Here is a 56,135-nt window from a genome sequence, read left to right as displayed (position 1 = left end):
CTCGCTTCAGTCCCAACCAGACAGTATTAGCATCGAAAAGATGCCGCGTATCCAGGCGGATTAAATTCTTTTCCTCTTGTTCGCCGCTGGATTGTTCGGCAACTAATCCGATCCCAAGCCCAAGAGCAACATAGGTTTTAATGACATCAGAATCCTGTGCACTTAATACAATATCTGCCGGCAAACCTTTGCGGGCAAATGCGTCATCAATGCGTGAGCGCCCCGTAATTCCCTGTCGGTAAGTAATTAACGGCCACTTCGCTATTGATTCCAGCGTCAATGGTGTAATTTGCGTTAAGGGATGATCGAGTGGAACAAGCAAACTATGGTGCCAGCGAAACCACGGGAAGGCGACGAGCTGCGGGTCATTACTCAAACGCTCGCTGGCGATACCAATATCAGCTTCGCCATTTTGCAACAACGTCGCAATTTCCTGTGGCGTACCCTGGATTAGCTCGAGCCGAACCTCCGGGAAAAGTTCGCGAAAAGCTTTAATGACCTCTGGCAAGCTATAACGTGCCTGAGTATGCGTCGTTGCAATAGTGAGAACACCAGACGTATCGTTGGTAAACAGGTCTGCAAGCCGACGAACATTACTGGCTTCATTCAGAATACGTTCTGCAATGACCAGTAATGCTTTGCCCGGTTCAGTCATGCCCAGCAGTCGCTTACCTCGTCGAACAAATATTTCGATGCCAAGTTCATCCTCCAGTTCCCGAATATGACGGCTAACGCCTGACTGTGAGGTAAAAAGCATATTCGCAACCTCTGTCAGGTTGTAATCCTGACGTGCAGCCTCGCGGATTATCTTTAGTTGTTGGAAATTCACGGTAAACTCCGGGCAGTTCAGATATCCCGTTATTGTTAAAGTCTAATGCCCGGCATAACAAATAATAAAAACCCGCATCTTATTCCATCCCGATATAACGCTTAGCTCACCAATTGCCACTGCCTTTTTTCCATCACTGGAGAACTCATCACTGACATTAACAACTCTTTCACTGCTTGCGCCTGTGGTGATAAGTTCGCTCTGGCGGGTAAATTTAATGACAAAGAGAGACTCATTGAAGGTGTGGTAATGCGTGACATCCATCCGTTTACTGCGCCACATAACGAACGCGCGGCCGATTCGGGTAATACTGCAACGCCCATGCCGCTGGCAATCGCTGCGGTAAGCGTGGCAATAGACTCAATTTCACCAATGACTTTTGCCGTGAGTCGCCGTAGGGAAAAAGCCTCATCAACACGAAGTCTAATAGCACTGTAATCACTGGGGAGAAAGAGGTTCATTTGCGCAATAGCATTAACATCAACGCTTTGCCCCGGGCAATCTTGAGTTCCTACCAGGAAAAGATCTTCTTTCAGCAAAGCCTGACTGGATACCCCAGCCACAGGGGAATGCTCATAAATAACCGCCATATCGAGTTGGTGATTTATCAGTTTTTCGTTAAGCACTGCACCACTATTTTCATGAAGATAGATAACGACCTCCGGGAATTCAGCGCGAACCGCCTGTAATAAGGGCATGGTGATGGATGACGCAGCGGTTCCTGGCGCAAAGCCAATCGAGACTTGCCCCGATAATGACTGACCAACGTTATGCACCGCCAGTTGGGCCTGCTCACACTGACGTAAAATGGCCCGTGCATGGGTATAGAGAATTTTTCCGGCGTCTGTTGGCGTAACGCCCCGTTTTGTGCGAATCAAAAGCTGTTGATTTAACTCACCTTCCAGTGTGGCAACCTGCTGGCTGAGCGCTGGTTGTGCGATATGCAATACTTCAGCAGCCTGGGTCAGGCTACCAATATCTACAATTTTTACGAAGTATTTCAGGCGTCTGAAGTTCATGTTGCCTCCGGTTTTTAAGAATCGGCCCAAGTGCCGCCATTACTTACAACCAGAATGCAAGATGCTTGCCAGTTCTATTTTGGCGTTGATGCGCAAGCTAACCAACTGTCAAATAAGAGATTATGATAGATTCGTCATTGGCCCTTTTTATCAGCAGTCGCATTCACCTGCCCTATAAAAGGAGGGTATGCACCACGATGGTTCATTACCCAATAAGATTGAAAGCTCACCACTTTGTTGAAATTGGCAGCAAACAAACAAAAAAATGCATTTCACCCTTTGACATCACCATGCACTGCCATTAATATGCGCCCCGTTCACACGATTCCTCTGTAGTTCAGTCGGTAGAACGGCGGACTGTTAATCCGTATGTCACTGGTTCGAGTCCAGTCAGAGGAGCCAAATTCAAAAAAGCCTGCTTTCGAGCAGGCTTTTTGCTTTCTAATTACCAACTTATTGGTCATTCCAGATCAGCATGTCGGGTAAACATTGTGGCACTGCTTTCACCCAGTTCCGACATCAACGCCAGAACAATTGCATCATAAGTAATAAAGCAGAGTTGCTCAAAAGCTGAGCCCATTGGTTGCGCGAAAGTGCCTGCAACACGATTGTTATCGTCTTTCACACTTCCTGGTAGTACCAACACAGATTGAGCTAATTTACCGATCGTCGAATCAGCTTTCATAGTGACCAGAGCGACGTTTACTCCGCTATCAACTGCTTTTTGTGCCAGACTTTTCAAACTGGTAGTTTCACCACTGCCTGACCCAATAATTAATAGATCTCCAGGTTGGGTATGCGGTGATGATATTTCTCCCACAACGCTTACTGAAAAACCTAAGTGCAGCAAGCGATTAGCAAAAGCGCGAATAGCAATGCCACTACGCCCAGCTCCCTGCAAAAAAATATGCCGGGCATTTCTGATTTGCGAAATAAACTGTGCAGCCTGAGAATCGTCAATCTTCAGCGCATTATTCTCTAATTCATGCAGAATATTAATAGTATTTTCTTGAACACTCATTTTTTCTCTCCCTTTTTAAGCAATAGTCCGGCCACCATCCATTAAAATGGTTTGTCCCTGAATATAAGAGTTATCTTTATCCGCCAAAAATATTGCCAGGTTAGCCACATCATCGATAGTCCCCAGACGACGGACGGGTATTTTTTCCAGGACAGCGTCTAAATCGGCTTGTGTTGGATAATTGACCCGCATCATCTCTCCGGTGTCTATTAAGCGAGGAGCGATCGCATTAACATTGACGCCTTTTGGTCCTAACTCCTTTGCCAGACCGCGAATCAACCCTTCACCTCCCGCTTTGCTGGCAGGATAACTCACACCGCCCCCAGTCCCCGAAAGCGCTGATCCCGATGAGATATAAACAATAGATCCCTTATTTGTCAGGAAATCATCATAAAACGCCTTAACGGTATTAAATAATCCTGATAAGTTAATTGCGATAGTCTTATTCCATTCCTCAAAAGAAATATTGTTAACTTTATTGGCAAATGCCACACCGGCATTTAATATCAACACATCAATACGACCAAAGGTAGCAATTACCTTTTCCCGTACATCGACTAATGCCTGTGGATCGGAGACATCTGTTTTAACAAACAGCGATTTAACATCGCCAAAAGTTAACTCTGCTGCAGTGGCCTTGCCGTTCTCTTCGTTATAGTCAACAATAACAGTATGTGCACCACGATCAGCAAATTGTTTAGCTATCCCTTTGCCAATACCGTGAGCACCTCCGGTAACTAAAACCACTTTACCTGCAAAATTACTCATTACTTTTCTCCATTAAAGACTTTTTAGTTGAGGTTTTCCTCCCGATATGAAATCGAAAACCTCACTTAGCTGGATGTAAAATTTTTAGATTGTGATCACTGAACAGCGATTTTTAATGCCTGGTAACTTTCATGAGGCTGTTTGTTAAATAATGCACCGCCAACAACAATAAGGTCAGCCCCCGCTTCTTTAACTTGTTTCACATTATCAAGATTAACGCCACCATCCACTTCAATTTGAATATCTCTGCCAGATATCATTTTTTTGGTATTACGGATTTTCTCCAGACTTTTATGAATAAATGTCTGGCCTGGTTGCCCGGGGTTAATTGTCATTAACAATATATAATCAATATCATCTAATAAATACTCGATGACAGATCCAGGTGTCCCAGGATTAAGCACAACACCTGCTTTGCGCCCCGCTTTTTTGATTTTTTGAATAATATAATGTACATGTGGCGTAGATTCATAATGTACAGAAATCATCTCCGCCCCGGTATTGATTACATCATCAATATGTCGCTCAGGATTTGCCAGCATCATATGCACATCAAAGATCATCGAACTGGCTTTTTTCATTGCTGCAATTTGATTTGGGCCAAAGGCAATATTACTGACGTAAGTGCCATCCATTAAATCAACGTGCAATATTTCAGTTTGTTCCTCTTCCAGAAAATGAATTTCATCTTTCAGGCGTAAAATATCCGCGCCAAATATAGAAGGTAATATTTTTGCCATTTAAAAACTCCAGATTATTAAATCAATGTAATACGGTGCTCAACCAATAGGTTAAAATTTCCCACGGGCCGGTTAATACAAAATCTGTACCTTGTCCTTGCAAGCCTACACCGGCTCCAGCTAAAAATTGCGTTGCCCCTGGTGCGACATAACCGCCTAAATACATCACTACAACGCAGAATAACAAGGTCGAGATAATCGAACGAACCACGTTACCATTGCTGACCATTACGGTCATGGTGGTCATATAAATAATTGACATCAATACGCCAATTGGGAAGATCTTAATATCAGGTAATACCAGAGCACATAGCATGGTTAAAGGAATGGTAATGACTGTCACGGTGACCGTCGCCGGATCCCCCAATGCCAGTGCACAATCCATACCGATGTTTAATTCAGCATCTTTACCCATCTGTTTTTGCATGATTTCTTTGGCACTTTTCCCAATCGGGTTAAGACCTTCCATCAGCACACCGACCACTTTAGGTAACAATACCATTACGCCAGCAACCCCCATCGCCATGGGAACAATTGTGGTAATGGCCTGTTTCGTTAAAACTCCGAGTAATGCGCCAACGATAATACCGATAATTGCAGGTTCACCAAAGACACCCAGGCGTTTTTGCACGCTGTTTAAGTCAACATCTAACTTATTTAACCCGGGGATGTAATCAATGATTTTATTTACTACCCAGGCGAACGGCAGAGTCCAGCCGATATGAATCATCGTGGTACAGGTCGTTCCCTCGAGTCCATAATATTTTTGCCATCTGGGCGCAATCAAATCGCCAATAAACAGAGCCGCAATACTCAAAGCCACCGCGACAGAGAAACCGATGATAAAACTGTCGAACACAAAATATGCCAGAGCACCCGGAACTAAAAAATGCATATAGTTCCAGATATCAACATTCAACGTTTTGGTTAATTTCAGGCGCACCAGAATCAGGTTAAGTACGATGCCAACTGGTATCACTAATGCGGCAAAAGGTGCTACCCATGCAGCAGCACCGACTGCTGGCCAACCAATATCTGCAACCGTAAAACCACTACCTACTTTTGAGTAATATTCAATAGCTGGCTGTAATGAACTGTTTAATAAACCAACAACCAACCCTAAACCAATAAAACCAATACCGACTGTGATGCCCGACTTGATCGCGGCACCTGGTTTCATTCTGAACACCAGACCTAAAATAAATATCACCAGCGGCAGTATTGCAGTCGCCCCCATTCCGGTGATTGTTTCCATTAAATTTTTCAACATTTCCATTTTTATTATTCCTGTCAGGTTTAGCTATTTGCTAATTCAGTTAATAACTCTCCTAATTTCTTGCGTAATGCTCCTTCATTAATACCCGTTACAAAACCTGCAACGCTCATATGTGGTTTTCCAATATCACCTTTATAGTTATTAGTTGTGAGTACAATATCTGCATGAGCCATCTCAGAAGAAAGTTCAGCCATACTGCATTTGTTGATTTTAAATGCCGTAATACCATATTCAGCACATACTGACTTCACTTCATCAGCAGCAAGCGTAGATGTAGCGACACCGCTACCACAAGCAACAAGAATATTAATCATAATAAACTCCAGTTTTTACTATTGGATTATTTTGGACACAAAAAGTGCTTTTGCATCATCGACGGGAAGTGTCAGTAAGTTTTGGTAAAATTCTTCATTTTGGAGATGGTTAAATAATGACTTTAACAATCGAAGCTGGTCAGCAGGATCCGTAACAATAAGATTAACGACGAGTCTGACCCACAATATTCCATCTTCATCAGCCCTGTTCACAGGTATTGCTTCTGGCAGACGGATGATATAAATAGCCGGTTGACTCGCATGTTCACTATCACAGTGTGGTATAGCGATAGAATAACCTTCCAGTTCTATTCCTGTCGGATATTCCGCTTCGCGTTTACGCATAGCCTTGAGCCAGCTCTCTTTCACCGTATTCGTTTCACGATGCGTGTTATAAATATGTTCAAGCACGGCATCGTAATTCTGTAGTCCCGCACCATCGGCAACACTGATCGATATCATATCCTTTTCCCCTCACCCCACAATGCTCATATGAGCATTAACAAATATTCATATGAGCAGTTATAACACAACGATCCTGTGGATAAATAACGAGATCTGAGAAATTAAATCCAGATCACAAAAAAGCACATAATGGCGATAATCTTTATGCTCATATGAGCATTGTGTAATTAAAAAATGATTTCTTCGCGAAAAAGGAAGTAAAACTGACAATAAGTAGAGGACGAATTGAATAGAGATCGATAAGTAAGCATCACCAGGGATGCTCACTTGATAATTGGGAAATGATTACATTTGGCTAAGCTGATTCGAAGGGACAAGGCGTGTCGTAGTAAGTTCTAGCAGGTTATTACTGACGTGTATTTTGCGACTTCGGCAATCCCCTCTTTGTCGGCATGATCGTTGGTAATAAGGGCGGTGATCTCCGACCAGTCGCAGATCTTAAACAAACTGCTGCGCTCAAACTTGGTGTAATCTCCGAGGATATATTTTTTGTCTGAGTGCGAAATTATCGTGCGATCCAAAAACGCATCAGAAGAAGAAGGCGTTGATGGACCAGTCATGTTACTAAAGCCGTCGGTTCCAATGAAACAGAGATCAACATGTATATCGTTGATCATAGATACCGCCCACCCCCCAAACACTGAGGAACTCTTTCTTCGCAGTTCGCCGCCAAAGAGAAAAACCTGGTTGTCAGATTCAATCAACACACTGGCAACGGGGAGCGAATCAGTGAAGATTTTAAACCCAGACTTCATACATAACAGGTTAGCCAGCTCAAAAGTGGTACTGCCCGTACCGATAATCATCGAACTATTAGGCGGAATAAAATCAAGCGCTTTACGAGCAATCGCCTTCTTATAAGAGTTATTCTCTTTTTCCCTGACCTGAAAGGGATGCTCTATGGCCCTTTGCTTTAAAGTCGCCCCACCATGGCTTTTGATCAGCAGCCCTTTTTGTTCAAGATGGGTCAAATCTTTCCTGATGGTTTCATACGTTACTTCATACTTTCTTGCGAGATCACTGACATAGACCGTACCTGCCGACATTAAGTCTTCAAGTATTAACTTTCGCCTTTCATCAACCAGATACATCCTTCCTCCTGAAATCTATTGCCCATCTGAGAAAACGCCAAGCATAGCACAGATGATGCAAACAAAAACAAACACTAACCGTGGAAAGTACAAATAAGCCCAATAAAGACAATAGTTCAAAAGCCATATATCCGATTGATAATAAATGAATTTTTATTATTCATTACAACGCCACTGTACAATCCCAATTTGTCTCAATTGGCTTAATTTATTTTTTATTTGTTTTTATTGGTTTTTAATATCATAAAAATCAATCAGTTATAAATTTTGTGATTTTGATCTCAATTGACAACCAATATTTACCAACAGCATACTTGGCTTTAGTTACTTAACGACAGGCAAAATGAAATGAAAACGAAGATTGCTATCGCAAGCGATGATGTAGGTTTTGCACGTAAAGAGGAGATAAAAAAATACCTCATAGAAGAGAAAAACATGGAGATCGTGTACGATCCCGTCACATGTAAGGAACAAGGTGTCAATAACTTCGCGCGTCTGGCCGACGAAATGGCAGGCATTATTCAACGCGATGAGTGCCGTCTGGGAATTTACATTTGTGGGACTGGCATTGGCTTTACTTGTCAGATCAACAAACACTGGGGCATAAGAGCCGTTGCGGTTACTAACCCCTACTCCGCAAAGCGGGCGCGACTCAGCAATAACGCACAAGTTATTGGACTGGGTTGCCGGGTCAACGATCTCGAATACAGCAAAATGATTGTCGATGCATGGTTGGATAACCCATTCGACTTCACCACCGCCAGAGAAAATTCTAAAAAGAACTTACTGGAAGCTGAACGTAACGATAATGCATTGCTGGTTAAGCCCGCTGATGTACGCTGGAATATGGGTTTCCGACCAGATGATGAAAAATCTGAGGGTTAATGTATGGAACTGATCACGCAATTTATAAACGATCTGGGAAATTTTATATTTATCCCGGTCATCTTCCTGGTACTGATGAAGATACTTGGCCGTCCTCTTTCTGAATGTATCTCGTCTGCCATCAAAGTAGGCATTGGTTTCATTGCGCTAACCATGACCATCAAACTGATGCTGGAAAAAATGCAACCGGCAGTCACCGGATTAGCAGAAGCAACAGGTTCCTCGCTCAGTGCCATCGATGTTGGTGGCGCAGCGACTGCGGTTATGGGATTTGGCTCCAGCATGGGCGCTATCATTATTCCCCTCTGTGTTGCGGTAAATATTGCAATGCTGGTCGCCCGCCTGACTGACTGTGTTAACGTTGATGTTTTCAACCTTCATCAAAATGCGTCAATGGGGGCAATTGTTGGCGTCTATTCTGGTAGCTTCCTGTATGGCGCATTGACCGCCGCGCTATTCCATGTCTGGGCGCTGATCGCTGCCGATCTCGGTGCTAAAAATAACGAAAAATTCTTTAACCTGCCAAAAGGTGTTGCGATCTCTCACCCGGTTGCCAATACCTACTTACTTTTCGCTTATCCATTCAACTGGATTTATGATCGCATCCCAGGCTTCCGTAATCTGAATGTGACCGCCGAAACTATTCAAAAACGGTTTGGCATTCTGGGCGATCCAACTATGGTTGGTTTTATTATTGGTATTTTGTTGGGCTTTTGTGGTTATGGCTGGAAATCCCCCTACCACACCATAATTGCCAGCCTACAGTTAGGGATGTATCTGGCTGCAGTCATGCTTTTGTTGCCACGTATGACCTCTATCATGATGGAAGGGCTTGTTCCGCTTTCCAACGTGGCACGCAAAAAACTGGTCAAACGTTTCCCGGATCGTCAAATCACTGTTGGAATGGACACTGCCCTGATTGTGGGTCATCCGTCAGTTATCGCCCCGGCATTATTACTGATCCCGGTGATTGTGATCCTCGCAGTGATCTTGCCCGGCAACCGCGTTATGCCACTGGGTGACCTCTCTCAGTTTGTGTTTTTCATTGCCTGCATGGTGCCTGTTTTCAATGGCAACATTATTCGCACCTGGGTGACCTCGATCATTTTGTTCGGTGGTGGTCTGTATATTGCATCGTGGATGGCACCGGCTACCAACGAAGTCTTCCAGAAGTTTGGTACAAACCCGGATGCCAGCGTGATGTACTCTTCGCTTAACCCGTCTGCGAATCCATTTACTGGTCTGTTTGCCGCCCTGAGCCATGTTGGAATCATTGGCTATGTGATGGCAGGTATCCTTTTGTTATCTATTGGATACTTAATTAAACAAAAATCACGTCGCCAGATTGAAACGGATTTAGAAAAAGCGCTTTAAATCTTTTACAGAGGAATAATCAAATGAAAAAAATCTTAGTAGTTTGCGGAAACGGAATTGCCTCATCTTCCATCATGGTCTCTGTACTGCAGGACTTCCTGAAAGAAGAGAAAATTGAAGCGCAAGTCGATAAATCTTCGTTAATGGCATGCACCAGCGATACCTTCAACAGCTATGACCTGGTGGTTTCATCGACCAAACTCGATAACCCGGCCATTACTACTCGTGTCATCGTTGGCGCTGGATTACTGACTGGTCTGGGCGAAGATGAGATTTTCGCTGCAGTTAAAGAAGAGATGTTGAAATAACAGGTGTGCAATGAAATTTGAAATTCTGGTGAATGATGTTGATAACAGCATCAGTGACTATCAAACGGCGATCACCTTTGCTGGTACGCAATTATTGGAAAAAGGCTACATCACTGCAGAATACATTGACGCCTGCCTGGAACGTGAAAAAAGCTATCCGACAGGGCTAATGATGGCAAACGGTCAGGGTATCGCCATTCCCCATGCCGATTACACGCTGGTAAATGTAAACAGTATCAGTATTGTTCGTTTCGCCAATGATGTCACTTTCGGGCAAATGGAAGATGCTGATTTAACAGTTGATTGTAGCATTATGTTTAACCTGGCATTTGCCACCAGTGATCAACATATGTCGATATTGCGTCGTTTATTCACACTGTTTCAGGATAACGCCTTTGTTGAGACTTGCCGCAATTTACCTGCAACGCGCGTAGCTAAATATGTAGAGGATACTCTCGCAGCATCCTGAAATTAAAAGGGCAGAATCAGCGGTACTGCCCTTTCTTCACTGATACGCCTATTAATCCAGAAGTTTAATAGCCGTATCAAAATCAGTAATTAAGACGTTTAAAAGTCCAGATTTCAGCGAAGCAAGAATGCCTTCATATTTCTCTTCCCCTCCGGCGACACCAATCACTTTTTTGGCTTTTTGTAGTTGATCCGTCGAAATGCCAAATCCCAGACGTTCAATAGGGCTATGAAGAATCTTCCCTTCCCTGCTGACCAACGAGATACACACATCCGCAGCGATATCTTGTTGAAACAAAGCTTCGCACCAGGTATCCGGAAATATTTTACACAAGCTTGAAGAACCTGATTTCCAGTCACCTATCCCGGTGATAACCACATCCAACTGCGAGTAATATTGCTGTGTATCTAATACCGCTGGATCACCTGCCAGTCTGGCAGCAAGCTCTTCGTCATCGACCCACATCGGCACGTACATTGGGTGCGCTTTTCCCTGCGAAATGGCAGCGATCTTATGAATAAGATCTATTGGCCCTTGACTAAACTCTATCCCCGGATGTACGCCAGATAACTGCACAACGTCTAAAGGAGGCAGCTTGCTCAACTTACTGACCGTACTTGATAATACACGTCCCCAGGCGATCCCCACTTTCATACCTTCATGAAGAGATTGCATAAGATATTCAGCGGTGACTTCACCCAATTTGTGATTGAGTTCTTCTTGCGTCGTCCATGATTCAGCAACTGAAAGAACAATTGCATCTTCCAGATGAAATTTTTTCCGTAGATTATTGGCGATTTCTTCATCCATCGCTTGCTGCTTAGGGAAGATAAACCTCACATAATCCTGTTCGATCGCCTCATCGATCAATCTGGCAACTTTAAAGCGGGAAACGCCAAGCTCCTCAGCAATCTCAATCTTGGTTTTCATATCCGCAAAATAGCGTCTGACCACGAGCGAGTATATGTAACGAGGATCGTAACCCTGCCAACGGCTGTTTTTATTCTGTTTCGTCATTCTCTTTTCCATTGATCATGTCATCCGCAAACATGTATAAATCAGAAGAGTATAACGTTTATGCTCATAAGAGATGCGCATATGAGAAGAAAATTATCATTTGTATGATTCGAAACAACCTGTTCTGGATGACGGAATGCTTACACAGACCGACAAACCAGACGTTTTGAATGTCAAAATCCGTTACGGTTGATATTCACAGGCATTCCCGATCGACGTTGCAACGCAGCATTTGCGCGATTTACATCAACTTCTTGCCCGTTGATAAACGCCCGCAAAGATGGGGTTACCGGCAATGGCACTTTTCGGTCAGACTCATATTCTGCACGATTGCGCGACAGCGGCTCATGAACTTCCAGCCACTTTGAACCATCCGGTTCCGTTGTGTATTTCACTGGCTGATCAATAATTTGTACACGAGTGCCTACAGGAACATTATCAAACAGATATTTGATATCGTCATTACGCAGACGAATACAGCCCTGACTTACCCGGAGCCCAATACCAAAATTGGCATTGGTACCGTGGATGGCATACAACTTGCCAATATAAATCGCGTACAGCCCCATGGGGTTATCGGGCCCCGCAGGAACAAATGCGGGCAAACTCTCCCCTCGTTTCGCATATTCGCGCCGGGTGTTCGGCGTTGGCGTCCAGGTTGGTGCTTCTTGTTTACGTTCAACGGTAGTCACCCAGTTACGCGGGGTTTCTCGCCCAGCCTGGCCGATACCAATAGGAAAGACTTCCACTGTATTACTGTCTGGCGGATAGTAATAAAGACGCATTTCAGCGACGTTAACCACAATCCCTTTACGAACAGTGGCGGGCAAAATCAGTTGCTGCGGAATGGTGAGTTGTGAGCCAGGCTTCGGCAAAAAAACATCAGCGCCCGGATTCGCTTCCAGCATATTACTTAACCCTTGCCCGTATTGTGCGGCAAAAGTCTCCAGCGGCTGAGTATTGTGATCAGGAACAGTTACAGTAAGCGACTGCCCCACTAAACGGCTACCCTCTGGAGGTAATGGATAAGTTACCGCCAGGCTATTTTGGCTGGCAAAAAGCAGAGCAAATGAGCAAAGAATATTTACACGACGCATCATGTCCCTTTCCTAAGTCGCGAATACTATCCGATAAGTATAGCTTTTATCAGACTTTTCGTTTTTAGCTGTTCAAATCAGAAGTCGTATTCCCCGGTAGAACAATATTACTGGCAGCAAGTTCGCCCATATTGTTGTATATCGCACAAGCAGCTTCGATGATGGGCATCGCCAGAGCTGCACCACTCCCCTCACCTAAACGCATATCCATATTGAGATAAGGCTCCAGCCCCAAATGCGACAGCGCTATACGCGCGCCTTTTTCTGCCGACAAGTGAGAAGAAATGAGATACGGTTTGATTGCAGGAGACATCTGGCAGGCTGCGAGCGCAGCAGCATAAGAAAGAAATCCATCCAGCAACACGGGTAAACCGCAGGAAGCAGCACCTAACATCACTCCAGCTATTCCGACCAAATCAAATCCACCCACTTTTGCCAGGACATCAACACCATCCTGAGGATTTGGTTGATTTAACGTAATCGCCCGGCGCACAACATCAATTTTATTAGCCAGTTTATCTGTCGGCAGGTTTGCGCCAATCCCAACCACTTCTTCAGGATCCCAGCCAGTGATTGTGCTGACTATTGCCGCTGCCGGTGTCGTGTTTGCCATCCCCAGTTCACCTACACCAAACAGCGTGACACCGTTTTTTGCCAGCTCCCGCGTATAACATATGACGTCCAAAAGCAACTTTTCAGCCTGACGGCGACTCATTGCCGGAGCTGAAGCAATATTGCCACTACCTCGTGCGACACGCATGTTGATAAGCCCGGGGATAGGCTCAGCAGTATCAATACCAACATCAATTACGTGGACGTTAGCGCCCGCTTGTGCTGCCAGCACACACACGCCGGTTGTTCCGCGGGTCATATTTTCAGCCTGTATGGCTGTCACTTCTTTTGGAGAAATAGCGACCCCTTCCTCCCAGACGCCGTGATCGGCACACATAACCAGTATCGCTTTTTTGCCCACATGCGGTATGCCATTCAACCCCGGCATTCCTGCCAGTTGTATGGCAAGCGCCTCCAGCTTTCCCAGGCTACCAACAGGTTTGAGTAACCCGTCAATATGCCGTTGTGCACGCGACATAGCGGGAGGGTCGATGGCTGGGATCGTATTCAGTAAATCGGCAAGTATTTGCATGTTACGTCTCTTTATAGCAGTGCCAGCAGGAAGACCAGTTCACCAAGCTCTATGGCTGCTCCCAGCGTATCGCCCGTTTGCCCGCCCAGCGTACGTTTGAGAAGCTGACCGAGGATGAAAATCGCCACCATCGTCACCACCATAGCAGCCACACCATGCATACCCGGCAATAATACGGCAGCAAAAATAGCGGCTAAGCCGAGTGTGACGCAGGTTTGTCGCCCATCAATTTTGCCAATGAACACATTGCCAAGCCCTTCTTCCCGCGCATAACGATGACGATACATCAATAATGCGGCAGTCCCGCGGCTGACCGCACATGCTGCCGCCAGCGATGCAAGGATCGGTTCGCCACGCAGAGCCAACTCGCTTAACACCAGAATCTTTGCCAGTACCACAAAAATCAATGCCAGACCGCCGTGGGTGCCTAAACGGCTATCACGCATGATTTCCAACATGCGATCGCGGCTACGTGCAGAAAATACGCCATCACAGGTATCAGCGAGGCCGTCCAGGTGGAATCCCCCGGTCATCAGCGCCAGCACAAGTACGCTAAACAGTGCCGCCAGTGGTACGCCGCACCATGCCTGCAGCACCATGAAGACCAGCCCGCTAATCGCGCCAAGCAATAATCCAATCAAAGGAAAAGTAATAATACCGCGAGAATAATGCTCGAAATCCAGTCCCTGGGACCAGCGACGCGGTACAGGCAGACGCGTAATAAATGAGAGCATCGCCCAAAATAATTTACTCATTTGATTTTTACTCCAATACCCGAAACCACCAGCCATACTTCATTTGCCGCAGCGGCCAACTGCTGATTTACCCGCCCGGCAATATCACGAAAATGTCGTGCCAGACGACTCTCCGGCACAATCCCCATTCCCACTTCGTTAGTCACTAATACAACCTTTGCGGGGCAACGTTGGCAGGCAGCAATCAACGACTGAATCTCAGCATTAATCGCCTGTTCCATCGCCTGATAATCCCATTCATCAGGGTCTTTATCGCCGCCATAATCAAACAACAGATTAGTCACCATTGTGGTAACGCATTCCAGCAACACAGCCTCATTCGGGTTAATGTCTGCATGAATTAATTCATCAAGATGTTGCCAACGCTCCACTGTGCGCCAGTGCTCCGGGCGGCCTTGCCGATGATGTTCTATCCGTGCAGCCATCTCATCATCAAGGATTTGCGAGGTGGCGATATACAGAACCTGTGAAGAGTCCCCAATAAGCGCCTCTGCGTGGCGACTCTTCCCGCTCCGTGCGCCCCCCGTCACCAAAATCATCATACCGACTCCTGATTCAATTGTATGATGGTATTCATTGAACAGAACAATGGATCCCCCACCGTTGCTGACCGCAAAACATTTACGCGATTAATACTGCGCGTAATATAATTAAAAATCCAGCATTCTCAATCCATTACGAAAGAAGATGGCATTGCGGAATAGCCAGACTTCCTCGTGTTAACGTCCGACAAAATGCGTCATTGACAGCGGTTTCTCTGGCATGACAGATCTCATTCAGATAATGGATTAATGCTACAGCCCCACCAGCCGGACCATTCAGCAAACGGGCATTGTGTTCTGCAATCAAAATTACCGTCGTTCCCTCAGAATGAGCGAGCCATTCTGGTACGGATATCTCGCTTTCAGCTGCTATCAATAGCAGCACTGAATAATAGCTATACGCATCTGATAACGATTGCACAGGCCCACCGTCAAAAGGCTGGAAATCTTGCTGCCAGTCCTCACCAACAAAACAGGTTATTGGCAATATTTCCGCCAGATGTTTCGCCAGATCCACATCTCCAGATAAGAGGCAAAAAAGAGCTATCGATTCGGGTTTTATCGTTTTCATGCCCCTCGCCCTCCACTTAATTTCCTGTAATGGCGGTCTGGTTGATAAGCCATGAAACAAGATTGCCACACCTTAAGTGCAGCCCTGGTGCCTGTCGGCACTGCGATGAAAGAACTAAATGATGCCGCCATACCCTGATCCTTTCAGGGTGGTAGGGGTATAAAGACGCGCCTGTACTCTACCGGACGCTTCCGGGCAACCCACTTCCCACCGAAGTTGTTGGTATTGACTGACTGGCTGGTCTTCTGGCTTAGCGTCATCCTCTCCCGACCTTCCCAATCTCGCGATCAGTGGCATTTTCGGGTTTGTCAGCATTACAGCAGCGGGGGCTGCGAGGGATTTTCACCCTCTTCCCAGGCACAAATGTGCCACACCTGTCAGCGTATGTTATGAGCTGATTTCACTTTTCCCATAACAGGTAAATAACGTTAATTATTCATTGCAGAGTTTATTTAAACCGTCCTCTTTTTTTGGGGCATTTACTCTATACCGTTTCCATCGCCGCATTATCACTCACTTGCTGTCGATACACCTGCGGCGTAACCTGATAAGTCTGACGGAAAACTTTGCAAAAATAACTTGTTTGCGAAAAACCTAAATTACGCGCAATGCTGGCGATGCTCCAGTCACTATGGCACAGTAACTCACGAGCGCTGGCCATCCGTTGTTGGTTTACCCACGCATTAAACCCGATTCCATGGTATTTCTTAAATAACTTACTGAAATAATAAGGGCTTAGATAAACGTGCGAGGCGACATCTTCCAGACGCAAATCGTCTGATAAATGCGCATCAATATAACGTAAAGCTTTTTTCATTTTATTGTCGTGGGGACCAGGCGCACGAGTCTGGCGCAACGAATCTGACTGAGATTTGTTCTCTTTAATAACCACAAAATTGAGTTGTTTTTTTAGGCAATTTTCTACAATCAACTTCAACAAATCCGCAGAGGCCATAACTCTTGAGTAATCCATCTCAGGGACTTTGCGAAATTCATTAAGTAATTCGGGATCTGCCTGCCAGCAATCATCGACATTCAGAATATCGACCAAATCGACATCATCATTACGCAGACGAACTTGCCCGCACAATACAAAACCAACTAAATGCCCGGCGATTACCAGTGGAATAGAGAAATCGGTTAATCCGGCATGACAGCGATAAATACAAGGCTGATCGGATTTAGAGGCTTCCAGACCCCCACAACGATCGCTCATGCGACATCGAGTGCTCAGCTGAGGGTGTTGCCGCATCATCTGACAAAATGGAGTGAAGTTAAACAGCTCGGAAATTTCATCGCCGTGAATATTGACCACGACAACCGCAAGGCTGGTCGCCTGCGCAAAATCCTGCGCGATTTTATTAATGAGTTCTGAATTAAGTGTCGCCGCAGAAATCATGATAAAACCTCCCAGTTAATTTATTGTTATAGCAAAACAATTGTTTTACATTTAATCTTCACATCATCCTTGATGATTTACTGACGAGAAGCACAAAGGACAATAACAAAAGCCTCCGTGAAGCGGGAGACTTTTTAATAAGTTCGGAAAGCAGATCACAAACAGTAAAAAAATAAACGTTTATAACTGCCAAATTATTTCGTTATTCGCTGATTTCTTTAGGCGTTACACTATTGACAGGTAAATTCTTTGCAATGAGATAGCGATAAATCGCCGCACCAACACATGCCCCAATGATCGGTGCAATAATGGGTACAATGAAATAAGGAATATTGCGTCCACCAGTCATCGCAATTTCCCCCCAACCCGCAAACCAGGTGAAAATTTTAGGTCCAAAATCACGCGCTGGATTCATGGCAAAACCGGTTAATGGTCCGGTAGAAGCACCAATAACAGCAACCAGAATACCAATGAGTAAAGGCGCAAGCGGTCCTTTGGGTACGCCATTACCGTCATCGGTCAACGCCATAATCAACCCCATTAACATGGACGTTATGACCACTTCGACCAACGCTGCTTGCCATACATTAATCGCCGCTGCTGGATAAGTACTGAAGATACTGGCGAGTTGTAAACTTTCTGCGCTACCACGCACTATATTGTGAGCAGATTCAAAATCGGTAAACAAACTGCTGTAGAGAGAATATGCCAGAACCGCACCACCAAAGGCACCCGCTAATTGCGCCACACAAAATGGCAGCACTTTACGGGCTGGGAAAGAGGCAAACAGCCACAGAGCAATGGTAACTGCCGGGTTGAGATGAGCGCCGGAAATACCTGCCGTAAGGTAAACAGCAAGCGAAATCCCTAATCCCCAAATGATACAAATTTCCCACAGTCCCAGACTTGCCCCGGTAACCTTCAGGGCGCACAAACAACCAATGCCAAAAAAGAGGAACAGTCCGGTGCCCAAAAACTCGGCAACGCATTGCGCCTTGAGTGAATCATTCATAGTGACACCTTCTTTACGGAGTTTTTCTTTATCAGCCAACTATGCGCTGATTGTTGTGTATACCGAGCGCAACTATAAAAAATTGCTCTGCAGAAAATATTGCCAACATGCATGACAGACTCGTGTAAAAATCGTGCTAACATAACAAATTATTGTCATTGCCGAATCATGCAACACAGCGTTAATCAGTGTTGAAAGTAATAATTTCCACCAAACTTTTACAATAAAAAATTGCCATCATGACATAATAAAATTGAAACAAATATCACAGTTCCTTCCTTCGAACCAAACTCAACGAAATATTACTCGCGATTAAACTCACTAGCCAACGCAATTAATTCACATTGAAATATCTACAAAACAACCAATAAATTAACAACATATAGTTCATAAAAGCAATTTTATTATATTTGTTCTCTATTAATTTTTCTCATTAGCCGATTAAGTCAGCCATTCTTTTTCCTCGCTTTTTTTTATAGTCATATCGTCAAAAAAATCCAGGCGAGGTCTTTATGCAACAAGAAGCGTTAGGAATGGTAGAAACCAAAGGCTTAACTGCCGCCATAGAGGCCGCAGACGCCATGGTGAAGTCGGCAAATGTTTTGCTGGTCGGCTACGAAAAAATAGGTTCCGGGCTGGTGACCGTCATCGTTCGTGGTGATGTCGGGGCGGTAAAAGCGGCAACAGACGCGGGTGCCGCAGCTGCGCGTAACGTCGGCGAAGTAAAAGCCGTACACGTTATTCCCCGCCCACATACCGATGTCGAAAAAATCTTACCAAAGGGAATTAACCCATGAGCAGCAATGAACTGGTCGAACAGATCATGGCGCAGGTCATCGCTCGCGTAGCGACGCCAGAGCATGAGGTTCTCCCGAAAACCACTCATCAAATACGAGAGACGGCTATGGCAGAAAAAAGCTGCACGTTAACAGAATTTGTTGGCACCGCTATTGGCGACACTGTAGGTCTGGTCATTGCGAACGTTGATAGCGCCCTGTTGGACGCGATGAAACTTGAAAAACGCTATCGTTCCATTGGCATTCTGGGGGCGCGTATTGGCGCAGGGCCACACATTATGGCCGCTGATGAAGCGGTAAAAGCCACCAACACTGAAGTTATTAGCATTGAACTTCCTCGGGATACTAAAGGCGGTGCCGGACACGGCTCATTGATCCTCTTAGGTGGCAACGATGTTTCCGACGTGAAACGCGGTATTGAAGTTGCCCTGAAAGAACTCGATCGGACCTTTGGTGATGTCTATGCCAACGAAGCCGGGTATCTTGAACTGCAATACACCGCCCGCGCCAGCTATGCACTGGAAAAAGCGTTTGGCGCTCCACTGGGACGGGCTTGCGGCGTTATTGTCGGCGCTCCGGCTGCGGTGGGTGTTCTGATGGCCGACACCGCGCTGAAGTCCGCCAATGTGGATGTCGTGGCATACAGCTCCCCCGCTCAAGGCACCAGCTACAGCAACGAAGTCATTCTGATTATCTCGGGTGACTCCGGCGCAGTCCGCCAGGCGGTCATCTCCGCACGCGAAATCGGTAAAACCGTGCTTTCGACTCTCGGCGATACACCGAAAAACGATCGCCCTTCCTACATCTGAATTCTCTGAGGCAGATTTATGAGATCGAAAAGATTTGAAGCACTGGCAAAACGCCCGGTCAACCAGGACGGTTTCGTTAAAGAGTGGATTGAAGAAGGCTTCATTGCGATGGAAAGCCCGAACGATCCTAAACCGTCAATCAAAATTGTTAACGGCGTCGTTACCGAACTGGATGGAAAACCCGCCAGTCAGTTTGACCTGATCGACCACTTTATCGCCCGCTACGGTATCAATCTCGCGCGCGCAGAAGAAGTCATCGCGATGGATTCGGTAAAACTTGCCAATATGTTGTGCGATCCAAATGTCAAACGTAGCGATATCGTTCCCCTTACCACAGCAATGACGCCTGCAAAAATCGTCGAAGTGGTTTCGCAGATGAACGTGGTAGAGATGATGATGGCGATGCAGAAAATGCGCGCCCGTCGAACACCATCACAACAGGCTCACGTCACCAACATCAAAGATAACCCGGTACAAATTGCCGCCGACGCAGCTGAAGGCGCATGGCGCGGGTTTGATGAACAGGAAACCACCGTTGCCGTTGCTCGCTATGCACCGTTCAACGCCATCGCCCTGCTGGTCGGCTCACAGGTGGGACGTCCGGGCGTCTTGACCCAGTGTTCACTGGAAGAAGCCACCGAACTGAAACTCGGTATGTTAGGCCACACCTGTTACGCCGAAACAATTTCTGTCTATGGTACAGAACCTGTTTTCACCGATGGCGATGATACCCCGTGGTCAAAAGGATTTCTCGCGTCATCCTATGCTTCTCGCGGCTTAAAAATGCGCTTTACTTCCGGCTCCGGCTCTGAAGTACAGATGGGTTACGCGGAAGGCAAATCAATGCTTTATCTCGAGGCTCGATGTATTTACATCACCAAAGCCGCAGGCGTTCAGGGTCTGCAGAATGGTTCGGTAAGCTGCATCGGTGTTCCATCAGCTGTGCCATCAGGCATCCGTGCAGTATTAGCGGAAAACTTAATTTGCTCATCGCTGGATCTGGAATGCGCCTCCAGTAATGACCAGACCTTTACCCACTCGGATATGCGCCGTACCGCACGTTTCCTGATGCAATTTCTGCCAGGTACCGACTTTATCTCTTCCGGTTTTTCCGCTGTGCCGAACTACGACAACATGTTTGCTGGTTCAAACGAAGATGCTGAAGACTTCGATGATTACAACGTCATTCAGCGTGACCTGAAGGTTGATGGCGGGCTGCGACCAGTACGCGAAGAAGATGTTATCGCAATCCGCAATAAAGCCGCTCGCGCTTTACAGGCTGTCTTTGCCGGTATGGGACTACCGCCAATTACCGATGAAGAAGTCGAAGCGGCAACCTATGCCCACGGTTCGAAAGATATGCCTGAGCGCAATATTGTGGAAGACATCAAGTTCGCCCAGGAGATCATCAATAAAAACCGTAACAGCCTGGAAGTGGTGAAAGCCCTGGCGCAAGGCGGTTTTACCGATGTCGCCCAGGACATGCTCAACATGCAAAAAGCAAAACTGACCGGCGATTATCTCCATACCTCAGCCATCATCGTCGATGACGGACAAGTGCTCTCTGCGGTCAATGACGTCAATGATTACGCCGGACCAGCTACAGGTTACCGCCTGCAAGGGGAACGCTGGGAAGAGATCAAAAATATTCCCGGTGCACTTGATCCCAACGAAATTGACTAAGGGTGAGAAATGGAAATTAACGAAAAATTACTGCGTCAGATTATCGAAGACGTGCTGGCAGAAATGCAAACCAGCGACAAGTCCGTTTCATTTCGCGCACCTGTCTCTGCAACTGTCTCTTCAGTGCCAGATACCGAAAATTTTCTGACCGAAATTGGCGAAGCCCAACAAGGCACTCAGCAAGATGAAGTCATTATTGCTGTAGGCCCGGCGTTCGGCCTGGCGCAAACCGTCAATATCATCGGTATTCCGCATAAAAACATTTTGCGCGAAGTGATTGCCGGTATCGAAGAAGAAGGCATTAAAGCCCGTGTGATTCGCTGCTTTAAATCGTCCGATGTCGCATTCGTAGCAGTCGAAGGAGATCGTCTTAGTGGTTCAGGTATTGCTATCGGTATTCAGTCGAAAGGCACAACGGTTATCCACCAGCAGGGACTTCCTCCCTTGTCTAACCTGGAACTTTTCCCACAAGCGCCTTTGTTGACGCTGGATACTTATCGTCAGATTGGCAAAAACGCCGCGCGTTATGCGAAGCGCGAGTCTCCACAACCAGTTCCGACCCTCAACGATCAAATGGCGCGGCCTAAATACCAGGCCAAATCAGCCATTTTGCATATCAAAGAGACGAAGTACGTGGTCACTGGCAAAAAACCGCAAGAACTGCGCGTGACGTTTTAACAAAGGAAACCTTCATGAATACCGATGCAATTGAGTCGATGGTCAGGGACGTGTTGAACCGCATGAACAGTTTACAGGATGCAGCTCCTGTTTCTGCGGTCCCCAGCGCGTCAATACAGAGCGCCAAAGTGACGGATTACCCGCTGGCAAATAAACATCCGGAATGGGTTAAAACAGCAACCAATAAAACGCTCGACGATTTCACTCTGGAAAATGTGCTAAGCGATAACGTCACCGCCCAGGATATGCGCATTACCCCTGAAACATTGCGTATTCAGGCCGCGATTGCCAGAGATGCTGGTCGTGATCGCCTGGCGATGAATTTTGAACGCGCCGCTGAGCTTACCTCAGTACCGGATGATCGCATCCTCGAAATCTACAATGCGTTACGCCCTTATCGTTCGACTAAGCAAGAACTTATTGCCATTGCTGACGATCTTGAACGGCGTTATCAGGCCCAAATTTGTGCTGCATTTGTCCGTGAAGCTGCGGAACTTTATGTCGAGCGCAAAAAACTGAAAGGCGACGATTAAGGACGAATTATGCGATATATAGCAGGCATTGATATCGGCAACTCATCAACAGAGGTTGCGCTGGCAACGCTCAGTGCAACTGGAGAGTTGTCGCTCGTGAGTAGCGCCCTGGCGGAAACCACCGGAATTAAAGGTACGTTGCGTAACGTCCATGGTATTCAGGAGGCGCTCGCACAGGCAACGAAAAAAGTCGGCATCAATGTTAGCGATATTTCGCTTATTCGTATCAACGAAGCAACTCCGGTCATTGGTGATGTGGCGATGGAAACCATCACTGAAACTATCATCACCGAATCAACCATGATCGGTCACAACCCGAAAACTCCGGGCGGAGTGGGGCTGGGCGTAGGGCTCACCATCACTCCGCAAGAGTTAGGAAGGTATTCCCTTTCGCATTCAACACATTCCGTCAGGTGAAGTTATCGATAGCGCCTGGCTGGCTGCTCGTCAATCTCCCCTGTTGGTTGGCATTGCCTGCGATCAGGAAAAACTGATTGTGCATTACAAAAACTTACCGGCATCAGCGCCACTGTTTACGTTGATGTATCAACAAGATAACCATGCCAGGCGCAGCATCGGCACTAACGCTGCCCGCCTGGTAAAAGGGATTCCCTTCCGGGAACTCCACTCATAATCCACAGGAGAAACGCAGTATGAACAACGCACTAGGACTGGTTGAAACAAAAGGGTTAGTTGGCGCAATTGAAGCTGCAGATGCCATGGTTAAATCCGCCAACGTGCAGCTGGTTGGCTATGAAAAGATTGGTTCGGGTCTGATTACGGTGATGGTCCGTGGCGATGTTGGCGCAGTAAAAGCCGCCGTTGATGCAGGAAGCGCCGCCGCAAGCGCCGTTGGCGAAGTGAAATCCTGCCATGTCATCCCGCGCCCACACAGTGATGTTGAGGCTATTTTACCTAAATCAGCATAACCCCATTCGCTAAGGAGCACAGCGTGAAGCAATCACTGGGATTACTTGAAGTCAGTGGTCTGGCACTCGCCATCAGTTGCGCAGATGCTATGGCAAAAGCCGCGTCCATCACGCTGGTTGGCCTTGAGAAGACCAATGGCTCAGGCTGGACGCTCATCAAAATCACCGGTGACGTCGCCTCGGTTAATGCGGCGATCGCGACGGGAGCCAGTTTCGCCGGACAGCGAAATGGCCTCGTCGCACACAAAGTGATTGCCCGTCCGGGAGACGGCATTCTGCCCCACACAACTGAAGCATTGACTGTGACGGTTGAAACAAGCGAAACACCAGCAACAACCGTCATCTCAGAGATTATCAGTTGTAATTTGTGTCTTGACCCGGCATGTCAGCGGCAAAAAGGTGAGCCCCGCTCACTTTGCCTGCACGCCAATAAGCGAGGGGAGTAACAGTGGATAAACAAACCTTGCAGGAAACAGTGAGCCAGATTCTGGATGAGATGCGCGAGCGCCCTATCCCTCTGGGTGTTTCCAGTCGTCATATTCATCTTTCAACAGCGGATTATTTGCGTCTTTTTCCTGAACAACCGATTAGCGAGAAAAAGCTGTTAATGCAACCTGGCCAATTCGCTGCTGAACAGGTTGTTACGCTGGAGGGACCAAAAGGTAAATTGCACAACGTTCGCTTGTTGGGGCCGCTACGCAATGCAAGCCAGGTGGAAATTTCCCGTACGGACGCCAGAACGTTAGGGATCACCGCCCCGCTACGCATGTCAGGCGATCTCAGCGGCACTCCAGGGATTCGTTTGATAAGCCCATTTGCGGAACTGGAGATCACATCTGGCGTCATTGTCGCACAACGGCATATTCATATGTCTCCGCTGGATGCCCTGATTTATGGCGTTACGCATGGCGATAAAGTGGCGGTTGCCATTAAAGGTGATGAGCGACGACTGATATTCGAAAACGTCGCTGTTCGCGTCTCTCCGGATATGCGTCTTGAAATGCATATTGATACCGATGAAGCCAACGCCGCAGGGGCTGATAGCCCTGACGTTTTTGCCACACTGGTGTCAGTGCCATGAATAACATGCTGATGCAACGTATTGTTGACGAAGTGGTTTTTCGCCTTAAACAACGTGCGGGAAAAACACTCGTGCTGACTGTTTTTCAACTGCGAGACGCCAGCGTTCAAGAGATAGTTCATCAGTATGCATCATTACAAATCCGATATGTCGATCTGCCGCTGCTACGACAACTTGCGGGGAACGAAACGTCAGATCGAGCAGCAATTCAGATACACGAAGCGTTAGCCTGGGGATTGCACATTCAATTGTCGTTGCAGTGTCATTTCCTGAACGCCATTGAATTGAAGACTCTCGCCCGTCTACCGCTAAGCTGGTGCGACGAGCAAGGGCAACCGATCTACCTTCATCGTGATCGACTTTTAAGTTATGCCGATATTGCACAGTTAAGCTCGGGAATACTGGTGTTACAGCGAAAATGTTGTGTGACCGCACTGGCTCGTGAAGCGGCAATTACCCGAAATATTCAGTTAATCAGGCAGGAGTAACCTATGCATCTGGCTCGAGTCACTGGCGCGGTAGTATCCACGCAAAAATCACCTTCTCTGATCGGGAAAAAACTGCTGCTGGTTCGCCGGGTCAGTGCTGACGGCGAACTGCCTCTCACGCCATTAACCGGCGACGAAGTTGCCGTTGATTCAGTCGGCGCAGGCGTTGGTGAATTGGTACTCCTCAGCAGTGGTTCCAGCGCCAGACATGTTTTTTCCGGCCCTAACGAAGCCATCGACCTGGCAGTGGTCGGCATTGTCGATACGCTTTCGCGCTAAGGAGTTGAAAGATGGCAATTTATACCCGAACAGGTGATTCAGGAAGTACGTCTTTATTTACCGGACAGCGCGTCAGCAAAACTCATCTACGTGTCGAAACCTATGGCACGCTGGATGAACTGAACGCGACACTCAGTCTGTGTTATTGCGCCACCGCCATCGAAAGCCATCGCATCTTACTGGAAGCCATTCAACAACAGATATTTTGGTTTAGCGCTGAACTCGCCAGTGAAAGCGAACAGCCGTCAGCGCAGCTGCGTTACATCGGTACGGAAGAAATTGCCGCGCTGGAAAACGCGATCGATAGCGCAATGAACGCCGTCCCTCCAGTTCACAGCTTCATTCTGCCTGGTCGATGTGAAGCCGCAAGCCGCATGCATTTCGCCCGCACGGTGGCTCGACGGGCTGAAAGACGTCTGGTTGAACTGACAACGGAAACCATCGTCCGGAATGTTTTGCTGCACTATATCAACCGACTTTCCGATTGCCTGTATGCCCTCGCCCGCGTGGAGGACAATGTTGCTCATCAAAACCTGATGATTCAGGAAATCACAAAACGTTATCACGAAGCCAACCACACACCAGCATTGAAGGAACGCACAATGCCGCTCACTTTTCAGGATCTTCACCAGCTCATTCGTAGTGCGGCAATGCGCGCAGATGAACTGCATATTCCCGTTGTCATCAGCATTGTTGATGCCAACGGAACAGAAAGTGTTACCTGGCGGATGCCTGATGCCCTGTTGGTCAGCAGTGAACTGGCACCGAAAAAAGCCTGGACCGCCGTGGCGATGAAAACGGCAACCCACAAACTTGCTGATACCGTGCAACCCGGCGCGCCGCTTTACGGGCTCGAAAGCCATATGCAAGGCAAAGTCGTCACTTTTGGTGGCGGCTTCCCCCTCTGGCGTGACGGAAAATTGCTTGGCGGGCTTGGCATCAGCGGCGGTAGCGTTGAACAAGACATGGATATTGCCCAAAGCGCAATGGCGGCAATTAACGTGGGAGTAAACCAATGAATAACTCTGAATTAGAAACACTGATCCGCAATATTCTGCGTGAACAACTTGTCCCCGCTACGCCACGAATGCAAAGAAACGCTATTTTTCAGACTGTTGATGAAGCGGTCTGCGCAGCACACCAGGCCTTTTTACGCTTTCAACAGTGCCCGCTTAAAACCCGTAGCGCCATTATCAGCGCCATTCGCGAAGAATTAATGCCCCGCCTTACAGAACTGGCAGAAGAAAGCGCCAGTGAAACAGGGATGGGAAATAAAGAGGATAAGTACCTAAAGAACAAAGCAGCACTCAATAATACGCCAGGAATTGAAGATTTAACCACCACTGCACTAACCGGTGATGGTGGCATGGTTTTGTTTGAATACTCCCCGTTTGGGGTTATTGGCTCGGTCACGCCAAGCACCAACCCCACGGAAACCATCATTAACAACAGCATCAGCATGCTGGCAGCAGGTAATAGCGTCTACTTCAGTCCACACCCGGGAGCCAAATACGTTTCGTTAAAACTGATTACCACAATCGAAGACATCGCGTTTCGCTGTAGTGGCATTCACAACCTGATCGTTACCGTATCTGAACCAACCTTTGCCGCCACCGAACAGATGATGGCGCACCCTAAAATCAGCGTTCTGGCGATTACCGGCGGCCCGGGGATCGTCGCCATGGGAATGAAAAGTGGCAAGAAAGTGATTGGTGCCGGAGCGGGTAACCCACCCTGCATTGTCGATGAAACAGCGGATATTGTGAAAGCCGCCGAGGACATCATCAACGGCGCTTCATTTGATTACAACCTGCCGTGTATCGCTGAAAAAAGCCTGATTGTCGTGGCATCAGTGGCAGATTATTTAATTCAGCAGATGCAAAGCTTTGGCGCACTTCTTCTTAACCATGAACAAACGGAGAAATTGCGTGCAATTTGCCTGCCAGACGGTAGCGCCAACAAAAAACTGGTTGGGAAAAGCCCATCAGCCTTGCTGGAAGCAGCGAGCCTCCCTTTGCCCGCAAAAGCGCCGCGCCTACTGATTGCTGTTGTTGACGCCGATGATAGTTGGGTTACGTGTGAACAACTGATGCCAATGCTGCCCATTGTGAAGGTCAACGATTTTGACAGCGCTCTCGCCCTGGCGTTGAAAGTGGAAGACGGCTTGCACCACACGGCAATTATGCACTCGCAGAACGTCTCACGGCTCAACCTTGCCGCGCGCGTTATGCAAACCTCAATCTTTGTCAAAAACGGCCCCTCCTGGGCGGGTATTGGCGTCGGCGGCGAAGGCTTTACGACCTTTACCATTGCAACACCGACCGGAGAGGGTACAACGTCAGCACGGACTTTTGCCCGCTCACGACGCTGCGTGTTAACCAGCGGCTTTTCCATTCGCTAGAGAAACGGAAATGAAAACTTTTTCACTGCAGACGCGTTTATACAGCGGAACGGGAAGTCTCAACATACTGAGCCGTTTCACGAATAGGCACATCTGGATTATTTGCGACGTCTTTCTGGCACACTCACCACTCATTGACACGTTGCATCAGGCGCTGCCCGACAGTAATCGTCTCAGTATTTTTAGCGAAATAACGCCCGACCCAACTATCCAGACCGTGGTGAAAGGCATTGCGCAAATGCAGACTTTACGCCCGGATGTGGTTATCGGTTTTGGCGGCGGTTCTGCCCTGGACGCCGCAAAAGCGATTGTCTGGTTCGGTCGCCAGTGTGGCATTGAAATTGAAACCTGCGTAGCCATTCCTACCACCAGCGGTACCGGTTCCGAAGTGACCAGTGCTTGTGTCATCAGCGATCCTGAGAAAGGGATTAAATATCCCCTTTTCGATAATGCACTTTATCCGGATATCGCGATCCTTGATCCATCTTTGGTCGTCAGCGTGCCACCAGCGATAACGGCCAATACCGGGATGGATGTTTTAACCCATGCGCTTGAAGCTTATGTTTCTCCCCGCGCCAGCGACTTCACGGATGCACTGGTCGAAAAAGCCGTGCAAATTGTTTTTCAATACCTGCCCACTGCAGTGAAGAAAGGCGATTGTCTTGCCACCCGTGGCAAAATGCATAATGCATCGACGCTTGCAGGAATAGCCTTTAGCCAGGCCGGACTCGGTTTAAACCATGCACTTGCTCATCAACTCGGCGGACAGTTTCATCTGCCGCACGGCCTGGCGAATGCGCTCCTGCTCACGGCGGTAATCCGCTTTAATGCTGGCGATCCGCGCGCAGCCAAACGCTACGCCCGGCTGGCGAAAACGTGCCATTTATGCCCGGACAACGCCAATGACACCGCCAGCCTGAATGCACTTATTCAACATATTGAACAGCTTAAAACAACCTGTACGCTGCCAACACTTGCCAATGCGCTGAAAGAAAAAAAAGCAGAATGGTCAATACGCATACCAGATATGGTTCAGGCAGCGCTGGCGGATGCAACGTTGCGTACCAACCCGCGTGCGGCTGATGCCTCCGCGATTGCAGAACTGCTCGAGGAGTTGTTATGAACGTCGAGTTAACCTCCTGCGATGACCAGACCATCCGCGAGCGAGTACAAGCAGCAGGTGTTGTGGGTGCTGGCGGCGCAGGTTTTCCAACCCATATTAAGCTACAAGCGCGTGTTGACACGTTCCTGGTGAATGCGGCGGAATGCGAACCAATGTTGAAAGTGGATCAACAGTTAATGGTGCAGCAAGCCAGCCGCCTGCTTCGCGGTGTTCACTATGCTATGAAAGCCACCGGGGCCAGTAGCGGAATCATCGCGCTGAAAGAAAAATATCAACGGGCAATAAACGCACTCACACCACTGTTACCACCGGATATCCGCCTGCATATTTTGCCCGATGTTTACCCCGCAGGAGACGAAGTGCTGACCATCTGGATGGCAACTGGTCGCCGCGTTCCACCCGCTGCATTACCCGTTAGCGTCGGTGTGGTGGTCAATAATGTTCAAACCGTACTTAATATTGCCAGAGCCGTCGAGCAACAGTATCCAGTGACGCGCCGCACACTCACTATTAATGGTGCAGTGGCGAAACCAATAACGGTAACCGTCCCCATCGGCATGTCTTTACGTGAAGTCCTGGCGCTGGCGGGCGGCGCAACAGTAGATGCTCCTGGTTTTATCAATGGCGGGCCGATGATGGGAAGTTTGATCACATCGCTCGACACCCCCGTCAGCAAAACCACTGGCGGATTGCTGGTTTTACCCAACTCTCATTCACTGATCCAACGTCGAATGCAGAATGACCGCAGCGTACTTGCCGTCGCGAAAACTGTTTGTGAGCAATGCCGCTTGTGTACCGATCTCTGCCCACGTCATTTAGTCGGTCACGAACTGGCCCCCCATTTATTAGTACGTGCGGTTAACTACCAACAGCTCGCTACGCCACAACTGTTACTGACGGCGCTCACCTGTTCGGAGTGCAACGTCTGCGCCAGCGTCGCCTGTCCGGTAGGAATTTCACCAATGCGCATAAACCGCCTGCTTAAGCAGGAATTACGCGCACAAAATCTCCGCTACGAAGGTGCCTTAAACCCTGCTGATCCCATGGCAAATTATCGACTGATTCCCGTAAAACGGCTGGTAACCAGACTTGGCTTAACCCCGTGGTATCAGGATGCGCCATTGTCTGAACAGGTGCCTCAGACCGAAAAAGTGACGTTATTGTTACGCCAGCACATCGGTGCCAGCGCAATTGCGTGTGTACAAAAAGGCGATCGCGTCGTTCATGGGCAATGTGTAGGTCAAATTCCACACGGCACATTAGGTGCCCCCATTCATGCCAGTATTGATGGCATGGTCAGCGATGTGACAGAAAACGCAATTACGCTTGTGAGAGGTTAACGATGTCGAAAGCGGTAGGTATTTTAGAACTTAGCAGTATCGCGAAAGGGATGGAAACCGGCGACGCCATGCTGAAAAGCGCAAACGTTGAGTTACTGGTCAGCAAAACGCTATGTCCCGGAAAATTTCTGCTGATGCTCGGTGGCGATGTGGGTGCGGTGCAACAGGCCATCAACAGCGGTGCTTCCCTTGCTGGTGAAATGCTGGTCGACAGTCTTGTCCTGCCGAATATTCATCCCAGTCTCCTTTCTGCAATCAGCGGACTGAACCATGTTGAGCAGCACCGGGCTGTCGGCGTAGTCGAAACCTGGAGTGTCGCTGCCTGCATTGACGCTGCCGATTGTGCTGTCAAAGCTGCGAATGTCATTCTCGTTCGCGTGCATATGGCTTTTGGCATTGGCGGAAAATGCTACATGGTGGTTGCTGGCGATATTTCAGATGTTAATAACGCGGTCTCTGTCGCCAGCGAGCGTGCGGGAGAAAAAGGTTTGTTGGTCTATCGGTCGGTGATTGCCCGTCCACATGAAGCCATGTGGCGTCAGATGGTGGAGGGATAATGACAACTCAGCACACAACTGAACGGATGATTCAGGAATATGTCCCTGGTAAGCAGGTCACGCTGGCACATGTCATCGCCAATCCTGGGAAGGATCTGTTTAAGAAATTGGGTTTACCAGACACCGTTTCTGCTATTGGCATTCTGACGATTACCCCCAGCGAAGCATCTATCATCGCATGCGATATCGCCACAAAATCAGGCGCTGTAGAGATCGGTTTTCTTGATCGTTTTACCGGTGCCGTAGTGCTGACTGGTGATGTTTCTGCCATTGAATATGCACTTAGCCAGGTTACCCGTACGCTGGGTGAAATGATGCGCTTTACCGCCTGCCCCATTACGCGGACCTGACGTTATGCAACGTATGATGCTTATCGGCCCCAGCCAGTGCGGAAAAACGTCACTCACGCAATGTCTGCGTGGCGAAAATATTTATTATCAGAAAACGCAGGCTATCGTCTGGTCCCCGGCCACCATTGATACACCTGGCGAATACCTCGAAAACCGCAGCCTTTACAGTGCATTGTTGGTCAGTGCCTGCGAAGCAGACATTATCGCGCTGGTACTTAATGCGGACGCACCGTGGTCACCTTTTTCGCCAGGCTTTACCTCGTCAATGAATCGCCCGGTCATTGGAGTAGTAACCAAAGCAGATTTAGCCAGTATGGAACAAATATCTTTGGTGAAATGTTGGTTACGGGAAGCTGGAGCGCACAACGTGTTAGTAACCAGTGCGGTTAAAAACAATGGAGTTACAGAACTTTTTGCCTTGCTGCATACAGAAGAAGGCTGTCGCTAATTTCGATAGGTTCTCAGATGAGAATGATGACGGTGATAACAGATAAGAATCAATGAGCAATGAGGGTTGCCGGGCAACCCTCATTGAATAAAACAGGAATTACTTCGCTTCGCCGTTTTTCATTTCGCCCATAGCTTTCAGCTTTTTGGAGATATCGCGGCGTTCTTTGGAGAGCTCGGCATTTTTGATGATGTAATCGTCAACGCGATCTTCATAGTCACCTTTCATGCTGGCGATGATGCCCTGGATTGCTTCAACGCTCATCCCTGGCTTGATGTAATCGCTCAGGTTGTCCAGCAACAGGACGCGCTTCTGGTTGTCACGGATCTTTTTCTCAACGTCCTGAATTTCACGTTGCAGTTTGTTCTTACGACGGAACAGACGAACAAATTCCAGTACGTCCTGGAATGAAGGCTTGGTAGTTTCCATTTTTATACCCCTGATAATGTGAGAGTCGGATTCGTTTAAGCAACCGCTATTCGTTAGGGCCAACATTACTCATAGCTGCCGCAGATGACAATGCTTTTATCCCTTTTCACTATCATACCCTTTATCCTTGCTGAATCGAAGCAGCAGCAAGATGATTCTGAAGTCAGGAATTATTTGCGCAAGGCCCGGCAAATCAGATTCGATAGCAATTCAAGCTGATGCGCTGTTTCCATGTTCAGCCACACATAACCATAGATTGGTGTTTCCACGACTTTCAGGTCATGGTGGTTATCGAGCAACTGACGCAGCTCTTCCACAGCATCGTTCAATTTTTCCGTATTGGCAAAAACCGGCTGCGGATTACCTTCGTACAGCGCATGAACAAGGCTCAGCAGTATTTGCTGCATCATGTGCTGGGTATCACGAAGTTTTTGCGCGTTCAATAACACGAAATGGCTGGGGCGCGTGGCCCAGTATGCATTGATTTGCAACTCCAGCATACAAACCAGATTGCGATTAATGGTCTGGATACCTTCATATATCGATTTGGGAATACGGGTTTCTTTGCTGGCGGGCGCAATCAGCCCACGCATTTTCACGGCATCGGTCAGGAGTTTTTGTAGATGGCTTTCCAGACGTGGGCGTTCGAGTAAGTTCGGTGAGAATGCAGATTGATAGACCCGATTATACTCGGTCAGACTTTTCGCCAGTTGAATGCGCCAGTGGATGAACGCCCGTTGTGGCCAGATACCGGTAAACAACATTGCCAGTAAAGAGCCGAGGATCACATCGCCGCTTCGCCATAACGCCGTATCAATTTCACCTGTCGGGGAACCCACAACAATTGCCAGCGTCACCCCAATCAATAATCCTTGATACGGTTTCTTGCCCAGCGCCAGCCAACCGCAAAGAAACATCGCCGCCGCGCACCAGACTAACATCAGCGGTAACGAAATTAACTCCAGTTGCAGAGCGATAAGACCTAAAATCGAACCCAACACCGTACCGCCAATACGTTCGAAGGCACGAGGGACAACGTTCCCCCAGAACGAGATTGGCCCCATAATCACCACCATGGTGACCAGCGGCCAGGTGCTTTCCGGGATAGTAAACAGGCGGATAATGAGAAAAGTGAGCAGGAATGCCAGCGCGACCCGAGTACCATGCACAATGCGGTAATGGCGGTATACCCGGATTTCAAACGGGCTTAATGACTTATCGGCACGCACGCAGAAACTCCGTAATGAAGATTAAAAGCGCTCATAACACATCTGTCGGCCAGAAGGCGCGCCTCTGAGTTATCCGACGGACATACCGGGAACAGTGTAATTTCCCGGCAGGAGCGAAAAATTTGAAAGGCGCATCTTACTCTTTTCGCTTTCAAAAAAAGAGTGGTCTTCGCGTTAACACACCGCCCTGAGATGAATTAGTGATGTTTTGGCTGCACCGCAACATACATTTCGATATCCCAGTACCCATCTTCCGCGCCATTGTTCAAGTAAACCTCGAAGCAGGGCTTTGGTAACATTTCATAAGCACTGTCCTGCAAGAGGCTATTAAAGAACTGATACCAGGGTTTAGCAAAATCATCACCGACTACACGAGCCACCGCCACCGCATACTGACCACCTGAAATTTCTGTCAGAATGACGCCCTCACTGTTTTCGGGGAGCGTAAAGTTATTCGGTACCGTCACGACGGTGTCGCAGCGTAATTTTTCGGCGGGTGTTTCATCTGGATTGTCGTAATAGACAGCAACCCACTCCTTCGGCACAATATTTTTGCTATCTATCCACATCATCAACTGCTCAAAACCTTTCTTTACCGTCTGCTCCCACGGGCCAACAAGATGGAAACCTGCAACGGTACGTTTATCTTCCTGCTTAATCTCGTAGTTCATGACGCCTCCACTAATACTGTTTTTATATACAGTATAGTTGCAATATTAAAACCACAAGGAATGAGTGTTGATTATGCGAGCAGACTCGCACTCCTGCCAGTCTGCTGCAAAAGAAAGGTCAGGCCTTATGGTGGAAATAATCACTCAGGCGGGAAAACATGCTGCCTTCCCCGACAGATTCCAGGGTAACCAGCGGCCAGTGCGCCACCTGTTTATCACGGTCGTAAAGTTCAATTTCCCCTACCCGCTGATGGGCGCTAATTGGCGCGGTGAGTTCTTTACCATCAAGGGTATATTTGGCTTTGATATGTGGAATTTCGGCTTTCGGTAGCACCATCCAGAACTCTTGTTCCGTTCCCAGGGCGATATTTTCTTTATCGCCATACCAGATGCGTTCCGTACCGACCTTTTTCCCCCGGTGCAAAATTTGCACCGTAGTAAAGTTTTGTTGCCCCCAACGCAGTAATTTTCTTGCCTCTTCCTCACGACCTTTTGCACTGTCAGCCCCCATTACCACTGCAATGAGACGACGCTGCCCATCTACAGCCGAAGCAATGAGATTAAACCCAGCACCAGAAGTATGACCCGTTTTCAGGCCGTCAACATTCATGGTTTTATCCCACAATAACCCGTTACGGTTTTGCTGGGTGATACCGTTCCAGGTGAGGCTTTTCTCACTGTACATATGATAAAACTCGGGCTCGCCGTGGATGATAGCGCGAGAAAGCACAGCTAAATCATAAGCCGAGCTATGCTGGCCAGGTGCATCCAGACCATGCACTGTTTCAAAATGCGTATCCTTGAGATGCAGCTTCTCGGCATAGTTGTTCATCATTTCAACAAACTGCCGTTGCCCACCGGCAATATAGTCAGCCAGTGCAACACAAGCGTCATTTCCGGAATCCACAATTAAACCACGGCTTAAATCACGTACCGATACGCGATCGCCCTCTTTCAAAAACATCAGTGAAGAACCGACAAACACCGGATTATCTTTCGCCCACGCATCACGCCCCACGGTGACAATATCGTCCGGCGTAATGCGATGACTATCGATAGCGCGATCCACGACATAGCCCGTCATCAGCTTTGTCAGGCTGGCGGGATTGCGCTGTTGATGCTCATTACCCGCGGTGAGAATCTGACCGGTGGTGTAATCCATCAATACCCAGGACCCGGCATGAATCTCTGGAGGTTGAGGTGAAAAAGGAATGTTTTCCGCCGCAAAACCAGACGATAAATTAAAAACGAACAAAGAAGCAGCAATAATAAGACGGCGTTTCAACAGCAAACCCTCAGGTGTTTCAAATAGCTGTTCTTTTTACGGAAATACTTATGAACTGGCTGGAATAAAGTGCAAGAAAATGTGACTACTATCTCATTTTTATCTGACATGAACTCTTGCCACTCGCTGCCAAATTGTCGCGCTAAAGCTGATTAGCACGGTGATATTTGATACTCTGGCAGACAGCAGAAATAACGGATTTAACCTAATGATGAATGACGGTAAGCAACAATCTACCTTTTTGTTTCACGATTACGAAACCTTTGGAACGCACCCCGCGTTAGATCGCCCTGCACAGTTCGCAGCCATTCGCACTGATAACGAATTCAATGTCATCGGCGAACCCGAAGTCTTTTACTGCAAGCCCGCGGATGACTATTTACCCCAGCCTGGAGCAGTATTAATTACCGGTATTACCCCGCAGGAGGCACGGGCGAAAGGAGAAAACGAAGCCGCGTTTGCCGCCCGTATTCACTCGCTTTTTACCGTACCGAAGACCTGTATTCTGGGCTACAACAATGTGCGTTTCGACGACGAAGTCACACGCAACGTTTTTTATCGTAATTTCTACGATCCTTACGCCTGGAGCTGGCAGCATGATAACTCGCGCTGGGATTTACTGGATGTTATGCGTGCCTGTTATGCCCTGCGCCCGGAAGGAATAAACTGGCCTGAAAATGATGACGGTCTACCGAGCTTTCGCCTTGAGCATTTAACCAAAGCGAATGGTATTGAACATAGCAACGCCCACGATGCGATGGCTGATGTGTACGCCACTATTGCGATGGCGAAACTGGTAAAAACGCGTCAGCCACGCCTGTTTGATTATCTCTTTACCCATCGTAATAAACACAAACTGATGGCGTTGATTGATGTTCCGCAGATGAAACCCCTGGTTCACGTTTCCGGAATGTTTGGGGCATGGCGCGGCAATACCACCTGGGTGGCACCGCTGGCGTGGCATCCTGAAAATCGCAATGCCGTAATTATGGTGGATTTGGCAGGAGACATTTCGCCATTACTGGAGCTGGATAGCGACACATTGCGCGAGCGTTTATATACCGCAAAAGCCGATCTTGGCGATAACGCCGCCGTTCCGGTTAAGCTGGTGCATATCAATAAATGTCCGGTACTGGCCCAGGCGAATACGCTACGCCCGGAAGATGCCGACCGACTGGGAATTAATCGTCAGCATTGCCTCGATAACCTAAAAATTCTGCGTGAAAATCCGCAAGTGCGTGAAAAAGTGGTGGCGATATTCGCGGAAGCCGAACCGTTTACGCCTTCAGAGAACGTGGATGCACAGCTTTATAATGGCTTTTTCAGTGACGCCGATCGTGCAGCAATGAAAATTGTGCTGGAAACCGAGCCGCGTAATTTACCGGCACTGGATATCACTTTTGTTGATAAACGAATTGAAAAACTGTTGTTCAATTATCGAGCACGCAACTTCCCGGGGACGCTGGATTATGCCGAGCAGCAACGCTGGCTGGAGCACCGCCGCCAGGTCTTCACGCCAGAGTTTTTGCAGGGCTACGCTGATGAATTGCAGATGCTGGCACAACAGTATGCCGATGACAAAGAGAAAGTGGCGCTGTTAAAAGCGCTTTGGCAGTACGCGGAAGAGATCGTCTGAAACAAAAAAGCCGGAGCGACAAACTCCGGCTTTTTGAGATTTACCGGATGATTATGTCATCCGGTTTGTAAGATTACGCTACGTCTTCGTACTGCGGAACCGGGTTACGGAAACTCTTGGTTACGCAAGCCAGGTAAATCAGACCGATAGCAGCCCAGATCAGACCCAGAACCATTGAGCTTTCTTCCAGGTTAACCCACAGCGCACCAACGGTCAGCGCACCACACATCGGCAGGAACAGATACTGGAAGTGATCTTTCAGCGTTTTGTTACGCTTCTCACGGATCCAGAACTGCGAGATGACCGACAGGTTAACGAAGGTGAACGCCACCAACGCACCAAAGTTAATCAGCGCCGTAGCCATTACCAGGTCGAAGTTGATTGCCAGCAGGGCAATCGCGCCAACCAGAATGATGTTCATCGCCGGAGTACGCCATTTCGGGTGTACATAACCGAAGAAGCTTTTCGGGAACACGCCGTCACGACCCATTACGTACATCAGACGCGCTACGCCTGCGTGCGCCGCCATACCGGACGCCAGTACGGTAATGGTGGAGAAGATCAGCGCGCCAACCTGGAACGCTTTACCCGCAACGTACAGCATGATTTCAGGCTGTGACGCATCCGGATCTTTAAAACGAGAGATATCCGGGAAGTACAGCTGCAGGAAGTAAGTTGCAAAGATGAAGATCATGCCGCCGATCAGCGCGGTCAGGAAAATCGCACGCGGGATCACGCGCTCTGCATCTTTGGTTTCTTCCGACAGGTTGCTGATGCCGTCAAAACCGGTAAAGGAGAAGCACAGGATTGTCGCCCCGGTAATCATCGGGATAACATGCGCATCGCCAGACCAGAACGGACGAGTGCTCGCCAGCGTACCAGCGCCTTCACCTTCAAATACGCCATAAACCACCATGCCCAGAATCACCGCGATCAGCACTATCTGCAACACGACGATTACAGTGTTGAAGTTCGCTACGGATTTCAGACTACGCAGGTTAAAGGCGGTCATAAAGGCCACCAGCGCCACCACAAACATCCACGATGGAATGGAAGGCACCAGAGCTTCAAAATAGATTTTCGCCAGCAGAATGTTGATCATCGGCGCGAACAGATAGTCGAGCAGAGAAGACCAACCCACCATAAAGCCGACAGTCGGACTAATGGATTTCTGGGCGTAAGTGTATGCAGAGCCAGCAGAAGGATAGCGGCGAACCAGCTTCCCGTAGCTCAGAGCCGTAAACAGGATCGCAATCAATGCGAACGCATAGGCTGTCGGCACATGACCATCCGTGAGGCCTGAAACGATACCAAATGTATCAAACAGCGTCATCGGCTGCATATAGGCTAGACCCATCATTACAACCGGAACTAACGTAAGCGTTTTACGCAATTCCACGCGAGAGGTGTTTGGAGTAACGTTATGCGACATGGTCATTCTCCTTTACGGTGATAACCGTCGCGTAAGCAAAAAATTGCCCCATTTTTTTGGATTCCTCAGCGACAACAACTGTCGATTTTTAGTAAATATCTATCCGGTACGAAGCCCGGCCTCTTGGTATGAATGATTGGTTTGAAGCAAAAAATAACCGACGCTAATTAAACGTCGGTTTTTAGTCATTTTTTGACAGCGGCGCATTGTGCCTAAATGGGGGGGAAATGACAAGAGAATGAGAGGCTTGTCATAATAATTTTTCTTTAAATGGCTGATTTTCCGTCATCAGATTTTGCATAAACACCGGCGATCGCACTATTTGCTAAAATTTCATCTCGCCACCAGCCGCTGGCAAGCCCTGCGGTCTGTTCATTCCAGCCAATCCAGACGGGTTCAAAGAGAGTTTGGGCGACCACTTTCTTCTCGATTAACGCGCCACTATCGAGAAAACGTTGCGCCAGATACCGTGGTAAATAGCCGCAGCCAAGGCCGCTAATTTGCAGCTCCAGCTTGGTTTTAAAATCGAAAACGGTAATGGCTTCTTGTTCGTCGAGAAGTTGTGAGGCCGTAGAAGCGCCTGCCTGCGCAGTGTCCCCCACCACAATCGCCCGATATCGTTTAATGATACGACGGTTTAACGGTTCTTCTTCCTGGGCTAACGGATGATGAGGCGCGACCGCAAAGACTTGTTCAAGATCGCCCAACCGCGAGAAACCAAACTCACTGGAAGATGGTGGCTCATGCATCGCGCCAACGATAATATCCGCTCGCCCCTGAGTCAGGGCATCCCATGAACCACCGAGTACGCCATTGATAAACTTCAGGCGCGTCACGCTATGATGTTGATAAAAAGCTTCAATGAGAGGCGCAAGCAGAGAAAAAGGGAACGTGTCGTCCACGCCAATCACCAGCTCGTTTTCCCAGCCTTCATGCAGTTTGATCGCCTGCTTTTCCAGTTCTCGCACGGTATGCAGAACTTCCCGCCCTTTCTCTAATAACATTTTTCCGGTACGGGTGAATTTAGCGCGGTGTCCGCTACGATCAAGCAATTGAATATTAAGGTCGCTTTCCAGCTTGTGAACGGTGTAACTCAGAGCGGACGGCGTCTTGTAGAGTTTGGCTGACGCCGCCGCAAAACTGCCTTCTTTTTCTAAGGCATCGAGGATCATCAACACATCCAGCAGTGGTTTCATACACGCCCCCTTGCAGTGTATGCGGCGTCCTGCTGGCGTGATCGTTTACTCCAGCGGCATTACCAGCGGATCGGGATACTGGTATTCAAATCCCAGTTCATTACAAATCCGACTGCCATCAATAATCTTACCTTTGCCGCTGTCCAGACTATTTCTGAACTGCGGAGGTTCCAGCCCCAATAAACGGGCCATCTGCGGATAGAAAACATTACGCGCAGGGTGAGCTGGCGCACATATATTATAGATGTGTCCGCCTTTAGGTGCCTGTAACAACAGAGTGATAGCGCCAATAACATCTTCTAAATGGACTAAATTAACACCATGTTCACCATCAGGGGCGGTTTTTCCGGCAAAGAAGCGTCCGGGATGACGTCCCGGTCCGACCAGGCCCGCAAGACGCAGAATATCGACCGAAGTACCGGGTAAATTGTGCAGCCAGTCTTCGAGTTCTTCTAATACTCGTCCACTGTTGGTCACCGGATTACGCGGGGTGGTTTCTTTCACCGTGCCTTGCGCGTCGCCATAGACAGATGTCGAGCTGGTAAAAATAATGCGGGGAATACGATGGGCCAGCGCGCTATCCACTAACTCTTGTACCGCTTGTAAATAGAACTCATCGCCGGGGCCGCTACGACGTGCCGGAAGCGTAATGACCAGCGCATCGGCATCCATAAGGGCATCCAGATCGTCAGAATCGCAAACTAACTCAGGCTCCATGCGAAGCAGATAGCTATCAATGCCACTCATTCGGGCCGCTTCGACACCATCTTGTGTGGTTTTACTCCCGGTGACTTGCCAGCCTCGCGCTGAAAGTGACATCGCCAGCGGCATGCCTAACCACCCTAACCCGACAATTGCGACCTTTTTCATCCGTTATCTCCTGATACACCTTAGATCTATAAGGCTACGCTAGCGTATCAAAACTGACAATTCATTCTATGAATGAATCTGTTCAATAATGATAACGACATGCTGCAATGAGCAGTGAATCGTCGGTAACCGCGTATACCAGACGGTGCTCCTCTGTAATGCGTCGGGACCAGAAGCCTGACAAATTATGTTTCAGGGGTTCTGGCTTCCCCTTACCTTCAAATGGTGTTCTGCGTGTATCTTTGATAATTTCATTGATCTTTTTAACAATTCGCTTATCTGTTTCCTGCCAGTACAGATAATCATCCCATGATTCCTCAGACCAGATTAGTTTCACTCAATAATGTCCTTTTCCGTTCCTTTGCCTGATTTCAGGCTATCGATTGAGTCCATCAATCTCCGGGCGTTAGCGGGGGAACGCAGTAGATAAGCCGTCTCTTCCAGCGAGTTGTATTCTTCGAGTGACATCAGAACACAAGCCTCTCCATTCTGACGAGTAATGAGGATCGGGGCATGATCTTCAACGGCTTTCATCATTGTTGCCGACAAATTCTGACGCGCTTCGCTGTAGCTAATTGTACGCATGTAAATCTCCTCTTTTGTACAGCTCATTGTACAATGATGGGCGTTAATTAACTATTTATTAATTAGTTTGTAGATCAAGATATTGTCAGCGAGACGAAAAATCAGACTTTGCTCTTTTTGGTGCTGTCAAGTTAGAGGACAGTCCTCTTAGCCCCCTCCTTTCCCCGCTCATTCATTAAACAAATCCATCGCCATAAAATATATAAAAAACCCCTTGCTTTCTAACGTGAAAGTGGTTTAGGTTAAAAGACATCAGTTGAATAAACATTCACAGAGATTTTTATGACACGCGTTCAATTTAAACACCACCATCATCACCATCATCCTGACTAGTCTTTCAGGCGATGTGTGCTGGAAGACATTCAGATCTTCCAGTGGTGCATGAACGCATGAGAAAGCCCCCGGAAGATCATCTTCCGGGGGCTTTTTTATTGCGCAGTTGATAACGGTTCAGACAGGTTTAAAGAGGAATAAGAAAATGACAGACAACACTCGTTTACGCATAGCTATGCAGAAATCCGGCCGTTTAAGTGATGACTCACGCGAATTACTGGCGCGCTGTGGCATTAAAATCAATCTTCACACCCAGCGCCTGATCGCGATGGCAGAAAACATGCCGATTGATATTCTGCGCGTGCGTGACGACGACATTCCCGGTCTGGTGATGGACGGCGTGGTAGACCTTGGGATTATCGGCGAAAACGTGCTGGAAGAAGAGCTGCTTAACCGCCGCGCCCAGGGTGAAGATCCACGCTACTTTACCCTGCGTCGACTGGATTTCGGCGGCTGCCGCCTTTCGCTGGCAACGCCGGTTGATGAAGCCTGGGACGGCCCGCTCTCCTTAAACGGTAAACGTATCGCCACCTCTTATCCTCACCTGCTCAAGCGTTATCTCGACCAGAAAGGTATCTCTTTTAAATCCTGCTTACTGAACGGTTCTGTCGAAGTTGCGCCGCGCGCCGGACTGGCGGATGCGATTTGCGATCTGGTTTCCACCGGTGCCACGCTGGAAGCTAACGGCCTGCGCGAAGTCGAAGTTATCTACCGCTCGAAAGCCTGCCTGATCCAACGCGATGGCGAAATGGAAGAATCCAAACAGCAACTGATCGACAAACTGCTGACGCGTATTCAGGGCGTGATCCAGGCGCGCGAATCAAAATACATCATGATGCACGCACCGACCGACCGACTGGATGAAGTCATCGCCCTGCTGCCAGGTGCCGAACGCCCAACCATTCTACCGCTGGCGGGTGATCAACAACGCGTAGCGATGCACATGGTCAGCAGCGAAACCCTGTTCTGGGAAACGATGGAAAAACTGAAAGCGCTGGGTGCCAGTTCAATCCTGGTCCTGCCGATTGAGAAGATGATGGAGTGATCGCCATGAGCTTTAACACAATCATTGACTGGAATAGCTGTACTGCGGAGCAACAACGCCAGCTGTTAATGCGCCCGGCGATCTCCGCCTCTGAAAGCATTACCCGCACCGTTAACGATATTCTCGATAACGTGAAAACGCGTGGCGATGAGGCCCTGTGTGAATACAGCGCGAAGTTTGATAAAACCACGGTTACCGCGCTGAAGGTGTCTGCTGATGAGATCACCGCCGCCAGCGAACGCCTGAGCGACGAGCTAAAACAGGCGATGGCGGTGGCAGTAAAGAATATTGAAACCTTCCACACTGCGCAAAAACTGCCGCCGGTAGATGTAGAAACGCAGCCAGGCGTGCGTTGCCAGCAGGTCACGCGCCCGGTGGCTTCAGTGGGTTTGTATATTCCTGGCGGCTCCGCCCCGCTCTTCTCAACGGTATTAATGCTGGCAACTCCGGCGCGTATTGCGGGCTGTAAAAAAGTGGTGCTGTGCTCACCGCCGCCGATTGCCGATGAGATCCTTTATGCGGCGCAGCTGTGCGGTGTGCGGGACGTGTTTAACGTCGGCGGCGCACAGGCCATTGCCGCGCTGGCGTTTGGTACGGAATCTGTGCCGAAAGTGGACAAAATCTTCGGGCCGGGTAACGCCTTTGTCACCGAAGCAAAACGCCAGGTAAGCCAGCGTCTGGACGGTGCGGCGATCGATATGCCCGCAGGTCCGTCGGAAGTGCTGGTGATTGCTGACAGCGGCGCTACGCCGGATTTCGTGGCTTCTGATTTGCTTTCTCAGGCTGAACACGGCCCGGACTCACAGGTGATTTTACTGACCCCCGACGCCGATATGGCGCGTCGCGTTGCCGAGGCCGTCGAACGCCAACTGGCAGAACTGCCGCGTGCCGAAACCGCCCGCCAGGCACTGAACGCCAGCCGCCTGATCGTGACTAAAGATTTAGCGCAGTGCGTGGAGATCTCCAACCAGTACGGCCCGGAGCACCTGATCATTCAGACCCGCAACGCCCGCGAACTGGTCGATGGCATCACCAGCGCCGGTTCGGTATTTCTTGGTGACTGGTCACCGGAATCGGCAGGCGACTACGCCTCCGGCACCAACCACGTTCTACCGACTTACGGCTACACCGCCACCTGTTCCAGCCTCGGGCTGGCAGATTTCCAGAAGCGCATGACCGTGCAGGAACTCTCGAAAGAAGGTTTTTCCGTGCTGGCGTCGACCATTGAAACACTCGCCGCCGCCGAGCGCCTGACCGCCCACAAAAATGCCGTTACTTTGCGTGTTAACGCCCTTAAGGAGCAAGCATGAGCACCGTGACTATTACCGATTTAGCGCGTGAAAACGTCCGCAACCTGACGCCGTATCAGTCGGCGCGTCGTCTGGGCGGTAACGGCGACGTCTGGCTGAACGCCAACGAATACCCCACAGCCGTGGAGTTTCAGCTCACTCAACAAACGCTCAACCGCTATCCGGAATGTCAGCCAAAAGCGGTGATTGAAAATTACGCGCAATATGCAGGCGTAAAACCGGAACAGGTGCTGGTCAGCCGTGGCGCGGACGAAGGTATTGAACTGCTGATTCGCGCTTTTTGCGAACCGGGTAAAGACGCCATCCTCTACTGCCCGCCAACGTACGGCATGTACAGCGTCAGCGCTGAAACCATTGGCGTCGAGTGCCACACAGTGCCGACGCTGGACAACTGGCAACTGGACTTACAGGGCATTTCCGACAAGCTGGACGGCGTAAAAGTGGTCTATGTTTGCAGCCCCAACAACCCCACCGGGCAACTGATCAACCCGCAGGATTTTCGCACCCTGCTGGAGTTAACCCGCGGTAAGGCGATTGTGGTTGCCGATGAAGCCTATATCGAGTTTTGCCCGCAGGCATCGCTGGCTGGCTGGCTGGCGGAATATCCGCACCTGGCTATTTTGCGCACACTGTCGAAAGCTTTTGCTCTGGCGGGGCTTCGTTGCGGATTTACGCTGGCAAACGAAGAAGTCATCAACCTGCTGATGAAAGTGATCGCCCCCTACCCGCTCTCGACACCGGTTGCCGACATTGCAGCTCAGGCGTTAAGCCCGCAGGGAATCGTCGCCATGCGCGAACGAGTGGCGCAAATTATTACAGAACGTGAATACCTGATTACCACACTGAAAGAGATCCCCTGCGTGGAGCAGTTTTTTGACTCTGAAACCAACTACATTTTGGCACGCTTTAAAGCCTCCAGCGCAGTGTTTAAATCTTTGTGGGATCAGGGCATTATCTTACGTGATCAGAATAAACAACCCTCTTTAAGCGGCTGCCTGCGAATTACCGTCGGAACCCGTGAAGAAAGCCAGCGCGTCATTGACGCCTTACGTGCGGAGCAAGTTTGATGAGTCAGAAGTATCTTTTTATCGATCGCGATGGAACCCTGATTAGCGAACCGCCGAGTGATTTTCAGGTGGACCGTTTTGACAAACTCGCCTTTGAACCGGGCGTGATCCCGGAGCTGCTGAGGCTGCAAAAAGCGGGCTACAAGCTGGTGATGATCACTAATCAGGATGGTCTTGGAACACAAAGTTTCCCGCAGGTGGATTTCGAAGGCCCGCACAACCTGATGATGCAGATCTTCACCTCGCAAGGCGTGCAGTTTGATGAAGTGCTGATTTGTCCGCACCTGCCCGCCGATGAGTGCGACTGCCGTAAGCCGAAAGTAAAACTGGTGGAGCGTTATCTGGCTGAGCAAGCGATGGATCGCGCCAACAGTTATGTGATTGGCGATCGCGCGACCGACATTCAACTAGCGGAAAACATGGGCATTAATGGTTTACGCTACGACCGTGAAATCCTGAACTGGCCGATGATTGGTGAGCAACTCACTAAACGAGACCGTTACGCCCATGTAGTGCGCAACACCAAAGAGACGCAAATTGACGTCCAGGTGTGGCTGGATCGCGAAGGTGGCAGCAAGATTAACACCGGCGTTGGCTTCTTTGATCACATGCTGGATCAGATCGCCACCCACGGCGGTTTCCGTATGGAAATCAACGTCAAAGGCGACCTCTATATCGACGATCACCACACCGTCGAAGATACCGGCCTGGCGCTGGGGGAAGCGTTAAAAATTGCCCTCTGCGATAAACGCGGTATTTGCCGCTTTGGTTTTGTGCTGCCGATGGACGAATGCCTTGCCCGCTGCGCGCTGGATATCTCTGGTCGCCCGCACCTGGAATATAAAGCTGAATTTACCTACCAGCGCGTGGGCGATCTCAGCACCGAGATGATCGAGCACTTCTTCCGTTCGCTTTCATACACCATGGGCGTGACGCTACACCTGAAAACCAAAGGTAAAAACGATCACCACCGTGTAGAGAGCCTGTTCAAAGCCTTTGGTCGTACCCTGCGCCAGGCCATCCGCGTCGAAGGCGACACCCTGCCCTCGTCGAAAGGAGTGCTGTAATGAACGTGGTGATCCTTGATACTGGCTGCGCCAACCTGAACTCTGTGAAGTCTGCCATTGCGCGCCACGGTTATGAACCCAAAGTCAGCCGTGACCCGGACGTTGTGTTGCTGGCCGATAAACTGTTTTTACCCGGCGTCGGCACCGCACAAGCAGCGATGGATCAGGTGCGTGAGCGCGAGCTGTTTGATCTCATCAAAGCCTGTACCCAACCGGTGCTGGGCATCTGCTTAGGGATGCAACTCCTGGGACGACGCAGCGAAGAGAGCAATGGCGTCGACTTGCTGGGCATCATCGACGAAGACGTACCGAAAATGACCGACTTTGGTCTGCCACTGCCACATATGGGCTGGAATCGCGTTTACCCGCAGGCAGGCAACCGCCTGTTTCAGGGGATTGAAGACGGCGCGTACTTTTACTTTGTTCACAGCTACGCAATGCCGGTCAATCCGTGGACCATTGCCCAGTGTAATTACGGCGAACCGTTCACCGCGGCGGTACAAAAAGATAACTTCTACGGCGTGCAGTTCCATCCGGAGCGTTCTGGTGCCGCTGGCGCTAAGTTGCTGAAAAACTTCCTGGAGATGTGATGATTATTCCGGCATTAGATTTAATCGACGGCACCGTGGTGCGTCTCCATCAGGGCGATTACGGCAAACAACGCGATTACGGTAACGACCCGCTGCCGCGCTTACAGGATTACGCCGCACAAGGTGCCGAAGTGTTGCATCTGGTGGATCTGACCGGGGCCAAAGATCCGGCTAAGCGTCAAATCCCGCTGATTAAAACCCTGGTCGCGGGCGTTAACGTCCCGGTGCAGGTTGGCGGCGGTGTGCGTAGTGAAGAAGACGTGGCGGCGTTACTGGAAGCTGGCGTTGCGCGCGTGGTGGTCGGTTCCACCGCAGTGAAATCACCGGACGTAGTGAAAGGCTGGTTTGAACGTTTCGGTGCCGATGCGCTGGTGCTGGCACTGGATGTCCGTATTGACGAGCAAGGCAACAAGCAAGTGGCAGTCAGCGGCTGGCAAGAGAACTCGGGCGTTTCACTGGAACAACTGGTGGAAACCTATCTGCCCGTCGGCCTGAAACATGTGTTGTGTACCGATATCTCGCGCGACGGTACGCTGGCGGGATCTAACGTCTCTTTATATGAAGAAGTGTGTGCCAGATATCCGCAAGTGGCGTTTCAGTCCTCCGGCGGCATTGGCGACATTAACGATGTTGCTGCCCTACGTGGCACTGGCGTGCGCGGCGTAATAGTTGGTCGTGCATTACTGGAAGGTAAATTCACCGTGAAGGAGGCCATCGCATGCTGGCAAAACGCATAATCCCGTGTCTCGACGTTCGTGATGGTCAGGTGGTGAAAGGCGTACAGTTTCGCAACCATGAAATCATTGGCGATATCGTGCCACTGGCAAAACGCTACGCCGAAGAAGGTGCAGATGAACTGGTGTTCTACGATATCACCGCTTCCAGCGATGGCCGTGTGGTAGATAAAAGCTGGGTATCTCGCGTGGCGGAAGTGATCGACATTCCGTTTTGTGTGGCGGGTGGGATTAAGTCTCTGGAAGATGCCGCGAAAATTCTTTCCTTTGGCGCGGATAAAATTTCCATCAACTCTCCTGCGCTGGCGGACCCGACGTTAATTACTCGCCTGGCGGATCGCTTTGGCGTGCAGTGTATTGTGGTCGGTATTGATACCTGGTACGACGCCGAAACCGGTAAATATCATGTGAATCAATATACCGGCGATGAAAGCCGCACCCGCGTCACTCAATGGGAAACGCTCGACTGGGTAGAGGAGGTGCAAAAACGCGGCGCCGGAGAAATCGTCCTCAACATGATGAATCAGGACGGCGTGCGTAACGGTTACGACCTCAAGCAGCTGAAAAAAGTGCGTGAAGTTTGCCACGTCCCGCTGATTGCCTCCGGTGGCGCGGGCACCATGGAACACTTCCTGGAAGCCTTCCGCGATGCCGACGTTGACGGTGCGCTGGCAGCTTCCGTATTCCACAAACAAATAATCAATATTGGCGAATTAAAAGCGTACCTGGCAACACAGGGCGTGGAGATCAGGATATGTTAACAGAACAACAACGTCGCGAACTGGACTGGGAAAAAACCGACGGTCTGATGCCGGTGATTGTGCAACACGCGGTATCCGGCGAAGTGTTAATGCTGGGCTACATGACCCCGGAAGCCTTAGACAGAACCATCGAAAGCGGTAAAGTTACCTTCTTCTCGCGCACTAAACAGCGACTGTGGACCAAAGGCGAAACCTCGGGCAATTTCCTCAATGTGGTGAGCATTGCGCCGGACTGCGACAACGACACGTTACTGGTGCTGGCGAATCCCATCGGGCCAACCTGCCACAAAGGCACCAGCAGCTGCTTCGGCGACACCGCTCACCAGTGGCTGTTCCTGTATCAACTGGAACAACTGCTCGCGGAACGTAAATCCGCCGACCCGGAAACCTCTTACACTGCCAAACTGTATGCCAGCGGCACCAAACGCATTGCGCAGAAAGTGGGCGAAGAAGGCGTGGAAACCGCACTGGCAGCAACGGTACATGACCGCTTTGAACTGACCAACGAAGCGTCTGATTTGATGTATCACCTGCTGGTGCTGTTGCAGGATCAGGATCTGGATTTAACGACGGTAATTGAGAACCTGCGTAAACGGCATCAGTGAGTTGCGTGCTGAGCAGGTGTGATGTTGTTGTCACACCCGGAGCCATTGCCCGATGCGCAAGCTTATCGTGCCTACACATTATCTCAACACACGTAGGCCGGATAAGATGCGCCAGCATCGCATCCGGCAAAAAAAACGGGCATGGTGTCACCACCCTGCCCGTTTCTCTTAAATGCACAATAATATTATTTCGCGTTGTAATTACGCAGCGCGTTACGCCCAAGCACAATCCCCGCGCCAACCATGCCGCCCAGCAGCACAGCCAGAATCAAGGTAATTGCTTTCTTCGGGCTATCGCGACGAATAGGTAACGTCGGTTTCATTACATAGCGGTAAGCATGAATATCAAGTTTATCAACGTCAAGATTGTCAATATCCAGCAGGTTTTGACGAGTCTGATAGTAGTTTGATGAGAACACCAACGGACGGGTCGCTTCGTGCTTAATCATCGACTCCAGCGCTTCGCTCCCCAAAAGAAACATAGTATCCTGGGTTACGTCCTGTGTCTGTTGAATCTGCGGCTTTGTCACCTGCGCCTGATTCGCATACTGCAACGCTTCCTGAATCTGACGGATACGCAGATCTTTCTGCTCCTGCGCGACCACTTCCTGGGTTCTTAAAGAGTCCTGCAAGTTTTTCCGTCCCAGAGCAATGTTGTCCTTGAGATCCTTTTCTAGCTCTTGATTCACTTTATCATCAACTTGCTGAATGTATTGGGCCAACTTCATTTGTGCGCCCTCTGCAGTTTGCCCAACATAAGAAACAGTCAATGGTAATTGCTGGTTCTTAACAGAAGGTTCGATGGTAAGTTTTTCTGGCTCTTCCTGATTATCCAGCGTTTCTGCTAATGCAGAGAAGGCAGAACTGAAGCGACCAATTAACGTCTCCTGCAAATCCGATACTTTCGGTGCAGCCTGACCATAGATAACATTCATGGCATTGTTATAGCCAGCAATTTGCCCCACGTCGGGCTGAGTGATAATTGCTGTTGACGTCCATTTCTCCTTCGCTACTGCCAAATAACCAATAGCCAGGGCAATAGCCACAATGACGGAAATGATAATTGTCATCTTGCCACGCCACAACTGCACTAGTAAATCAATCAAATCAATCTGTTCCGGGTCATGGTTTTGCCCAGAAACATTATTATTTTCTACTCTCATCATTACCCTAACTGACGGAAATTTCCAAGTCCGCATAGTTTAGCGATAATCCCCGTGAATGCTATAGGATAAGTGATAAAAATAATGAATTATTGCGGAGGTAACAAAAGACAATCAGGGCGTAAATAGCCCTGATAACAAGATGTTAGTCGCTGCCAAAGAGATCGCGGGTGTAGACCTTATCTGCCACATCCTTAAGCTCTTCTGCCATACGGTTGGAGATAATGACGTCGGCTTGTTGTTTGAAGGTGGCGAGATCACGTTCCAGGCGAGAGTTGAAGAATGAGTCTTCTTTCATCACCGGCTCGTAGATGATCACTTCAACGCCTTTCGCCTTGATACGCTTCATAATCCCCTGAATAGAAGACGCACGGAAGTTATCTGACCCGCTCTTCATAATCAGACGATAAATACCCACCACTTGCGGTTTGCGTGACAAAATGGCATCGGCAATAAAATCTTTACGCGTGCGGTTTGCATCGACAATTGCCGAGATCAGGTTATTCGGCACAGACTGGTAGTTCGCCAGTAACTGCTTGGTATCTTTCGGCAGACAATAACCACCATAACCAAACGACGGATTGTTGTAATGGTTGCCAATACGCGGATCGAGACAAACGCCTTCGATAATCTGGCGAGTATTCAGACCTAAACTTTCTGCATAGCTATCCAGTTCATTAAAGTATGCTACGCGCATCGCCAGATAGGTATTAGCGAAAAGTTTAATCGCTTCTGCTTCAGTGGAGTCGGTAAACAGGGTCGGGATATTTTGCTTAATCGCGCCTTCCTGTAACAACGCAGCAAAACGTTCTGCGCGTTCTGAACGCTCACCGATGACAATACGTGACGGATGGAGATTATCGTAAAGGGCTTTACCTTCGCGGAGGAATTCCGGAGAGAAAATAATATTTTCAGTACGATATTTCTTATGCATCGCTGCGGTAAAACCAACGGGAACCGTTGATTTGATGACCATAACCGCATAAGGATTTATCTCAACTACGTCTTTAATTACTGATTCTACACTGGATGTATTGAAATAATTAGTTTTAGGATCATAGTCGGTTGGAGTGGCGATGATGACATAATCAGCATCCCGGTAGGCTTCATTTTTATCTAATGTGGCATTAAAGTGTATTTTATCTGATTGCAAAAACTGCTGAATTTCCTTATCAACAATAGGAGATATCCGATCATTCAGCATAGCAACGCGTGACGGTAAAATATCTAATGCCACAACCTCATGATTTTGTGCGATTAGAAGCCCGTTTGACAAGCCTACATAGCCAGTACCGGAAATGGTGATTTTCATTTCATGCTCTCAGAATTAACTTAACTGTGAATCATGATGTTTTTAGCATCGTGATAAGATGCTAAAAGTTTTAACGCTACGTTGTCAGATGGTCAACGCAACGAAAAACAATTCAGATTTTCTTTATAAGAATAGCTGATGTTTATTAAGTTAATATTAAGCAGTGAAATTTAGTCTATAGATATTTGGCAAAAAAAAGCCCGGTGCAATATACGCCGGGCCTCAATTTTATTGTTGGTTAAATCAGATTAATCCAGCCATTCAGTATGGAACACACCTTCTTTATCAATGCGCTTATAAGTATGCGCCCCGAAATAGTCACGCTGTGCCTGGATCAGGTTCGCAGGCAGAACAGCGGCACGGTAGCTGTCATAATAGGCAACCGCAGCGGCGAAGGTCGGAACCGGGATACCGTTCTGTACTGCATAAGCGACGACATCGCGCAGCGCCTGCTGGTAGTCATCGGCAATTTGCTTGAAGTACGGGGCCAGCAGCAGGTTAGCGATCTGCGGATTTTCGGCATAAGCATCGGTGATTTTCTGCAGGAACTGCGCACGGATGATGCAGCCAGCACGGAAAATCTTCGCGATTTCGCCGTAGTTCAGATCCCAGTTGTATTCTTCAGACGCAGCACGCAGCTGAGAGAAGCCCTGAGCGTAAGAAACGATTTTGCCCAGATACAACGCACGGCGAACTTTTTCGATGAACTCACCTTTGTCGCCTGCTGGCTGCGCTTGCGGGCCAGAGAGAACTTTAGATGCGGCAACGCGCTGATCTTTCAGAGAAGAGATATAACGTGCAAACACAGACTCGGTAATCAGCGACAGCGGTTCGCCGAGATCCAGCGCGCTCTGGCTGGTCCATTTACCGGTGCCTTTGTTTGCTGCTTCATCCAGAATCACATCAACCAGGTAGTTACCGTCTTCATCTTTTTTGGTGAAGATATCTTTAGTGATGTCGATCAGGTAGCTGCTAAGTTCACCGTTATTCCACTCGGTGAAAGTCTGGGCCAGTTCTTCATTAGAGAGATTCAGGCCACCTTTGAGCAGAGAATACGCTTCAGCAATGAGCTGCATATCTCCGTATTCAATACCATTGTGAACCATCTTCACATAATGGCCTGCGCCGTCGGCACCAATATAAGTAACGCATGGCTCGCCGTCTTCTGCCACGGCAGCGATTTTACTCAGGATAGGCGCAACCAGCTCATAAGCCTCTTTCTGCCCGCCAGGCATAATAGAAGGACCTTTCAGCGCGCCCTCTTCACCACCGGAGACACCGGTACCAATGAAGTTAAAGCCTTCGGCAGAAAGCTCACGGTTACGACGAATGGTGTCCTGGAAGAAGGTATTACCACCATCAATGATGATGTCACCTTTATCGAGGTATGGCTTGAGGGAATCAATAGCAGCATCCGTGCCTGCACCTGCTTTCACCATTAACAGGATGCGACGAGGCGTTTCCAAAGATTCAACAAACTCTTTCACCGTATAGTAAGGAACCAGTTTTTTGCCTGGATTTTCGGCAATCACTTCTTCGGTCTTTTCACGGGAACGGTTGAAAATAGAGACGGTATAACCACGGCTTTCGATATTGAGCGCAAGGTTGCGCCCCATCACTGCCATACCGACGACGCCGATCTGTTGCTTTGACATTGTTTACTCCTATTCGGGAAAAGATCACATATCATTTATAAAAATAAAGCTCGTTGCATAATTTCGATTAATACATTTTCGAAATTTTTATTCCTTCATAATCACATATATAATTTTTCTGAAAAATAATCTAAAGTCACTATCCGTAGAGAAAATAGCACATATTACCAATATGCTAGGAGTAGAGACTAAGAGTAGCTTGTTAATAAAATCCAACCATGTACTTACTTTAAATGAATATATTTCATCGCGCAATAAATAGCTCACCCCAATCACACATAATGAATATAACATAGGCCGAGAAATAAATTCAAAATAAACCCTCGTCGGATTTCTAAGATTAAATAACTTAGAGTAAAGATATAATGGTTTCGCAAGCATTATTACTATTAAGTTAGATACTATTGTCCCTATAATAATGCCAGGTAATCCAATAATGATAGCCAAAATGATGGATATCGTAATATTCAGCACACCTTCTAATAATGGATAATAAATATCACCAAAATGTCCACTTGCGTTTTTTAATATATCAGAAGGTACCCTGACAACACTAATGAATACGTTAACAATCATTAATGCAACTAGGGTGTTACTTAATGTATAATTAACACCTATCCATTTTGCGATAAAATCATTAACAAGAAAAAACATATTTAGTGATATGAATGTTGCAAAGGCGATAAATATCACATAAAATTGACGTGTAATTTCCTTAATTTCTAAATTACTTTTATTAATTAAGTAATTACCCATTCCTGCAGTAATAGCATTAACAAAACTTGACATCAAAACAGTTACTATCTGAAATACCATCATATAGCTGCCAAAAATTGTCACATAACTTAATGTCAGAAACTTTGATACAAGCAGGTAGTCTGTATTAAGGACAAGCACAGCACCTATTTTATGGAAGAACATATTTTTTATTCTTATTTTTAATTCTTTTTTTATCAAAAGTTTATCGCTTTCAATAAGTAAAACCTCATTACTGAGATATTGATTTCCGTTCCCAATTATTTTTTTAAAAATCAAATATTGAGAAAAAATACCTAAAGTCTCAACTAACAAATAAAGTATGAAGCTTTGCGTAAAGCACAAAATTAATATCTGAAATACAATTATTATAACTTTTCCGCCACCTTGAATTTTTCTTACTGCTGAGTACCGCTGATTAGCAGTTAATAATGTGGAGTATTTAGCATAACTATATGTCAACGATGTATTAAAAACGAACAAAGCCCAATATAAAAAAACGCCATTTACAACCTTTACAGAATCAATAAAGTAATAAATACAGATACCTATAACAACGCCAAGAATCAAAACAAACACAAATATATATTTGTATATGACTGAGAGCAAAGATATTATGTAAGTTATTTTATTGTATTCATTCTCGCTGAGCGGTTTATATAATACGCTGGCAGCTGCAATTCCAATACCTAATTCTGCCAAATTGAGATATGCTGTCAACTGTGTGAATAGTAACATCACTCCAGTAATATCACTTCCCATTTTTGAAACAAAAACAGTTCGAATATAAAACCCTAGCAAAACCAATAAAAAAGTAATTAATAAATCAACTTTAAAGTTGTGTAATGCTTTTTTCGTTCTCATTATTATTTTCCAGTCAACATTAATTCAACCACATTAAATAACATATTAAAAATCTTACCACAAATCCCCAATTCAAAAAAAATATATATTAATTAAGCCCTAACTTGTCAGGGCTTATTCTTTATGACGTCAAAATTGATAATATTTCTTGAGTATGGATTACCATAACCTGAACATCACCGCGAGATTCCACATTCAGGCGCACCACCGGTTCGGTGTTGGAAGAGCGCAGGTTAAAGCGCCAGTCGGCAAAGGTCATGCTGATGCCATCGGTGCGATCCACCGCCAGCACCTCACGGCTAAAATGCTGTTCCACGCGGTTAATCGCCTCAACAGGGTGCGCCAGTTTTCTGTTGATCTCACCGCTTGCCGGAAACGCCGCCATCCGGTCGCGCACCAGTTCGCCCAGCGTTTTTCCTTTCAGGCACACCAGTTCGGCGACCAGCAGCCACGGGATCATGCCGCTGTCACAGTAAGCGAAATCGCGGAAGTAATGGTGAGCGCTCATTTCGCCACCGTAGATGGCGTCTTCCTTGCGCATACGTTCTTTAATAAAGGCGTGTCCTGTTTTCGACATCACCGGCGTGCCGCCCGCGGCCGTCACCACATCAATGGTGTTCCAGGAGAGACGTGGATCGTGGATGATCTTCGCGCCGGGATTTTTTTCGAGGAACGCTTCTGCCAGCAGGCCGACAATGTAGTAGCCCTCAATAAACTGCCCTTTTTCGTCAAACAGGAAACAGCGGTCAAAATCGCCATCAAAGGCAATGCCCATATCCGCGCCGTGTTTGATGACCGCATTGCGGGTGTCGTCGCGACATTCCGGCAGCAACGGGTTAGGAATACCGTTGGGGAAATTGCCGTCCGGCGTGTTATGCACTTTGATTAACTCCACCGGTGCGCCGAGGGCTTTAAAGCGGGCTTCGATAGCGTCCACCACCGGACCCGCTGCGCCGTTCCCGGAGTTGATCACCAGCTTGAGCGGCGTAAGGTTTTTGACATTGATATAACCGAACAGGTGATCAACGTAAGCGTCACGCAGATTGATTTGCTGATAGCGACCGCGTTTGGTTTCATCGACGGGAGGAAAGTCGTTAGCTTCTGCCAGACGCTGGACGTCGCGCAGTCCGGTATCACCGCTGATCGGGCGAGCCCCTTCGCGCACCAGCTTCATGCCGTTGTAATCCATCGGATTATGGCTGGCGGTAACTTCAATGCCGCCATCCACGCCGAGATGGAACGTGGCGAAATAAATCTCTTCGGTGCCGGACATGCCAATATCCAGCACATCGACGCCCGCATCCTGTAAACCTTTTGCCAGCGCCAGTTTTAAGGTTTCGCTGGTGAGACGGACATCACCGCCTAACACAATGGTTTTCGGTTTGAGAAATTCGCCATAGGCGCGACCAATGCGCCAGGCGATATCTTCATTCAGTTCTTCACCTAATTTCCCGCGAATGTCGTAAGCTTTAAAACAAGTTAAAGAACTCATATTTTCCAACCCATACTATCTATTGTTTATCCAGACGAAAACTTATAATTATCATTTCTAATTCTGAAATAATTATTATATATTACTTTCGTCCATAGCGATCATAACATCTAATAACATCATCTTCTTCAAGATATGCACCAGAGCGAACTTCAATTAATTCTAAATCTATTTTCCCCGGGTTTTCCAGGCAGTGCATCGCCCCCAGCGGAATATAAATGGACTCGTTTTCACCAAGCAGTTTGATATCACCGTTGATAGTGACTTTTGCCGTTCCCGCGACAACCACCCAGTGTTCCGCGCGATGATAATGCATCTGTACCGACAAACCTTCGCCCGGTTTCACGGTGATGCGTTTCACCTGGTAGCGGTCGCCCGCGTCGATAGAGTCATATTTGCCCCACGGACGATACACTTCGCGATGCACCCGATGCTCATGGCGACCATCAGCTTTGA

At 48.2% G+C, this 56,135-nt stretch carries 63 protein-coding genes, 1 tRNA gene, 3 pseudogenes, 1 riboswitch and 1 other annotated feature (1 of these 69 running past the window's edge); of the genes and pseudogenes, 34 read left to right on the top strand and 33 right to left on the bottom strand.

Features of this window, described 5'->3' with window-relative positions:
* Positions 1-829: the 5' portion of an HTH-type transcriptional regulator Cbl gene (cbl, locus tag C4F37_RS04730; protein WP_001011024.1), read on the bottom strand. 122 nt of this gene lie to the left of the window's left edge; the window shows 829 of its 951 coding nt (coding positions 1-829); its start codon is at positions 827-829; its stop codon lies off the left edge, out of view.
* A 101-nt stretch (positions 830-930) separates the two neighbouring features.
* Complete coding sequence (gene nac, locus C4F37_RS04725) at positions 931-1,848, bottom strand: nitrogen assimilation transcriptional regulator NAC (protein WP_001773985.1); 918 nt, start codon at positions 1,846-1,848, stop codon at positions 931-933.
* A 326-nt stretch (positions 1,849-2,174) separates the two neighbouring features.
* Between nac and C4F37_RS04720 the strand changes: the two genes are divergently transcribed.
* Positions 2,175-2,250 (top strand) — tRNA-Asn (locus C4F37_RS04720).
* A gap of 58 nt (positions 2,251-2,308) precedes the next feature.
* On the opposite strand, the gene hxlB is transcribed toward C4F37_RS04720, so the two are convergent.
* The 7 genes from hxlB to C4F37_RS04685 form a co-directional block, all read right to left on the bottom strand.
* Entirely contained in the window at positions 2,309-2,869 is a 561-nt protein-coding gene (hxlB, locus tag C4F37_RS04715) for a 6-phospho-3-hexuloisomerase (protein WP_000116008.1), read from the bottom strand.
* Between the two features lie 15 nt (positions 2,870-2,884).
* Entirely contained in the window at positions 2,885-3,637 is a 753-nt protein-coding gene (locus C4F37_RS04710; protein ID WP_000064392.1) for an SDR family NAD(P)-dependent oxidoreductase, read from the bottom strand.
* 95 nt (positions 3,638-3,732) lie between these two features.
* Complete coding sequence (gene rpe, locus C4F37_RS04705; protein ID WP_001773986.1) at positions 3,733-4,377, bottom strand: ribulose-phosphate 3-epimerase; 645 nt, start codon at positions 4,375-4,377, stop codon at positions 3,733-3,735.
* A 22-nt stretch (positions 4,378-4,399) separates the two neighbouring features.
* Positions 4,400-5,653 carry a PTS transporter subunit IIC gene (locus C4F37_RS04700; RefSeq protein ID WP_000425551.1) on the bottom strand — a complete coding sequence of 418 codons (1,254 nt, stop codon included), beginning with the start codon at positions 5,651-5,653 and terminating at the stop codon, positions 4,400-4,402.
* 20 nt (positions 5,654-5,673) lie between these two features.
* Positions 5,674-5,967 (bottom strand): PTS sugar transporter subunit IIB, encoded by a 294-nt coding sequence (locus tag C4F37_RS04695; protein ID WP_000608246.1) that lies wholly within the window; start codon positions 5,965-5,967, stop codon positions 5,674-5,676.
* A gap of 18 nt (positions 5,968-5,985) precedes the next feature.
* Positions 5,986-6,429, bottom strand: coding sequence for a PTS sugar transporter subunit IIA (locus C4F37_RS04690; RefSeq protein ID WP_001524949.1), 444 nt, complete (start codon positions 6,427-6,429; stop codon positions 5,986-5,988).
* Between the two features lie 338 nt (positions 6,430-6,767).
* Positions 6,768-7,523 (bottom strand): DeoR/GlpR family DNA-binding transcription regulator, encoded by a 756-nt coding sequence (locus C4F37_RS04685; protein WP_000281586.1) that lies wholly within the window; start codon positions 7,521-7,523, stop codon positions 6,768-6,770.
* Between the two features lie 348 nt (positions 7,524-7,871).
* Here C4F37_RS04685 and C4F37_RS04680 point away from each other — a divergent pair, with 348 nt between their 5' ends.
* The 4 genes from C4F37_RS04680 to C4F37_RS04665 are packed head-to-tail and all read left to right on the top strand — an operon-like array spanning position 7,872 to position 10,559.
* Complete coding sequence (locus C4F37_RS04680; RefSeq protein WP_000850105.1) at positions 7,872-8,408, top strand: RpiB/LacA/LacB family sugar-phosphate isomerase; 537 nt, start codon at positions 7,872-7,874, stop codon at positions 8,406-8,408.
* 3 nt (positions 8,409-8,411) lie between these two features.
* A complete protein-coding gene (locus C4F37_RS04675) occupies positions 8,412-9,782 on the top strand; it encodes a PTS galactitol transporter subunit IIC (RefSeq protein WP_000420479.1) in 1,371 nt (456 codons plus the stop codon).
* A 23-nt stretch (positions 9,783-9,805) separates the two neighbouring features.
* Positions 9,806-10,090, top strand: coding sequence for a PTS sugar transporter subunit IIB (locus C4F37_RS04670; RefSeq protein ID WP_000723158.1), 285 nt, complete (start codon positions 9,806-9,808; stop codon positions 10,088-10,090).
* Between the two features lie 10 nt (positions 10,091-10,100).
* Positions 10,101-10,559, top strand: a complete 459-nt coding sequence (locus C4F37_RS04665; RefSeq protein ID WP_000667216.1) for a PTS sugar transporter subunit IIA — start codon at positions 10,101-10,103, stop codon at positions 10,557-10,559.
* Positions 10,560-10,610: 51 nt separating this feature from the next.
* On the opposite strand, the gene C4F37_RS04660 is transcribed toward C4F37_RS04665, so the two are convergent.
* The 8 genes from C4F37_RS04660 to pduF form a co-directional block, all read right to left on the bottom strand.
* Positions 10,611-11,576 (bottom strand): sugar-binding transcriptional regulator, encoded by a 966-nt coding sequence (locus C4F37_RS04660; protein ID WP_000166254.1) that lies wholly within the window; start codon positions 11,574-11,576, stop codon positions 10,611-10,613.
* 173 nt (positions 11,577-11,749) lie between these two features.
* A complete protein-coding gene (gene ldtA, locus C4F37_RS04655; protein WP_001773987.1) occupies positions 11,750-12,676 on the bottom strand; it encodes a L,D-transpeptidase in 927 nt (308 codons plus the stop codon).
* 61 nt (positions 12,677-12,737) lie between these two features.
* Entirely contained in the window at positions 12,738-13,817 is a 1,080-nt protein-coding gene (cobT, locus tag C4F37_RS04650; protein ID WP_001773988.1) for a nicotinate-nucleotide--dimethylbenzimidazole phosphoribosyltransferase, read from the bottom strand.
* A gap of 11 nt (positions 13,818-13,828) precedes the next feature.
* Positions 13,829-14,572, bottom strand: coding sequence for an adenosylcobinamide-GDP ribazoletransferase (gene cobS / locus C4F37_RS04645; protein ID WP_001297350.1), 744 nt, complete (start codon positions 14,570-14,572; stop codon positions 13,829-13,831).
* On the bottom strand, positions 14,569-15,114 hold the full coding sequence (gene cobU, locus C4F37_RS04640) for a bifunctional adenosylcobinamide kinase/adenosylcobinamide-phosphate guanylyltransferase (RefSeq protein WP_000973172.1): 546 nt from the start codon (positions 15,112-15,114) through the stop codon (positions 14,569-14,571). Before cobU ends, cobS begins: the two co-directional genes overlap by 4 nt.
* Positions 15,115-15,247: 133 nt before the next feature.
* Entirely contained in the window at positions 15,248-15,685 is a 438-nt protein-coding gene (locus tag C4F37_RS04635) for a hypothetical protein (protein WP_000849053.1), read from the bottom strand.
* A 218-nt stretch (positions 15,686-15,903) separates the two neighbouring features.
* Positions 15,904-16,078, bottom strand: a riboswitch (cobalamin riboswitch).
* Positions 16,079-16,169: 91 nt separating this feature from the next.
* A complete protein-coding gene (gene pocR / locus C4F37_RS04630; RefSeq protein ID WP_000622044.1) occupies positions 16,170-17,084 on the bottom strand; it encodes a transcriptional regulator PocR in 915 nt (304 codons plus the stop codon).
* Between the two features lie 202 nt (positions 17,085-17,286).
* Positions 17,287-18,096, bottom strand: coding sequence for a propanediol diffusion facilitator PduF (pduF, locus tag C4F37_RS04625; protein WP_001000049.1), 810 nt, complete (start codon positions 18,094-18,096; stop codon positions 17,287-17,289).
* A 512-nt stretch (positions 18,097-18,608) separates the two neighbouring features.
* Between pduF and pduA the strand changes: the two genes are divergently transcribed.
* The 19 genes and pseudogenes from pduA to C4F37_RS04530 all read left to right on the top strand — a co-directional run bounded on the left by pduA (position 18,609) and on the right by C4F37_RS04530 (position 31,592).
* Positions 18,609-18,893: a propanediol utilization microcompartment protein PduA gene (gene pduA / locus C4F37_RS04620; RefSeq protein ID WP_001183614.1), complete on the top strand. Its 285-nt coding sequence runs from the start codon at positions 18,609-18,611 to the stop codon at positions 18,891-18,893.
* Entirely contained in the window at positions 18,890-19,702 is an 813-nt protein-coding gene (pduB, locus tag C4F37_RS04615) for a propanediol utilization microcompartment protein PduB (RefSeq protein WP_001773989.1), read from the top strand. Before pduA ends, pduB begins: the two co-directional genes overlap by 4 nt.
* 18 nt (positions 19,703-19,720) lie before the next feature.
* Positions 19,721-21,385, top strand: coding sequence for a propanediol dehydratase large subunit PduC (gene pduC, locus C4F37_RS04610; RefSeq protein ID WP_001256911.1), 1,665 nt, complete (start codon positions 19,721-19,723; stop codon positions 21,383-21,385).
* 9 nt (positions 21,386-21,394) lie between these two features.
* A complete protein-coding gene (locus C4F37_RS04605) occupies positions 21,395-22,063 on the top strand; it encodes a propanediol/glycerol family dehydratase medium subunit (protein WP_000405041.1) in 669 nt (222 codons plus the stop codon).
* A gap of 14 nt (positions 22,064-22,077) precedes the next feature.
* Complete coding sequence (gene pduE, locus C4F37_RS04600) at positions 22,078-22,596, top strand: propanediol dehydratase small subunit PduE (protein ID WP_001090586.1); 519 nt, start codon at positions 22,078-22,080, stop codon at positions 22,594-22,596.
* Between the two features lie 9 nt (positions 22,597-22,605).
* Positions 22,606-22,971: pseudogene (locus tag C4F37_RS04595) on the top strand (diol dehydratase reactivase subunit alpha); the annotation flags it as partial.
* A 1-nt stretch (position 22,972) separates the two neighbouring features.
* Positions 22,973-23,230, top strand: a pseudogene (locus C4F37_RS04590) (glycerol dehydratase reactivase beta/small subunit family protein); the annotation flags it as partial.
* Between the two features lie 19 nt (positions 23,231-23,249).
* Positions 23,250-23,525, top strand: a complete 276-nt coding sequence (pduJ, locus tag C4F37_RS04585; protein WP_001057752.1) for a propanediol utilization microcompartment protein PduJ — start codon at positions 23,250-23,252, stop codon at positions 23,523-23,525.
* 23 nt (positions 23,526-23,548) lie between these two features.
* Positions 23,549-23,971, top strand: coding sequence for a BMC domain-containing protein (locus C4F37_RS04580; protein ID WP_000814165.1), 423 nt, complete (start codon positions 23,549-23,551; stop codon positions 23,969-23,971).
* Positions 23,972-23,973: 2 nt separating this feature from the next.
* A complete protein-coding gene (locus C4F37_RS04575; RefSeq protein WP_000361041.1) occupies positions 23,974-24,606 on the top strand; it encodes a phosphate propanoyltransferase in 633 nt (210 codons plus the stop codon).
* Positions 24,603-25,094, top strand: a complete 492-nt coding sequence (pduM, locus tag C4F37_RS04570) for a microcompartment protein PduM (RefSeq protein ID WP_001061901.1) — start codon at positions 24,603-24,605, stop codon at positions 25,092-25,094. Before C4F37_RS04575 ends, pduM begins: the two co-directional genes overlap by 4 nt.
* A 3-nt stretch (positions 25,095-25,097) precedes the next feature.
* Positions 25,098-25,373 (top strand): propanediol utilization microcompartment protein PduN, encoded by a 276-nt coding sequence (gene pduN / locus C4F37_RS04565; protein WP_000549827.1) that lies wholly within the window; start codon positions 25,098-25,100, stop codon positions 25,371-25,373.
* Between the two features lie 11 nt (positions 25,374-25,384).
* Positions 25,385-26,392 carry a two-domain cob(I)yrinic acid a,c-diamide adenosyltransferase PduO gene (gene pduO / locus C4F37_RS04560; protein ID WP_001029501.1) on the top strand — a complete coding sequence of 336 codons (1,008 nt, stop codon included), beginning with the start codon at positions 25,385-25,387 and terminating at the stop codon, positions 26,390-26,392.
* Positions 26,389-27,774 (top strand): CoA-acylating propionaldehyde dehydrogenase PduP, encoded by a 1,386-nt coding sequence (gene pduP / locus C4F37_RS04555; protein ID WP_001065567.1) that lies wholly within the window; start codon positions 26,389-26,391, stop codon positions 27,772-27,774. The genes pduO and pduP overlap by 4 nt, the downstream gene beginning before the upstream one ends.
* Positions 27,775-27,784: 10 nt before the next feature.
* On the top strand, positions 27,785-28,897 hold the full coding sequence (locus C4F37_RS04550; protein WP_000847528.1) for a 1-propanol dehydrogenase PduQ: 1,113 nt from the start codon (positions 27,785-27,787) through the stop codon (positions 28,895-28,897).
* Positions 28,894-30,237 (top strand): 4Fe-4S dicluster domain-containing protein, encoded by a 1,344-nt coding sequence (locus tag C4F37_RS04545; RefSeq protein ID WP_001100244.1) that lies wholly within the window; start codon positions 28,894-28,896, stop codon positions 30,235-30,237. Before C4F37_RS04550 ends, C4F37_RS04545 begins: the two co-directional genes overlap by 4 nt.
* 2 nt (positions 30,238-30,239) lie before the next feature.
* The gene (gene pduT, locus C4F37_RS04540; protein ID WP_000030725.1) at positions 30,240-30,794 is read left to right on the top strand and encodes a propanediol utilization microcompartment protein PduT; all 555 of its coding nucleotides are present in this window, start codon (positions 30,240-30,242) and stop codon (positions 30,792-30,794) included.
* The gene (gene pduU, locus C4F37_RS04535; protein WP_000211397.1) at positions 30,794-31,144 is read left to right on the top strand and encodes a propanediol utilization microcompartment protein PduU; all 351 of its coding nucleotides are present in this window, start codon (positions 30,794-30,796) and stop codon (positions 31,142-31,144) included. Before pduT ends, pduU begins: the two co-directional genes overlap by 1 nt.
* A 4-nt stretch (positions 31,145-31,148) precedes the next feature.
* Positions 31,149-31,592, top strand: a complete 444-nt coding sequence (locus C4F37_RS04530) for a EutP/PduV family microcompartment system protein (protein WP_001189443.1) — start codon at positions 31,149-31,151, stop codon at positions 31,590-31,592.
* 99 nt (positions 31,593-31,691) lie between these two features.
* Here C4F37_RS04530 and C4F37_RS04525 read toward each other — a convergent pair whose 3' ends face one another.
* The 4 genes from C4F37_RS04525 to dacD form a co-directional block, all read right to left on the bottom strand.
* Positions 31,692-32,021 (bottom strand): DUF496 family protein, encoded by a 330-nt coding sequence (locus C4F37_RS04525; RefSeq protein ID WP_000450409.1) that lies wholly within the window; start codon positions 32,019-32,021, stop codon positions 31,692-31,694.
* A 170-nt stretch (positions 32,022-32,191) separates the two neighbouring features.
* Positions 32,192-33,250, bottom strand: coding sequence for an FUSC family protein (locus C4F37_RS04520; protein ID WP_001200890.1), 1,059 nt, complete (start codon positions 33,248-33,250; stop codon positions 32,192-32,194).
* Between the two features lie 197 nt (positions 33,251-33,447).
* Positions 33,448-33,921 carry a DNA gyrase inhibitor SbmC gene (gene sbmC, locus C4F37_RS04515; protein ID WP_001105376.1) on the bottom strand — a complete coding sequence of 158 codons (474 nt, stop codon included), beginning with the start codon at positions 33,919-33,921 and terminating at the stop codon, positions 33,448-33,450.
* Between the two features lie 118 nt (positions 33,922-34,039).
* Entirely contained in the window at positions 34,040-35,206 is a 1,167-nt protein-coding gene (dacD, locus tag C4F37_RS04510; protein WP_001296209.1) for a serine-type D-Ala-D-Ala carboxypeptidase DacD, read from the bottom strand.
* Between the two features lie 208 nt (positions 35,207-35,414).
* Here dacD and sbcB point away from each other — a divergent pair, with 208 nt between their 5' ends.
* The gene (gene sbcB / locus C4F37_RS04505) at positions 35,415-36,842 is read left to right on the top strand and encodes an exodeoxyribonuclease I (protein ID WP_001538915.1); all 1,428 of its coding nucleotides are present in this window, start codon (positions 35,415-35,417) and stop codon (positions 36,840-36,842) included.
* Between the two features lie 73 nt (positions 36,843-36,915).
* Here sbcB and plaP read toward each other — a convergent pair whose 3' ends face one another.
* The 6 genes from plaP to yefM form a co-directional block, all read right to left on the bottom strand.
* Entirely contained in the window at positions 36,916-38,274 is a 1,359-nt protein-coding gene (gene plaP, locus C4F37_RS04500) for a putrescine/proton symporter PlaP (RefSeq protein WP_000019194.1), read from the bottom strand.
* A complete protein-coding gene (gene yoeI, locus C4F37_RS04495) occupies positions 38,264-38,326 on the bottom strand; it encodes a membrane protein YoeI (RefSeq protein WP_010723108.1) in 63 nt (20 codons plus the stop codon). Before yoeI ends, plaP begins: the two co-directional genes overlap by 11 nt.
* A gap of 214 nt (positions 38,327-38,540) precedes the next feature.
* Positions 38,541-39,470, bottom strand: coding sequence for a LysR substrate-binding domain-containing protein (locus C4F37_RS04490; RefSeq protein WP_000803366.1), 930 nt, complete (start codon positions 39,468-39,470; stop codon positions 38,541-38,543).
* A 45-nt stretch (positions 39,471-39,515) separates the two neighbouring features.
* The gene (locus C4F37_RS04485; protein WP_000754737.1) at positions 39,516-40,340 is read right to left on the bottom strand and encodes an SDR family oxidoreductase; all 825 of its coding nucleotides are present in this window, start codon (positions 40,338-40,340) and stop codon (positions 39,516-39,518) included.
* Positions 40,341-40,422: 82 nt separating this feature from the next.
* The gene (gene yoeB / locus C4F37_RS04480) at positions 40,423-40,677 is read right to left on the bottom strand and encodes a type II toxin-antitoxin system mRNA interferase toxin YoeB (protein WP_000767822.1); all 255 of its coding nucleotides are present in this window, start codon (positions 40,675-40,677) and stop codon (positions 40,423-40,425) included.
* Positions 40,674-40,925 (bottom strand): YoeB-YefM toxin-antitoxin system antitoxin YefM, encoded by a 252-nt coding sequence (gene yefM, locus C4F37_RS04475; RefSeq protein WP_001259255.1) that lies wholly within the window; start codon positions 40,923-40,925, stop codon positions 40,674-40,676. The genes yoeB and yefM overlap by 4 nt, the downstream gene beginning before the upstream one ends.
* Positions 40,926-41,207: 282 nt before the next feature.
* On the opposite strand from yefM, the gene hisL reads away from it, so the two are divergent.
* From hisL to hisIE, 9 genes are all read left to right on the top strand, one after another.
* Positions 41,208-41,258, top strand: coding sequence for a his operon leader peptide (hisL, locus tag C4F37_RS04470; RefSeq protein ID WP_001364200.1), 51 nt, complete (start codon positions 41,208-41,210; stop codon positions 41,256-41,258).
* Positions 41,234-41,357, top strand: a sequence feature (His leader region). It overlaps the preceding gene by 25 nt.
* A gap of 46 nt (positions 41,358-41,403) precedes the next feature.
* On the top strand, positions 41,404-42,303 hold the full coding sequence (gene hisG, locus C4F37_RS04460) for an ATP phosphoribosyltransferase (RefSeq protein ID WP_000131779.1): 900 nt from the start codon (positions 41,404-41,406) through the stop codon (positions 42,301-42,303).
* A gap of 5 nt (positions 42,304-42,308) precedes the next feature.
* Positions 42,309-43,613 (top strand): histidinol dehydrogenase, encoded by a 1,305-nt coding sequence (hisD, locus tag C4F37_RS04455; protein WP_001445483.1) that lies wholly within the window; start codon positions 42,309-42,311, stop codon positions 43,611-43,613.
* Positions 43,610-44,680: a histidinol-phosphate transaminase gene (hisC, locus tag C4F37_RS04450; protein WP_001538918.1), complete on the top strand. Its 1,071-nt coding sequence runs from the start codon at positions 43,610-43,612 to the stop codon at positions 44,678-44,680. Before hisD ends, hisC begins: the two co-directional genes overlap by 4 nt.
* On the top strand, positions 44,680-45,747 hold the full coding sequence (gene hisB, locus C4F37_RS04445; protein ID WP_001538920.1) for a bifunctional histidinol-phosphatase/imidazoleglycerol-phosphate dehydratase HisB: 1,068 nt from the start codon (positions 44,680-44,682) through the stop codon (positions 45,745-45,747). The genes hisC and hisB overlap by 1 nt, the downstream gene beginning before the upstream one ends.
* On the top strand, positions 45,747-46,337 hold the full coding sequence (gene hisH, locus C4F37_RS04440) for an imidazole glycerol phosphate synthase subunit HisH (RefSeq protein ID WP_001103560.1): 591 nt from the start codon (positions 45,747-45,749) through the stop codon (positions 46,335-46,337). Before hisB ends, hisH begins: the two co-directional genes overlap by 1 nt.
* Positions 46,337-47,074 carry a 1-(5-phosphoribosyl)-5-[(5-phosphoribosylamino)methylideneamino]imidazole-4-carboxamide isomerase gene (gene hisA, locus C4F37_RS04435; protein WP_000586440.1) on the top strand — a complete coding sequence of 246 codons (738 nt, stop codon included), beginning with the start codon at positions 46,337-46,339 and terminating at the stop codon, positions 47,072-47,074. The genes hisH and hisA overlap by 1 nt, the downstream gene beginning before the upstream one ends.
* Positions 47,056-47,832, top strand: a complete 777-nt coding sequence (hisF, locus tag C4F37_RS04430) for an imidazole glycerol phosphate synthase subunit HisF (protein WP_000880178.1) — start codon at positions 47,056-47,058, stop codon at positions 47,830-47,832. Before hisA ends, hisF begins: the two co-directional genes overlap by 19 nt.
* Positions 47,826-48,437, top strand: a complete 612-nt coding sequence (gene hisIE, locus C4F37_RS04425; RefSeq protein ID WP_000954926.1) for a bifunctional phosphoribosyl-AMP cyclohydrolase/phosphoribosyl-ATP diphosphatase HisIE — start codon at positions 47,826-47,828, stop codon at positions 48,435-48,437. The genes hisF and hisIE overlap by 7 nt, the downstream gene beginning before the upstream one ends.
* A 185-nt stretch (positions 48,438-48,622) precedes the next feature.
* On the opposite strand, the gene wzzB is transcribed toward hisIE, so the two are convergent.
* The 6 genes and pseudogenes from wzzB to manC all read right to left on the bottom strand — a co-directional run.
* The gene (wzzB, locus tag C4F37_RS04420; protein WP_001536169.1) at positions 48,623-49,600 is read right to left on the bottom strand and encodes an LPS O-antigen chain length determinant protein WzzB; all 978 of its coding nucleotides are present in this window, start codon (positions 49,598-49,600) and stop codon (positions 48,623-48,625) included.
* Between the two features lie 145 nt (positions 49,601-49,745).
* Positions 49,746-50,912, bottom strand: coding sequence for a UDP-glucose 6-dehydrogenase (gene ugd, locus C4F37_RS04415; RefSeq protein WP_000704862.1), 1,167 nt, complete (start codon positions 50,910-50,912; stop codon positions 49,746-49,748).
* 248 nt (positions 50,913-51,160) lie between these two features.
* Positions 51,161-52,567 (bottom strand): NADP-dependent phosphogluconate dehydrogenase, encoded by a 1,407-nt coding sequence (gndA, locus tag C4F37_RS04410; RefSeq protein ID WP_001538922.1) that lies wholly within the window; start codon positions 52,565-52,567, stop codon positions 51,161-51,163.
* Positions 52,568-52,654: 87 nt separating this feature from the next.
* Positions 52,655-54,187 (bottom strand): O75 family O-antigen flippase, encoded by a 1,533-nt coding sequence (wzx, locus tag C4F37_RS04405; protein WP_106106703.1) that lies wholly within the window; start codon positions 54,185-54,187, stop codon positions 52,655-52,657.
* A gap of 121 nt (positions 54,188-54,308) precedes the next feature.
* Positions 54,309-55,679: a colanic acid biosynthesis phosphomannomutase CpsG gene (cpsG, locus tag C4F37_RS04400; RefSeq protein WP_016237294.1), complete on the bottom strand. Its 1,371-nt coding sequence runs from the start codon at positions 55,677-55,679 to the stop codon at positions 54,309-54,311.
* Positions 55,680-55,761: 82 nt separating this feature from the next.
* A pseudogene (gene manC, locus C4F37_RS04395) lies at positions 55,762-56,135 on the bottom strand (mannose-1-phosphate guanylyltransferase ManC); the annotation flags it as partial.

Source organism: Escherichia sp. R1, from assembly GCF_003000935.1.
Classification (GTDB): domain Bacteria; phylum Pseudomonadota; class Gammaproteobacteria; order Enterobacterales; family Enterobacteriaceae; genus Escherichia; species Escherichia coli.
This window is presented reverse-complemented; position numbering and strand designations above follow the sequence as displayed.

Coding starts and splice junctions, on each gene's coding strand:
- nac (WP_001773985.1), bottom strand. CDS start 1,848: ATGAACTTCAGACGCCTGAAATACTTCGTAAAAATTGTAGATATTGGT.
- hxlB (WP_000116008.1), bottom strand. CDS start 2,869: ATGAGTGTTCAAGAAAATACTATTAATATTCTGCATGAATTAGAGAAT.
- C4F37_RS04710 (WP_000064392.1), bottom strand. CDS start 3,637: ATGAGTAATTTTGCAGGTAAAGTGGTTTTAGTTACCGGAGGTGCTCAC.
- rpe (WP_001773986.1), bottom strand. CDS start 4,377: ATGGCAAAAATATTACCTTCTATATTTGGCGCGGATATTTTACGCCTG.
- C4F37_RS04700 (WP_000425551.1), bottom strand. CDS start 5,653: ATGGAAATGTTGAAAAATTTAATGGAAACAATCACCGGAATGGGGGCG.
- C4F37_RS04695 (WP_000608246.1), bottom strand. CDS start 5,967: ATGATTAATATTCTTGTTGCTTGTGGTAGCGGTGTCGCTACATCTACG.
- C4F37_RS04690 (WP_001524949.1), bottom strand. CDS start 6,429: ATGATATCGATCAGTGTTGCCGATGGTGCGGGACTACAGAATTACGAT.
- C4F37_RS04685 (WP_000281586.1), bottom strand. CDS start 7,523: ATGTATCTGGTTGATGAAAGGCGAAAGTTAATACTTGAAGACTTAATG.
- C4F37_RS04680 (WP_000850105.1), top strand. CDS start 7,872: ATGAAAACGAAGATTGCTATCGCAAGCGATGATGTAGGTTTTGCACGT.
- C4F37_RS04675 (WP_000420479.1), top strand. CDS start 8,412: ATGGAACTGATCACGCAATTTATAAACGATCTGGGAAATTTTATATTT.
- C4F37_RS04670 (WP_000723158.1), top strand. CDS start 9,806: ATGAAAAAAATCTTAGTAGTTTGCGGAAACGGAATTGCCTCATCTTCC.
- C4F37_RS04665 (WP_000667216.1), top strand. CDS start 10,101: ATGAAATTTGAAATTCTGGTGAATGATGTTGATAACAGCATCAGTGAC.
- C4F37_RS04660 (WP_000166254.1), bottom strand. CDS start 11,576: ATGACGAAACAGAATAAAAACAGCCGTTGGCAGGGTTACGATCCTCGT.
- ldtA (WP_001773987.1), bottom strand. CDS start 12,676: ATGATGCGTCGTGTAAATATTCTTTGCTCATTTGCTCTGCTTTTTGCC.
- cobT (WP_001773988.1), bottom strand. CDS start 13,817: ATGCAAATACTTGCCGATTTACTGAATACGATCCCAGCCATCGACCCT.
- cobS (WP_001297350.1), bottom strand. CDS start 14,572: ATGAGTAAATTATTTTGGGCGATGCTCTCATTTATTACGCGTCTGCCT.
- cobU (WP_000973172.1), bottom strand. CDS start 15,114: ATGATGATTTTGGTGACGGGGGGCGCACGGAGCGGGAAGAGTCGCCAC.
- C4F37_RS04635 (WP_000849053.1), bottom strand. CDS start 15,685: ATGAAAACGATAAAACCCGAATCGATAGCTCTTTTTTGCCTCTTATCT.
- pocR (WP_000622044.1), bottom strand. CDS start 17,084: ATGATTTCTGCGGCGACACTTAATTCAGAACTCATTAATAAAATCGCG.
- pduF (WP_001000049.1), bottom strand. CDS start 18,096: ATGAATGATTCACTCAAGGCGCAATGCGTTGCCGAGTTTTTGGGCACC.
- pduA (WP_001183614.1), top strand. CDS start 18,609: ATGCAACAAGAAGCGTTAGGAATGGTAGAAACCAAAGGCTTAACTGCC.
- pduB (WP_001773989.1), top strand. CDS start 18,890: ATGAGCAGCAATGAACTGGTCGAACAGATCATGGCGCAGGTCATCGCT.
- pduC (WP_001256911.1), top strand. CDS start 19,721: ATGAGATCGAAAAGATTTGAAGCACTGGCAAAACGCCCGGTCAACCAG.
- C4F37_RS04605 (WP_000405041.1), top strand. CDS start 21,395: ATGGAAATTAACGAAAAATTACTGCGTCAGATTATCGAAGACGTGCTG.
- pduE (WP_001090586.1), top strand. CDS start 22,078: ATGAATACCGATGCAATTGAGTCGATGGTCAGGGACGTGTTGAACCGC.
- pduJ (WP_001057752.1), top strand. CDS start 23,250: ATGAACAACGCACTAGGACTGGTTGAAACAAAAGGGTTAGTTGGCGCA.
- pduM (WP_001061901.1), top strand. CDS start 24,603: ATGAATAACATGCTGATGCAACGTATTGTTGACGAAGTGGTTTTTCGC.
- pduN (WP_000549827.1), top strand. CDS start 25,098: ATGCATCTGGCTCGAGTCACTGGCGCGGTAGTATCCACGCAAAAATCA.
- pduO (WP_001029501.1), top strand. CDS start 25,385: ATGGCAATTTATACCCGAACAGGTGATTCAGGAAGTACGTCTTTATTT.
- pduP (WP_001065567.1), top strand. CDS start 26,389: ATGAATAACTCTGAATTAGAAACACTGATCCGCAATATTCTGCGTGAA.
- C4F37_RS04550 (WP_000847528.1), top strand. CDS start 27,785: ATGAAAACTTTTTCACTGCAGACGCGTTTATACAGCGGAACGGGAAGT.
- C4F37_RS04545 (WP_001100244.1), top strand. CDS start 28,894: ATGAACGTCGAGTTAACCTCCTGCGATGACCAGACCATCCGCGAGCGA.
- pduT (WP_000030725.1), top strand. CDS start 30,240: ATGTCGAAAGCGGTAGGTATTTTAGAACTTAGCAGTATCGCGAAAGGG.
- pduU (WP_000211397.1), top strand. CDS start 30,794: ATGACAACTCAGCACACAACTGAACGGATGATTCAGGAATATGTCCCT.
- C4F37_RS04530 (WP_001189443.1), top strand. CDS start 31,149: ATGCAACGTATGATGCTTATCGGCCCCAGCCAGTGCGGAAAAACGTCA.
- C4F37_RS04525 (WP_000450409.1), bottom strand. CDS start 32,021: ATGGAAACTACCAAGCCTTCATTCCAGGACGTACTGGAATTTGTTCGT.
- sbmC (WP_001105376.1), bottom strand. CDS start 33,921: ATGAACTACGAGATTAAGCAGGAAGATAAACGTACCGTTGCAGGTTTC.
- sbcB (WP_001538915.1), top strand. CDS start 35,415: ATGATGAATGACGGTAAGCAACAATCTACCTTTTTGTTTCACGATTAC.
- plaP (WP_000019194.1), bottom strand. CDS start 38,274: ATGTCGCATAACGTTACTCCAAACACCTCTCGCGTGGAATTGCGTAAA.
- C4F37_RS04490 (WP_000803366.1), bottom strand. CDS start 39,470: ATGAAACCACTGCTGGATGTGTTGATGATCCTCGATGCCTTAGAAAAA.
- C4F37_RS04485 (WP_000754737.1), bottom strand. CDS start 40,340: ATGAAAAAGGTCGCAATTGTCGGGTTAGGGTGGTTAGGCATGCCGCTG.
- yefM (WP_001259255.1), bottom strand. CDS start 40,925: ATGCGTACAATTAGCTACAGCGAAGCGCGTCAGAATTTGTCGGCAACA.
- hisG (WP_000131779.1), top strand. CDS start 41,404: ATGACAGACAACACTCGTTTACGCATAGCTATGCAGAAATCCGGCCGT.
- hisD (WP_001445483.1), top strand. CDS start 42,309: ATGAGCTTTAACACAATCATTGACTGGAATAGCTGTACTGCGGAGCAA.
- hisC (WP_001538918.1), top strand. CDS start 43,610: ATGAGCACCGTGACTATTACCGATTTAGCGCGTGAAAACGTCCGCAAC.
- hisB (WP_001538920.1), top strand. CDS start 44,680: ATGAGTCAGAAGTATCTTTTTATCGATCGCGATGGAACCCTGATTAGC.
- hisH (WP_001103560.1), top strand. CDS start 45,747: ATGAACGTGGTGATCCTTGATACTGGCTGCGCCAACCTGAACTCTGTG.
- hisA (WP_000586440.1), top strand. CDS start 46,337: ATGATTATTCCGGCATTAGATTTAATCGACGGCACCGTGGTGCGTCTC.
- hisF (WP_000880178.1), top strand. CDS start 47,056: ATGCTGGCAAAACGCATAATCCCGTGTCTCGACGTTCGTGATGGTCAG.
- hisIE (WP_000954926.1), top strand. CDS start 47,826: ATGTTAACAGAACAACAACGTCGCGAACTGGACTGGGAAAAAACCGAC.
- wzzB (WP_001536169.1), bottom strand. CDS start 49,600: ATGAGAGTAGAAAATAATAATGTTTCTGGGCAAAACCATGACCCGGAA.
- ugd (WP_000704862.1), bottom strand. CDS start 50,912: ATGAAAATCACCATTTCCGGTACTGGCTATGTAGGCTTGTCAAACGGG.
- gndA (WP_001538922.1), bottom strand. CDS start 52,567: ATGTCAAAGCAACAGATCGGCGTCGTCGGTATGGCAGTGATGGGGCGC.
- wzx (WP_106106703.1), bottom strand. CDS start 54,187: ATGAGAACGAAAAAAGCATTACACAACTTTAAAGTTGATTTATTAATT.
- cpsG (WP_016237294.1), bottom strand. CDS start 55,679: ATGAGTTCTTTAACTTGTTTTAAAGCTTACGACATTCGCGGGAAATTA.